This is a genomic window from Erwinia sp. Eh17-17 (genome assembly GCF_039675725.1).
GTDB lineage: Bacteria > Pseudomonadota > Gammaproteobacteria > Enterobacterales > Enterobacteriaceae > Erwinia.
Map to the genome: position 1 here is coordinate 1 of NZ_JBDFQT010000003.1, position 57,671 is coordinate 57,671.

At 55.2% G+C, this 57,671-nt stretch carries 53 protein-coding genes (1 of these 53 running past the window's edge); 17 read left to right on the forward strand and 36 right to left on the reverse strand.

Annotated features, from left to right (window positions below; translation table 11 throughout):
* Positions 1 to 365 precede the first annotated feature (365 nt).
* Positions 366 to 926 carry a D-glycero-beta-D-manno-heptose 1,7-bisphosphate 7-phosphatase gene (gmhB, locus tag ABEH87_RS09920; protein WP_346576209.1) on the reverse strand — a complete coding sequence of 187 codons (561 nt, stop codon included), beginning with the start codon at positions 924 to 926 and terminating at the stop codon, positions 366 to 368.
* A 188-nt stretch (positions 927 to 1,114) separates the two neighbouring features.
* On the opposite strand from gmhB, the gene metN reads away from it, so the two are divergent.
* The 7 genes from metN (at position 1,115) to proS (ending at position 7,301) form a co-directional block, all read left to right on the forward strand.
* Positions 1,115 to 2,146, forward strand: a complete 1,032-nt coding sequence (metN, locus tag ABEH87_RS09925) for a methionine ABC transporter ATP-binding protein MetN (protein ID WP_346576211.1) — start codon at positions 1,115 to 1,117, stop codon at positions 2,144 to 2,146.
* Positions 2,139 to 2,792, forward strand: coding sequence for a methionine ABC transporter permease MetI (locus ABEH87_RS09930; protein ID WP_062747046.1), 654 nt, complete (start codon positions 2,139 to 2,141; stop codon positions 2,790 to 2,792). Before metN ends, ABEH87_RS09930 begins: the two co-directional genes overlap by 8 nt.
* Positions 2,793 to 2,828: 36 nt before the next feature.
* Positions 2,829 to 3,644: a MetQ/NlpA family lipoprotein gene (locus ABEH87_RS09935; RefSeq protein ID WP_346576213.1), complete on the forward strand. Its 816-nt coding sequence runs from the start codon at positions 2,829 to 2,831 to the stop codon at positions 3,642 to 3,644.
* A gap of 137 nt (positions 3,645 to 3,781) precedes the next feature.
* The gene (gene rcsF / locus ABEH87_RS09940) at positions 3,782 to 4,186 is read left to right on the forward strand and encodes an Rcs stress response system protein RcsF (RefSeq protein WP_346576215.1); all 405 of its coding nucleotides are present in this window, start codon (positions 3,782 to 3,784) and stop codon (positions 4,184 to 4,186) included.
* Positions 4,187 to 4,388: 202 nt separating this feature from the next.
* A complete protein-coding gene (rcsF, locus tag ABEH87_RS09945; RefSeq protein WP_346576216.1) occupies positions 4,389 to 4,784 on the forward strand; it encodes an Rcs stress response system protein RcsF in 396 nt (131 codons plus the stop codon).
* A complete protein-coding gene (tsaA, locus tag ABEH87_RS09950; RefSeq protein WP_346576218.1) occupies positions 4,784 to 5,491 on the forward strand; it encodes a tRNA (N6-threonylcarbamoyladenosine(37)-N6)-methyltransferase TrmO in 708 nt (235 codons plus the stop codon). Before rcsF (ABEH87_RS09945) ends, tsaA begins: the two co-directional genes overlap by 1 nt.
* Positions 5,492 to 5,582: 91 nt before the next feature.
* Positions 5,583 to 7,301, forward strand: coding sequence for a proline--tRNA ligase (gene proS, locus ABEH87_RS09955; protein WP_346576220.1), 1,719 nt, complete (start codon positions 5,583 to 5,585; stop codon positions 7,299 to 7,301).
* Positions 7,302 to 7,385: 84 nt separating this feature from the next.
* On the opposite strand, the gene ABEH87_RS09960 is transcribed toward proS, so the two are convergent.
* The 4 genes from ABEH87_RS09960 to ABEH87_RS09975 form a co-directional block, all read right to left on the reverse strand.
* Positions 7,386 to 9,230, reverse strand: coding sequence for a M48 family metallopeptidase (locus ABEH87_RS09960; protein WP_346576222.1), 1,845 nt, complete (start codon positions 9,228 to 9,230; stop codon positions 7,386 to 7,388).
* Positions 9,231 to 9,579: 349 nt separating this feature from the next.
* Complete coding sequence (locus ABEH87_RS09965) at positions 9,580 to 9,990, reverse strand: copper resistance protein NlpE N-terminal domain-containing protein (protein ID WP_346576223.1); 411 nt, start codon at positions 9,988 to 9,990, stop codon at positions 9,580 to 9,582.
* 18 nt (positions 9,991 to 10,008) lie between these two features.
* The gene (arfB, locus tag ABEH87_RS09970; protein ID WP_346576224.1) at positions 10,009 to 10,425 is read right to left on the reverse strand and encodes an alternative ribosome rescue aminoacyl-tRNA hydrolase ArfB; all 417 of its coding nucleotides are present in this window, start codon (positions 10,423 to 10,425) and stop codon (positions 10,009 to 10,011) included.
* Positions 10,422 to 10,976 carry a YaeQ family protein gene (locus ABEH87_RS09975; RefSeq protein ID WP_346576226.1) on the reverse strand — a complete coding sequence of 185 codons (555 nt, stop codon included), beginning with the start codon at positions 10,974 to 10,976 and terminating at the stop codon, positions 10,422 to 10,424. Before ABEH87_RS09975 ends, arfB begins: the two co-directional genes overlap by 4 nt.
* A 132-nt stretch (positions 10,977 to 11,108) precedes the next feature.
* Here ABEH87_RS09975 and ABEH87_RS09980 point away from each other — a divergent pair, with 132 nt between their 5' ends.
* Together ABEH87_RS09980 and rof are read left to right on the forward strand one after the other, a co-directional pair.
* A complete protein-coding gene (locus tag ABEH87_RS09980) occupies positions 11,109 to 11,312 on the forward strand; it encodes a YaeP family protein (protein ID WP_062747067.1) in 204 nt (67 codons plus the stop codon).
* Positions 11,296 to 11,562 carry a Rho-binding antiterminator gene (gene rof, locus ABEH87_RS09985; protein WP_346576228.1) on the forward strand — a complete coding sequence of 89 codons (267 nt, stop codon included), beginning with the start codon at positions 11,296 to 11,298 and terminating at the stop codon, positions 11,560 to 11,562. Before ABEH87_RS09980 ends, rof begins: the two co-directional genes overlap by 17 nt.
* Positions 11,563 to 11,601: 39 nt before the next feature.
* Here rof and ABEH87_RS09990 read toward each other — a convergent pair whose 3' ends face one another.
* The 22 genes from ABEH87_RS09990 to rpsB all read right to left on the reverse strand — a co-directional run bounded on the left by ABEH87_RS09990 (position 11,602) and on the right by rpsB (position 36,647).
* Complete coding sequence (locus ABEH87_RS09990) at positions 11,602 to 11,907, reverse strand: cytochrome c (protein ID WP_346576680.1); 306 nt, start codon at positions 11,905 to 11,907, stop codon at positions 11,602 to 11,604.
* Positions 11,908 to 11,935: 28 nt separating this feature from the next.
* Entirely contained in the window at positions 11,936 to 13,237 is a 1,302-nt protein-coding gene (gene tilS, locus ABEH87_RS09995; protein ID WP_346576230.1) for a tRNA lysidine(34) synthetase TilS, read from the reverse strand.
* Positions 13,238 to 13,290: 53 nt separating this feature from the next.
* The gene (locus ABEH87_RS10000) at positions 13,291 to 13,686 is read right to left on the reverse strand and encodes a VOC family protein (protein WP_346576232.1); all 396 of its coding nucleotides are present in this window, start codon (positions 13,684 to 13,686) and stop codon (positions 13,291 to 13,293) included.
* Positions 13,687 to 13,766: 80 nt separating this feature from the next.
* Positions 13,767 to 15,917, reverse strand: a complete 2,151-nt coding sequence (locus ABEH87_RS10005) for a lysine decarboxylase LdcC (RefSeq protein WP_346576234.1) — start codon at positions 15,915 to 15,917, stop codon at positions 13,767 to 13,769.
* Between the two features lie 69 nt (positions 15,918 to 15,986).
* Entirely contained in the window at positions 15,987 to 16,715 is a 729-nt protein-coding gene (locus ABEH87_RS10010) for a hypothetical protein (RefSeq protein WP_346576236.1), read from the reverse strand.
* A gap of 120 nt (positions 16,716 to 16,835) precedes the next feature.
* Positions 16,836 to 17,795: an acetyl-CoA carboxylase carboxyl transferase subunit alpha gene (accA, locus tag ABEH87_RS10015; RefSeq protein ID WP_346576238.1), complete on the reverse strand. Its 960-nt coding sequence runs from the start codon at positions 17,793 to 17,795 to the stop codon at positions 16,836 to 16,838.
* A gap of 12 nt (positions 17,796 to 17,807) precedes the next feature.
* Entirely contained in the window at positions 17,808 to 21,290 is a 3,483-nt protein-coding gene (gene dnaE, locus ABEH87_RS10020) for a DNA polymerase III subunit alpha (protein ID WP_346576240.1), read from the reverse strand.
* A gap of 30 nt (positions 21,291 to 21,320) precedes the next feature.
* Entirely contained in the window at positions 21,321 to 21,944 is a 624-nt protein-coding gene (rnhB, locus tag ABEH87_RS10025) for a ribonuclease HII (protein ID WP_346576242.1), read from the reverse strand.
* Positions 21,941 to 23,086, reverse strand: a complete 1,146-nt coding sequence (lpxB, locus tag ABEH87_RS10030) for a lipid-A-disaccharide synthase (protein ID WP_346576244.1) — start codon at positions 23,084 to 23,086, stop codon at positions 21,941 to 21,943. Before lpxB ends, rnhB begins: the two co-directional genes overlap by 4 nt.
* Before the next feature lie 3 nt (positions 23,087 to 23,089).
* Positions 23,090 to 23,878 (reverse strand): acyl-ACP--UDP-N-acetylglucosamine O-acyltransferase, encoded by a 789-nt coding sequence (lpxA, locus tag ABEH87_RS10035; protein ID WP_346576245.1) that lies wholly within the window; start codon positions 23,876 to 23,878, stop codon positions 23,090 to 23,092.
* A gap of 3 nt (positions 23,879 to 23,881) precedes the next feature.
* Positions 23,882 to 24,337 carry a 3-hydroxyacyl-ACP dehydratase FabZ gene (gene fabZ, locus ABEH87_RS10040; protein WP_346576247.1) on the reverse strand — a complete coding sequence of 152 codons (456 nt, stop codon included), beginning with the start codon at positions 24,335 to 24,337 and terminating at the stop codon, positions 23,882 to 23,884.
* Between the two features lie 146 nt (positions 24,338 to 24,483).
* A complete protein-coding gene (gene lpxD, locus ABEH87_RS10045) occupies positions 24,484 to 25,506 on the reverse strand; it encodes a UDP-3-O-(3-hydroxymyristoyl)glucosamine N-acyltransferase (RefSeq protein WP_346576248.1) in 1,023 nt (340 codons plus the stop codon).
* 3 nt (positions 25,507 to 25,509) lie between these two features.
* The gene (gene skp, locus ABEH87_RS10050; RefSeq protein WP_156287891.1) at positions 25,510 to 26,007 is read right to left on the reverse strand and encodes a molecular chaperone Skp; all 498 of its coding nucleotides are present in this window, start codon (positions 26,005 to 26,007) and stop codon (positions 25,510 to 25,512) included.
* 119 nt (positions 26,008 to 26,126) lie between these two features.
* Positions 26,127 to 28,532 (reverse strand): outer membrane protein assembly factor BamA, encoded by a 2,406-nt coding sequence (bamA, locus tag ABEH87_RS10055; RefSeq protein WP_346576250.1) that lies wholly within the window; start codon positions 28,530 to 28,532, stop codon positions 26,127 to 26,129.
* A gap of 55 nt (positions 28,533 to 28,587) precedes the next feature.
* On the reverse strand, positions 28,588 to 29,937 hold the full coding sequence (rseP, locus tag ABEH87_RS10060) for a sigma E protease regulator RseP (protein WP_346576252.1): 1,350 nt from the start codon (positions 29,935 to 29,937) through the stop codon (positions 28,588 to 28,590).
* Between the two features lie 9 nt (positions 29,938 to 29,946).
* On the reverse strand, positions 29,947 to 30,804 hold the full coding sequence (gene cdsA / locus ABEH87_RS10065; RefSeq protein WP_346576254.1) for a phosphatidate cytidylyltransferase: 858 nt from the start codon (positions 30,802 to 30,804) through the stop codon (positions 29,947 to 29,949).
* Between the two features lie 18 nt (positions 30,805 to 30,822).
* Entirely contained in the window at positions 30,823 to 31,575 is a 753-nt protein-coding gene (gene ispU / locus ABEH87_RS10070; protein ID WP_346576256.1) for a (2E,6E)-farnesyl-diphosphate-specific ditrans,polycis-undecaprenyl-diphosphate synthase, read from the reverse strand.
* A gap of 194 nt (positions 31,576 to 31,769) precedes the next feature.
* The gene (gene ispC / locus ABEH87_RS10075; protein ID WP_346576257.1) at positions 31,770 to 32,984 is read right to left on the reverse strand and encodes a 1-deoxy-D-xylulose-5-phosphate reductoisomerase; all 1,215 of its coding nucleotides are present in this window, start codon (positions 32,982 to 32,984) and stop codon (positions 31,770 to 31,772) included.
* A 134-nt stretch (positions 32,985 to 33,118) separates the two neighbouring features.
* A complete protein-coding gene (gene frr / locus ABEH87_RS10080) occupies positions 33,119 to 33,676 on the reverse strand; it encodes a ribosome recycling factor (protein WP_346576681.1) in 558 nt (185 codons plus the stop codon).
* A 253-nt stretch (positions 33,677 to 33,929) separates the two neighbouring features.
* Positions 33,930 to 34,655 carry a UMP kinase gene (pyrH, locus tag ABEH87_RS10085; RefSeq protein WP_062747112.1) on the reverse strand — a complete coding sequence of 242 codons (726 nt, stop codon included), beginning with the start codon at positions 34,653 to 34,655 and terminating at the stop codon, positions 33,930 to 33,932.
* Between the two features lie 155 nt (positions 34,656 to 34,810).
* The gene (gene tsf, locus ABEH87_RS10090; protein ID WP_346576259.1) at positions 34,811 to 35,662 is read right to left on the reverse strand and encodes a translation elongation factor Ts; all 852 of its coding nucleotides are present in this window, start codon (positions 35,660 to 35,662) and stop codon (positions 34,811 to 34,813) included.
* A gap of 259 nt (positions 35,663 to 35,921) precedes the next feature.
* Positions 35,922 to 36,647 carry a 30S ribosomal protein S2 gene (rpsB, locus tag ABEH87_RS10095; protein ID WP_062747118.1) on the reverse strand — a complete coding sequence of 242 codons (726 nt, stop codon included), beginning with the start codon at positions 36,645 to 36,647 and terminating at the stop codon, positions 35,922 to 35,924.
* A 373-nt stretch (positions 36,648 to 37,020) separates the two neighbouring features.
* On the opposite strand from rpsB, the gene map reads away from it, so the two are divergent.
* The 4 genes from map (at position 37,021) to ABEH87_RS10115 (ending at position 42,170) form a co-directional block, all read left to right on the forward strand.
* Positions 37,021 to 37,812: a type I methionyl aminopeptidase gene (gene map, locus ABEH87_RS10100; protein ID WP_346576260.1), complete on the forward strand. Its 792-nt coding sequence runs from the start codon at positions 37,021 to 37,023 to the stop codon at positions 37,810 to 37,812.
* A 167-nt stretch (positions 37,813 to 37,979) separates the two neighbouring features.
* Entirely contained in the window at positions 37,980 to 40,637 is a 2,658-nt protein-coding gene (glnD, locus tag ABEH87_RS10105; RefSeq protein ID WP_346576261.1) for a bifunctional uridylyltransferase/uridylyl-removing protein GlnD, read from the forward strand.
* Between the two features lie 95 nt (positions 40,638 to 40,732).
* The gene (dapD, locus tag ABEH87_RS10110) at positions 40,733 to 41,557 is read left to right on the forward strand and encodes a 2,3,4,5-tetrahydropyridine-2,6-dicarboxylate N-succinyltransferase (protein WP_346576262.1); all 825 of its coding nucleotides are present in this window, start codon (positions 40,733 to 40,735) and stop codon (positions 41,555 to 41,557) included.
* A gap of 220 nt (positions 41,558 to 41,777) precedes the next feature.
* On the forward strand, positions 41,778 to 42,170 hold the full coding sequence (locus ABEH87_RS10115; RefSeq protein WP_048914987.1) for a DUF3461 family protein: 393 nt from the start codon (positions 41,778 to 41,780) through the stop codon (positions 42,168 to 42,170).
* Between the two features lie 95 nt (positions 42,171 to 42,265).
* On the opposite strand, the gene degP is transcribed toward ABEH87_RS10115, so the two are convergent.
* Positions 42,266 to 43,711 carry a serine endoprotease DegP gene (gene degP, locus ABEH87_RS10120; RefSeq protein WP_346576263.1) on the reverse strand — a complete coding sequence of 482 codons (1,446 nt, stop codon included), beginning with the start codon at positions 43,709 to 43,711 and terminating at the stop codon, positions 42,266 to 42,268.
* A gap of 147 nt (positions 43,712 to 43,858) precedes the next feature.
* Positions 43,859 to 45,364 carry a dGTPase gene (gene dgt / locus ABEH87_RS10125; protein ID WP_346576265.1) on the reverse strand — a complete coding sequence of 502 codons (1,506 nt, stop codon included), beginning with the start codon at positions 45,362 to 45,364 and terminating at the stop codon, positions 43,859 to 43,861.
* Positions 45,365 to 45,483: 119 nt separating this feature from the next.
* On the opposite strand from dgt, the gene mtnN reads away from it, so the two are divergent.
* The 3 genes from mtnN to ABEH87_RS10140 all read left to right on the forward strand — a co-directional run bounded on the left by mtnN (position 45,484) and on the right by ABEH87_RS10140 (position 47,362).
* Positions 45,484 to 46,182: a 5'-methylthioadenosine/S-adenosylhomocysteine nucleosidase gene (mtnN, locus tag ABEH87_RS10130; protein WP_346576266.1), complete on the forward strand. Its 699-nt coding sequence runs from the start codon at positions 45,484 to 45,486 to the stop codon at positions 46,180 to 46,182.
* A complete protein-coding gene (btuF, locus tag ABEH87_RS10135; protein ID WP_346576267.1) occupies positions 46,175 to 46,987 on the forward strand; it encodes a vitamin B12 ABC transporter substrate-binding protein BtuF in 813 nt (270 codons plus the stop codon). The genes mtnN and btuF overlap by 8 nt, the downstream gene beginning before the upstream one ends.
* A 120-nt stretch (positions 46,988 to 47,107) precedes the next feature.
* Positions 47,108 to 47,362, forward strand: a complete 255-nt coding sequence (locus ABEH87_RS10140; protein WP_346576268.1) for a hypothetical protein — start codon at positions 47,108 to 47,110, stop codon at positions 47,360 to 47,362.
* Between the two features lie 118 nt (positions 47,363 to 47,480).
* On the opposite strand, the gene erpA is transcribed toward ABEH87_RS10140, so the two are convergent.
* Positions 47,481 to 47,825, reverse strand: a complete 345-nt coding sequence (erpA, locus tag ABEH87_RS10145) for an iron-sulfur cluster insertion protein ErpA (RefSeq protein ID WP_191934093.1) — start codon at positions 47,823 to 47,825, stop codon at positions 47,481 to 47,483.
* An 89-nt stretch (positions 47,826 to 47,914) separates the two neighbouring features.
* Positions 47,915 to 49,336, reverse strand: a complete 1,422-nt coding sequence (gene clcA / locus ABEH87_RS10150; protein ID WP_346576269.1) for a H(+)/Cl(-) exchange transporter ClcA — start codon at positions 49,334 to 49,336, stop codon at positions 47,915 to 47,917.
* A gap of 169 nt (positions 49,337 to 49,505) precedes the next feature.
* Here clcA and hemL point away from each other — a divergent pair, with 169 nt between their 5' ends.
* A complete protein-coding gene (gene hemL / locus ABEH87_RS10155) occupies positions 49,506 to 50,786 on the forward strand; it encodes a glutamate-1-semialdehyde 2,1-aminomutase (RefSeq protein ID WP_346576270.1) in 1,281 nt (426 codons plus the stop codon).
* A 186-nt stretch (positions 50,787 to 50,972) separates the two neighbouring features.
* On the opposite strand, the gene fhuB is transcribed toward hemL, so the two are convergent.
* From fhuB to ABEH87_RS10180, 5 genes are all read right to left on the reverse strand, one after another.
* A complete protein-coding gene (fhuB, locus tag ABEH87_RS10160) occupies positions 50,973 to 52,949 on the reverse strand; it encodes a Fe(3+)-hydroxamate ABC transporter permease FhuB (protein WP_346576682.1) in 1,977 nt (658 codons plus the stop codon).
* The gene (gene fhuD, locus ABEH87_RS10165) at positions 52,949 to 53,830 is read right to left on the reverse strand and encodes a Fe(3+)-hydroxamate ABC transporter substrate-binding protein FhuD (protein ID WP_346576271.1); all 882 of its coding nucleotides are present in this window, start codon (positions 53,828 to 53,830) and stop codon (positions 52,949 to 52,951) included. The genes fhuB and fhuD overlap by 1 nt, the downstream gene beginning before the upstream one ends.
* Before the next feature lie 15 nt (positions 53,831 to 53,845).
* Entirely contained in the window at positions 53,846 to 54,640 is a 795-nt protein-coding gene (fhuC, locus tag ABEH87_RS10170; RefSeq protein ID WP_346576272.1) for a Fe3+-hydroxamate ABC transporter ATP-binding protein FhuC, read from the reverse strand.
* Between the two features lie 48 nt (positions 54,641 to 54,688).
* Entirely contained in the window at positions 54,689 to 56,902 is a 2,214-nt protein-coding gene (gene fhuA, locus ABEH87_RS10175) for a ferrichrome porin FhuA (RefSeq protein WP_346576273.1), read from the reverse strand.
* Positions 56,903 to 57,277: 375 nt separating this feature from the next.
* Positions 57,278 to 57,671 carry the 3' portion of a phosphatase PAP2 family protein gene (locus ABEH87_RS10180; RefSeq protein WP_346576683.1) on the reverse strand. 320 nt of this gene lie beyond the right edge of the window, so the window shows 394 of its 714 coding nt (coding positions 321-714); the start codon falls outside the window, past its right edge; the stop codon is at positions 57,278 to 57,280.

The window sequence follows — 57,671 nt, forward strand, 5'->3', positions numbered from 1 at the left end:
CGTCATAATGAATTTCATTATGTGTTCACTCTTAAGACTTGATATTTTTTGTCACCCGGAGGTGACTGATATCAATCCTGCGAGTGCCCACACAGATTGTCTGATAAATTGTTAAAGAGCGTTGCGAGCAGTGCCGGAGCTTCCTGTCGCGAGGTGGCGTATATTACGCTTTCCTCCTTCGGAGTCAACTTCTTTTTGAGAAGTTTTTCCGGCGGTTCAGATACTTCCTGAACCTCCTGAGCCGCTGGCCTGTAAGCCGCTGTGCCGTCTCAGTGGTTGCGCATTATAGACAGGCGCTTCGGGAACGCAAGCAGTAATATCAACTTTTTTACCACTTGCTGAAAGTTCAGCCGAAACGCTGCTTTTTAGCCCTGTTTGATACGTGCTGGCAGCTCTTTCAGGCTATTAAGCACCCAATCCGCTGCACTCTCGCCTTCAGCAGTAACAGGCTTTCCACTACGAACCAGCACTTTTTTGCCCACTCCGGCAGCTTTTGCTGCCTGCATGTCCTCAATCTTATCGCCAACCATATAAGAAGCGGCCATATCGATGTTCAACTCCTGCTGTGCGGTCAGGAGCATCCCCGGCTGTGGCTTACGGCAGTCACAGGTCTGACGTAACTCTTCTACTATTGCTTCCGGGTGATGTGGACAGAAATAGATACCATCCAGATCCACCTCGCGATCTGCCAGCGACCAGTCCATCCACTCTGTCAGATGCATAAACTGCTGTTCCGTAAACATGCCGCGCGCTATCCCGGACTGGTTTGTTACCAGCACCAGCGCGAAACCCATTTCTTTAAGCTCACGCATGGCATCAATCACACCATCGATAAACTCAAAGTTGTCGCTTTCAAAAACATAACCGTGGTCAACATTAATGGTGCCATCACGATCGAGGAAAATTGCGGGGACTTTCTCAGCCACGTAGTAACTCCTGCATCAAAATTTGCCGTAGTGTATCGCATCATTGCTATAAAAGAGAGAATGCCCGTTTGAATGACTTCGATTGATTTAGACGTCTGGATGCCCTACCATCCATTCAGTCCCCGCAATACGGGATGCTGTTTTATTGAACGCCACGGATAACTCCCATCACGATAATAAATAAATCAATGATTAAACTTTCAAATATCACCAAAGTGTTCCAGCAAGGTTCACGCACCATTACAGCGCTGTCTGATGTCAGCCTGCACGTGCCTGCCGGACAAATTTATGGCGTGATTGGCGCTTCCGGTGCAGGTAAAAGCACCCTGATCCGCTGCGTCAATTTACTGGAACGCCCAACGTCCGGTAGCGTGCTGGTTGATGGTCAGAATCTGACCACGCTGTCTGAGGGTCAGCTCACACTGGCTCGCCGTCAGATCGGCATGATTTTCCAGCACTTCAACCTGCTTAACTCGCGCACCGTTGCCGGTAATGTGGCCCTGCCGCTGGAGCTCGGCAATCTGTCGAACGCAGAGATCAAGACACGCGTCAGCGAACTGCTGGATCTGGTCGGGCTGGCGGACAAGCATGATGCCTGGCCTGCCAACCTCTCCGGCGGGCAGAAACAGCGTGTGGCGATTGCCCGTGCGCTGGCCAGCAACCCGAAAGTCCTGCTGTGTGATGAAGCCACCAGCGCACTGGACCCGGCCACCACCCGTTCAATCCTTGAACTGCTCAAGGATATCAACCGCCGTCTGGGTATCACGATCCTGTTGATCACCCATGAGATGGATGTGGTGAAGCGTATCTGCGACTGTGTTGCCGTCATCAGCAATGGGCAGCTTATCGAGCAGGATACGGTGAGTGAAGTGTTCTCTCATCCGAAAACGCCGCTGGCCCAGCAGTTTATTCAGTCCACGCTGCATCTTGATATCCCGGAAGATTATCTCAAGCGTCTGACGCCGCAAGCCAGCGCCACAACGGTTCCGCTACTGCGCCTGGAGTTCACCGGCCAGTCGGTAGATGCCCCACTGCTTTCCGAGTCAGCGCGTCGTTTCAACGTCAACAACAACATTATCAGTGCGCAGATGGACTACGCCGGGGGCGTGAAGTTCGGCATCATGCTGGCTGAAATCCACGGCGACGCCGCCGATACTCAGGCTGCCATCGCGTTCCTGCAAGAGCACCATGTAAAGATAGAGGTATTAGGTTATGTCTGAGGCGATGATGTGGTTAATGGGCCGCGGCATCTGGGAAACCCTGATGATGACCTTTGTCTCCGGCTTTTTCGGTTTTGTGCTCGGCCTGCCGGTCGGTGTGCTTCTTTATGTGACCCGTCCGGGGCAGATCGTGGCGAATGCCAAACTTTATCGGGTGCTGTCGGCGGCGGTGAATATCTTCCGTTCGATTCCTTTCATCATCCTGCTGGTCTGGATGATCCCGTTTACCCGGATTATCGTCGGCACCTCGATTGGTCTGCAGGCGGCGATTGTTCCTCTTACCGTTGGCGCCGCACCTTTTATTGCGCGTATGGTGGAGAATGCCCTGCTTGAGCTTCCCACCGGCCTGATTGAAGCATCACGCGCCATGGGTGCCACGCCGTTGCAGATTATTCGCAAGGTTCTGTTACCGGAAGCGCTACCAGGTCTGGTGAATGCCGCTACTATTACTCTGATTACCCTGGTCGGCTACTCCGCCATGGGTGGCGCCGTCGGCGCTGGCGGTCTGGGCCAGATTGGCTATCAGTATGGTTATATCGGATACAACGCAACGGTCATGAATACGGTATTAATCCTGCTGGTTGTTTTGGTGTATTTGATTCAGTTCTGTGGCGATCGCATCGTTCGTGCGGTCAGCCACAAGTAAACACAACAGTAATTTCTCTCTATTTAAGGAAGGGATATGTCTTTTAATGTAAAAACGCTTGCCGCTGTCGGCGCGCTTATCGGTACTCTGGCACTGGCTGGCTGCGATCAGAAAGAGAAAGATCCAAATCACATCAAGGTGGGTGTGATCGTCGGTAGTGAACAGCAGGTGGCTGAAGTGGCCGCCAAAGTGGCGAAGGACAAATACGGTCTGGATGTTGAGCTGGTGACGTTCAACGACTATGTGCTGCCGAATGAAGCGTTGAGCAAAGGCGATATTGACGTTAACGCCTTCCAGCACAAACCTTACCTGGACCAGCAGATCAAAGATCGTGGTTATAAGCTGGTTTCCGTCGGCAATACCTTTGTTTATCCGATTGCCGGTTACTCCAAAAAGATTAAATCTCTGGACGAACTGCAGAACGGCGCTCAGGTTGCTATCCCTAACGATCCGACCAACCTTGGCCGCTCCCTGCTGCTGCTGCAGAAAGTGGGCCTGATCAAATTGAAAGATGGCGTTGGCCTGCTGCCAACCTCACTGGATGTGGTTGAGAACCCTAAAAATCTGAAGCTGGTTGAGCTGGAAGCACCACAGCTGCCACGCTCTCTGGATGACCAGCAGATTGCGCTGGCCGTGATCAACACCACTTACGCCAGCCAGATTAACCTGACTCCGGCGAAAGACGGCATCTTCGTCGAAGACAAAGACTCGCCGTACGTGAACCTGATTGCAGCCCGTGAAGATAACAAAGACGCGGAAAACGTGAAGAAATTCGTTCAGGCCTATCAGTCTGATGAAGTGAATGACGCCGCGAACAAAGTGTTCAACGGTGGCGCAGTAAAAGGCTGGTAATCGGCCGCATGCGGGTAGCGCCAGCTGCCCGCAGCTCAATAGATATTGCCAGATGTGCCTGCCTGACGCTCTCCGCTTGTTATTTCTGTTCCAGCTTGCTTCAATAACGCCACTTTATTGATCATGAGGATTTTCCCATGCGTTTTTTACCGCTCTGTTTGTTAGCGCTGACGCTGACAGGGTGTTCGTTGTTCCCTAAACCCTATGAGCCTGTTAAACCTTTTCCGCAGTCAACGCAGACTGATGCTTCCCAGTCGAAACCTGCCGCACGCCCTGCCCCGGTAAAACTGTATACCGATGCTGCTGATCTGGTGAGTAGGCCTTTCCGTGACCTGGGTGAAGTGTATGGCGACGATTGTCAGAGCAGCTCACAGGACTCACCGCCTAATCTCGCCACTGCGCGTAAACGTATGCAGGTGCGGGCATCCGGTATGAAAGCCAACGCCGTGCTGGTGCATAAATGTGAGATCGTCACCGGTGCGCAGGGTTGTTATCGTCAGGCGATTTGCCAGGGCTCCGCGTTAAAAGTCTCTAATCAGTAACTCTCTTCATTCCGACCGGGGGCTTTATCCCCCCTGGTCCTGAATAAGTGCGCATTTTTTAATTTCCTCCCTGACCTAATCTATAGCTAAAACCATTAGGAAAATACGTATTTTCACCAGCAAATTCAGCATGTTAATTGATATTAAAACACCATACTGCTAGGTTATCGTTTCGGATAACCCAATACAAAGGAATTGTATAATGCGTAAATTAGTCTTCGTTTTGGTATCATTAGCCCTTACCGGCTGCGCGCACAACGCACAGCAAACCGTTCAGACACCAGTCAAAGCAAAAACTGAGGCTCCTCGTTCCGTGTCGTTGCTGAAATCTCCCTCTTCAATTCAGCTGATTAGCAGTGCTGACGAGCTCACTGGCAAGTCGTTCCTGGCCTTAGGCACCGTTTCAGGGTATTCCTGCCAGGACAGAGCACAGGATTTCCCGACCGATATGAGCACCGTGCGCCGTCAGCTGCAGGTCAATGCGGTTCCCTTGCATGCCAATGCTGTTTTGCTGAACAATTGTGTCATCAACACCCAAATACAGGGCTGCTACCGCCAGACTCTGTGTAAGGGGTCTGCCCTGAGAGTTGCCCAATAATGACGACATTTTCCTTCCAGAAAATTGGTACGATTCATTCCCCTTGGAAGGAAAAGTTCGCTGTTCCCCGCCAGCCTGGTTTAATCCAGGATGGCGGCGGTGAGTTGCATTTGCAGGCCCCATATAACCAGCCCGAAGCCGTGCGCGGCCTGGAAGCCTTCAGCCATCTGTGGCTGCTGTTTGTCTTTCATCAGACGATGGAAGGCGGCTGGCGCCCGACCGTGCGGCCTCCCCGTTTAGGCGGCAACGCACGTATGGGCGTTTTTGCCACCCGCTCGACCTTCCGCCCCAATCCGATTGGCATGTCGCTGGTTGAACTGAAGGGCATCCGCTGTGAACAGCAGCAGGTGATCCTGGAGTTAGGCAGCCTTGACCTGGTCGACGGGACCCCGGTTGTCGATATCAAACCCTATCTGCCGTTTGCCGAAGCGTTACCCGATGCCCGTGCCGGTTTTGCCCAACAGGCTCCGTTAGCGGATATGCCGGTCAGTTTCAGCAGGCAGGCGCAGCAGCAGTTAACGCAGCACCAGCAGCAATTTCCGCATCTTGAGCGTTTTATCCATCAGGTTCTGGCTCAGGACCCGCGACCCGCGTATCGTAAAGGCGAAGAGCCCGCGCGTGAATACGCTGCCTGGCTGCTGGATTTCAACGTCCGCTGGCGGGTAACTCTTTCAGGCACCGAAGTTATCGCTATCGACCCGCGTTAATTTTTCCCGGCATCTTTTGACTCTCCTGTCACACTGATACACTAGCGTCCATCATTTTTTGGCTCTATGCGTTCAAATGGAATCGTAACTCATGCGTACTACTCAATATTTGCTCTCCACTCTGAAGGAGACACCTGCCGATGCTGAAGTGATCAGCCACCAGCTGATGCTGCGTGCCGGCATGATCCGTAAACTGGCATCGGGCCTGTATACCTGGCTGCCGACTGGCCTGCGCGTGCTCAAAAAAGTTGAAAACATCGTGCGCGAAGAGATGAACAACGCCGGTGCAATTGAGATCTCCATGCCAGTTGTTCAGCCAGCAGACCTGTGGCAGGAGAGTGGGCGTTGGGAACAGTACGGCCCGGAGCTGCTGCGTTTTGTTGACCGCGGTGAGCGCCCGTTTGTTCTCGGCCCGACGCATGAAGAAGTGATTACCGATCTGATCCGCAACGAGCTCAGCTCTTATAAGCAGCTGCCGTTGAATCTGTTCCAGATCCAGACCAAATTCCGTGATGAAGTGCGCCCGCGCTTTGGCGTGATGCGCTCACGTGAGTTTATTATGAAAGATGCTTATTCATTCCATACCACGCAGGAATCCTTGCAGGAAACCTACGATGCAATGTACCGCGCCTACAGTCAGAGCTTCACCCGTATGGGGCTCGACTTCCGCGCTGTCGATGCCGACACCGGATCGATTGGCGGCAGCGCCTCACACGAGTTCCAGGTTCTGGCGCAGAGCGGTGAAGATGATGTGGTGTTCTCTACCGAATCTGACTACGCCGCCAACATAGAAAAAGCAGAGGCCGTTGCGCCTGCCGGTGGCCGCGCCGCCGCGACACAGCCGATGGTGCAGTTCGCCACCCCAGAGGCGAAAACTATCGCTGAACTGGTGGAGCAGTTTGGGCTGCCCGTCGAAAAAACGGTGAAAACCCTGATGGTGCAGGCGACCAAAGAGAGCGGTCATACGCTGGTTGCCTTGCTGGTCCGTGGCGATCACGAGCTGAACGAAATCAAAGCAGAACACATTGATATTGTTGCCTCACCGCTGACCTTTGCAACCGAAGAAGAGATCCGTGCACAGGTGAACGCCGGTCCTGGCTCACTCGGCCCGGTGGGTCTGAACATGCCAATCATTGCCGACCGTACCGTTGCGGCAATGAGCGACTTCAGCGCCGGTGCTAACATCGACGGGCAGCACCTGAAAGGTATTAACTGGGAGCGCGATCTGCCGCTGCCTCACGTCGCGGATATTCGTAACGTGGTTGAAGGGGATGCCAGCCCGGATGGGAAAGGGACGCTGCTGATTAAACGCGGTATCGAGGTGGGTCATATCTTCCAGCTCGGCACCAAGTACTCAGAAGCGATGAAAGCCTCCGTGCAGGGCGAAGATGGCCGTAACCAGATTATGACCATGGGCTGCTACGGTATTGGTATCACGCGTATCGTGGCGGCGGCTATTGAACAGAACCATGACGATCGCGGTATTATCTGGTCACCGGCGCTGGCACCTTTCCAGGTCGCCATCCTGCCGATGAACATGCAGAAGTCATTCCGCGTAAAAGAGCTGGCGGAAGAGCTGTATGCCACGCTGCGCGCTAAAGGCATTGACGTTATTCTTGACGATCGTAAAGAGCGTCCGGGCGTGATGTTTGCCGATATGGAACTGATTGGCGTGCCGCACACAATCGTCATCGGCGATCGTAACCTCGACAGCGAAGAAGTGGAATACAAAGCGCGTCGTGCCGGTGAGAAACGTATGATCAAAACCAGTGAAATCGTCGATTTCCTGGTGAGCGAGCTGGCGGTTTAGTCCTTCTTCCTGAAGGGAGAAGCCGACTGTCCGGTTCTCATTCCGTTGATAAAAAAAGCCACCGCATGCGGTGGCTTTTTTATTTTAGTTCTGGACTGCGTTGACCTGCTCTTGCTGCTGCAGCGCCTGCACCGTCTGGTGCCGCTGCCAGTAGTAACCCAGGGTATATTTGAACCCTTCAATTTCCTTATTCAGGCCAGGCAGAGGGATCTCACTGCGTTTCTTGCCCTGTGCATTGGGCTGAACGTGTTGCAGATACAGCACTTCCTTAGTAAACCGTTTGATAACGTTAATGTTTTTAATATTATCCCACGGCAGCAGTTCCGCGCTCTGCGGTTTAACAATGCCCTGATACGTCAGCTCGATTGAACTGCCGTCTTTCAGCGTCCAGACGACTGGCGGGAAGAACTTCAGCACCAGCGCCGTCTCTTCTTCTCCTTCAGGCAGATAGCGCCAGGCCAGGCTCTCTTCATGTGCCGAAGAGAAATCACGCTCATATTTCTGCCACAGATGCTGTTCAATCTCCGCTGCCACTGGCATCAGATCCACCCAGCTCTCTGCCGGCAATTCAGAGGCGATTGCCGCATAGCCTGTTTCTTCCACCGTGTATCCCACATTGCGCATGCGCTCCGTCAGAGGTGGGTGTGAATCGAAGGGGTGCGGGACGTTCGATTCGCGCATCATGCCGATAAAGTCGGGAGAACTGACATGCTGTGGCAGACCCTGAGCAATGGCTTTGCTAATTCCCAGCTCATTTTCATGCAGCGTTTTATTATCAAACAGCGTTTGCTCAACTTCACTGCGATAGCTGGCATAGGCGGAAATCTTGATCAGCGACTCGACAATTGCCGCTGGCGCAATCAGGGTTGCAGCATTCCGGTCAGCGACAAATTCACGCTCACGGCTGTTACGCTGCCACGCCAGTTCAAACAGCATGCGATACAGGCAAAGCGGATAGTAAACCATCACCGTTGAGATATCTTTTCTCATCAGGTAGATGTACTGATCGAAGCGATGCAGTTTCGGCCCCAGCAACGCCCCCGAAGCGGTATCGCCCTCATGCAGGTGGGTTAACTCATGCACCATCACGCCATCAGCCTGAGCGGTGGTGAGCTGACGCAGCAGCGGAATACTGACGTAAAGCTTGCGGCCGTCGAGTCCCTTCTGATTGACGCTTAACGGGGCTTCGGTAACGTAAAAGTTGGTATCGATACCGGCAATAATATGATCCGGCGGTGCCGTTCCAACCCGTGCAGCCAGTGCATCAATACGCGACCACAGCGCCGGTGCTGCCTCACGCGTCACTACATCACCTTCAACATCCTCTTCCGGCGGCAGCTTTTTAAAGATGCCCTTGATCATGTAGAACATTGCGGCCAGCACCAGCAGGCCCATCGCCATCACCAGCTTCGGATAATAGGTTTGGGTAAAGAACGCGGTTCCCCAGAAGGAGAGCCACACCAGCATTCCGCCCTGGACCAGCACCGCAAGTGCACTTGCCAGCATCAGGAAGGGACGGGCCAGTTTCAGGCTCTGCAACTGTCCCTGGCGATCTTTAAACGCCAGCGCGCCGAACAGCACAATCATCAGCACAATGACGCCACCGCCGATCAACGTCCAGAAAGCGACTTTATCCATCATCCAGAACTGCCACAGCTCTGATTCCTGTGCGCAGACGGCATTCTGATAGTCAAGCAGCTCGTCAGGCACGGTGCCACAGACGCTGGAAGGGGGGGTTTGCTGCAGGAAAGCCGTAAGTTTATTGACGTCCTGAGCCTGGGTACGTGCATCATCAATAAAGATTTGGCTGTATTCCTGATCGAGCTGACGAGTACCGTATTCAGCAAATACCAGCGTAATCGCCGGGATCAGGAAAAGCGTGACTAATAACCAGAGGAATACTTTCGCATATCCTTTTTTCAATGCCATTAATTCGTTCAAAATAATAAACTCGCAAACAGTATGTGAAAAGACAAAGCTGCTTATATCAGGCCATACCGAAAGAGTGATCTTCTGACATTAAGGGAAATGACGTGAGATCCTTCTCTGGTTTGCTTCAGCTATATTATCAATAGAGGTGCTATAACGGTGCTATGAGACGATATTTCAACAAGATGGACAAGAGGCCTGGCGTTTTTTAGGATTATTTACCTGGCGCATTCTTTTTTTTCCGTTGCAGAGAAGAACATATTCTGCAACGGGTTCATTAATTTGACTTAATTCCGAAATAAAACTTTAAATTAACCCGATTTATTATTCCTGGTTAATTTTTCGGGTTTCACAATGTCTTGCCGTTATTCGCCGTCAGATGGTAGAGGTGCGGGTTAGTAATTGGCATTCCACGCCAGGCAATCGCTTCAAGCCCATTTTCAGTGGGGCGAAAACGTTGCTTCTCGCCGTTCATCGCCACCAGCGTCAGCGTATCCGCCGTGCGCGCCCATTGACCATACTGAGCGCTACGCAGCGCACTCTCCCCTCCCGTGCGCTGCTCCAGCACATAGCTGCCATCAGTGGCAAGAAACAGGGATGACTCACTGTCCTGGCAGGCTGGACCGCAGGGCAGCAGACCGCTGTAGCTCTGCTTCATGGGCTCCAGCGGCGATGGCTGCTGTGCGATCTGTCGATTATGGCAGCCCAGTAACGAGCCCAGTGCCAGCGTGGCAAACAGGGTGAGAACAACAGCTTTCATGGTCGCTCCTGTAAAAAATCAGTCGCCGCGGACTTTACCCCGAAGCGATTTGGTAGAGGCTTTACGCGCTTTACCTTCCAGCCGACGTTTTTTTGACGCCATCGTCGGGCGCGTGGCGCGGCGGGTTTTTTCCACCACGGTTAACTCCTGGATCAGATTCTCCAGCCGTTTTAACGCGGCTTCACGATTCATCTCCTGACTGCGATACTCCTGCGCTTTAATAATCACGATGCCATCCGGGGTGATCAGGTGGTGGCTCGCCGCCATCATACGCTCCTGATAGAAAAGCGGCAGACTGGAGGCACGAATATCAAAACGCAGGTGAATGGCCGTCGAACTTTTATTCACGTTCTGACCACCGTTGCCCTGCGCTCTGATCGCGGTAATCTCGATTTCGGCATCAGGAATAGTGACGCTACGTGACAATACAATCATACCCTTTTTCCGGCCTCCAGCCACTGCTCGAATTGAATCTCAAGGTGATGGCTGTCATCCGAAAGCCAGATCGTTCCATCCTGGATGGTCGCCTGCAGGGTCATTGAGCGTGAAGCCAGCGTAATTAATGCTGCCAGCTGCTCATCACTGATATAGCGTATTGTCAGATTGTCATGCTGGGACAGCTTATTTTGCTGCTGCTGCCACCAGGGCTGTGCGGCACGCCAGTTGTAGGTATACAGCCAGACGTGCTGAGAACGGCTACAGGCTTTTTTAATTCTACGCTCATCCGGCAGGCCCAGATCGACCCACACATCAATGCCGCTGTGGTCATTCAGCTGCCAGAGTTCAGGTTCATCTTCCGCACTCAGCCCACGGGTAAAGGTCAGCCGCTCATTGGCATGAACCAGCCAGGCCAGCAGACGCAGCATCAGCCGCTCTTCGGTTTCTGAAGGGTGGCGGGCCAGCGTCAGCGTCTGATCAATAAACACGTTGCGGTCCATGTCAGCGACGTTAACCGTGGCTTTATAAATTGTTGCTTTCAGTGCCATAGGGATCCTTATCTCAGTTACCCGCTATTGTAACCTGATGGCGCGGTAAATCACCCGCTCACAGGCTGATTTACCGCAAATGCCTGTGCTATAGTCGGATAATCGCCAGAGAGAACTCTGAAGGAGGTGCAGGTGCAAAAGTATTGTGAATTAGTTCGCCGGAAATATGCTGAGATTGGCAGCGGCGATCTGGGATACGTGCCCGACGCGTTAGCGTGCGTGTTGAAAGCTCTTGATGAGGTAGCGGGCAATCCTGAGCTACACTCTTCCATCAGGGAAAAGGCAGCCTTTGCTGCCGCAAACTTATTGGTGAGCGACTATGTTGACGAAAGATGAAGCCTACAGACCGATAAACTGCGATGACTACGACAACCTGGAGCTCGCCTGCCAGAATAACTGGCTGCTGACGCTGGCGTTAAAAGACGGCGAGCAGCTTAAGGCGAAGGCGGTAGATATGTTCCTGAGTAAAAAGGTGGAGTATCTGAGCATCGAGATCGCCGGAGAAGAACGCAATCTGCGTCTCGATCATATTGCCAGCTTCAGCCATCCCGATCTCGGTACGGTCGTGGTCAGCGAATCAGATTAATCATTTCCTCACGGGCGGATCGTCGATCCGCCTCCCCTTTCAGGGTTTCAGCCCCGCATAGTACGCCGCTAAATCATCAATATCCTCATCGCTCAGTCCGGCAACAAACGCTTTCATCACTTCGGCCTGACCACCGCTGCGTGCGCCGCTTTTATACGCCTGTAACGCCTGAGCAAGATAAGGTGCATGCTGCCCCGCGAGATTCGGGTAGATCGGTGCCGCCGCTTGTCCTTGCACACCGTGGCAGGCCACGCAGCGTGCGGATTTTTCCTGTCCGGCGCTGCTGTTTCCTGTTGCCAGAGCGGGAAAACTGCCACTCAGCAGCAACACCGCAATCAGTCTGATATTCATCACTTCTCTCCCTTTGATTATTTTATCGACGCCAGTCAATAAACCAGCTGGCCCCATCGCCCTCCGGGGCACCGTCGCGGGTAACAAACACCCCGGCGGCGGCAATCAGACGGTCGCCATAAAAAATCAGCGGTGTACGCTCGCGCTGCCACGGCGGGATCCCCTGCTCCTGCCACAGTTTTTTTAGCGGGCGGCTCCCTGCGCGGCCAACAATAGAAAACGATCCCTGCGCCTGAAAACGGACGCTGACCGCTTCACCGGGCTGCGGGCAGCGCAGCGCTATCCCGCAGTGATGCGGTTGCAGCTGGCCCAGCCCGTCGGGCAACAGCAGCGGCTGTGACAGATCCGTCCAGGCCAGCGAACACCGGGCCAGTGACGACATCAGCGGCAGCCAGTACAGACGGTCACGATAGCGGCGCACTTCATTACCCCCTAACCGTAGTCGCGGCTCTGCGTCCTCACGGCTACAGGCCACCTCCTGCCACAGGCGAAGTAGCGCATCACGAGATGGCATGCTGCCCTGCTGCCCTGCTATCCAGCGCCGCAGCAGCGCCGCACGTCGGGCCTCACTGATATCCCGCAGCGGCGTAACAGACAGCGCTCCGCTGTCGTCCACCAGCGTACTCAGCGACTCGGCCAGCAGTTCATCCAGCAGCTGCTCCTGTTCACCACACAGCGCGGCGCTGCGTGCCACCGCGCGCGAAAAATGTGGCCAGCGGGCATTCAGCAGCGGCATTACCTCAAGGCGCAGGAAATTACGATCATAGCGGGGATCGCCGTTACTCTCATCTTCAATCCACGTCAGCTGATGCTGGTGCGCCCAGGCTTCAATCTGCTGACGGCTGTGTGCCAGCAGCGGCCGCAGATGGCGATGTGCCCCCCGCCACTGCTGCTGTGGCATCGCCGCCAGTCCCGCCGGGCCACTGCCGCGCTTCAGCGCAAGCAGCAGCGTTTCACTCTGGTCGTCCTGATGCTGCGCGGTTAACAGCGCTTCACCCGGCAGCAGCCTGTGAGCAAATGCCTGATAACGTGCAGTACGCGCAGCCGCTTCAATGCCACCGTGACGCGCTTCAACCTTAACGCGAATGACCTCCAGCGGCACATGCCACTGCGCGCACTGCTGCTGGCAGTGCTCTGCCCAACTGTCCGCCAGCGGGCTGAGGCCGTGATGGATGTGTACCGCCCGCAGCTGCAGTTCCGGACGCAGGCGTCTCAGCAGCACCAGCTGGTGCAGTAATACGCTGGAATCCAGCCCGCCGCTGTAGGCCAGCAGCGCGGCATGTTCTGACGCCAGCGCGCGTTCAAGATGGGCAATGGCTGACATGGCGTTCCTGAAAGAAGAACCCGGCACAAAGCCGGGTTTAGCAGAGGGGTATTTTAATCCTGATACAGCTCTAAGGGCAAACCGTCCGGGTCATTAAAGAAAGTAAAGCGCTTGCCGGTCAGAGGGTCAATCCGCACGTCTTCACACCGCACGCCGTGCGTTTCCAGATGCGTCCTGGCGGCTTCAACATCGTCCACGCTGAACGCCAGATGGCGCAGACCACAGGCTTCCGGCTGCGTCGGGCGAGCCGGGGGCTGCGGGAAGGAGAACAGCTCAATAAGATACTCGCCGTTCAGGGTCAGATCGCCTTTCCACGAGTCGCGCGCCTCACGGTACACTTCCCCCATCAGGCCAAAACCGAGAATGTTGCAGTAAAACGCCTTACTCAGCTCGTAGTCGCGGGCGATGATCGCCACGTGATGAACCTTTTTTAATCTTAATCCTGACATGCCTGCTCCTGTTTGTTCATGCATGACGACCTTAATCCGCCAGGCATAGCGGCGACAAGGGTATGATTCTGGATCTGCGGTTAACTCTCTGCATCGTGTTTCAGCACGCGCACCCGATATTGTCCTTCATCCGTCAGCGTTGCGCCGTGAATGTCAGTTTCAAACCCCGGATAGTGCTTACCAATAGCGCACAGCATCAGCAGGAAATCGAGCACGGCGCGGCTCTGTTCAGTGATCATCTCACCGGGCATCACCACCGGCACGCCCGGAGGATAAGGCAGAATCATATTGGCGGAGATCCTGCCTGCCAGCGCGCTGATATCGACCGTTTCAACGTTGCCCTTCACCTGCTGCTGAAACGCCTGGTGCGGCGTCATCTTCATCTCCGGCAGCGTTGCGAAAGCCTGTAGCATCAGACGCGGCAGATCGTGCTGGCGGATCAGCGTATGGATCCCCTGGGCCAGATCCTGAATGCGCGTGTTGCGATAGAAGTCGGGATCTTCTGCATACAGATCCGGCAGCATGTTCTTCACCCGCAAATTGAGATCGTAAGCGCGCTTGAACTCGGTCAGCCCGCGCAGCACGCTCATGGCCTTGGTCTTATCGATACCAATGCTGAACAGGAACAGCAGGTTGTAAGGCCCGGTTTTTTCCACCACCACACCGCGTTCATCAAGGAACTTCGCCACCAGTGCCGCCGGGATCCCTTCTTCGGCCATTTCGCCCAGTTCGCTCATACCGGGAGTAAGGATGGTGACTTTGATCGGATCGAGGTACATATGATCGGCGTCAGCATCGCGGAAACCGTGCCAGTCTTCCTCGCCGGGCTGGATCGGCCAGCATTCCGGCTCATCCACGCCTTCCGGCTGCCAGATATCGAAGAACCAGCCGTCGGACTCCTCACGCAGGCGCTGCACCTCACGGCGAAAATGCAGGGCGCGCTCGACCGAGCGGTTGATCAGACGCTTTCCGGGATTGCCGCGCAGCATCGCCGCCGCCGTTTCGATCGAAGCGACAATGGCATAGTTGGGCGAGGTCGTGGTATGCATCATGTAGGCTTCGTTAAAGGTCTGCTCGTCGTACTCGCCTTTAATGTGGATGAGCGAAGCCTGAGAAAACGCCGCCAGCAGCTTGTGCGTTGACTGAGTTTCGTAAATCACCTTGCCCGGCGTACGCTCGCCGCTCATGCCGCTCAGCCCCTGATAGATGGGATGAAAATTGGTATAGGGCACCCAGGCAGAATCAAAGTGAATGGACGGCACGTCCAGCGTCTCTTTGATGTATTGCGTGTTGTACAGCAGCCCGTCGTAGGTCGAGTTGGTGATCACCGCATGGACCGGCCAGCTGGCGCGCGGCGTCTGCGCCACTTTCAGGGCAATACTCTCTTTCGTGAATTCGCGTTTCGGGATGCCGCCCAGGATGCCCAGCGCATTACGCGTGGGTTTGAGCCAGATCGGAATGATATCGCTCATCATCAGCAGGTGCGTTAACGACTTGTGGCAGTTACGGTCCACCAGCATCGTGCTGCCTGCAGGTGCGGCATACATACCGACGATTTTATTCGAGGTGGACGTTCCGTTGGTCACCATATAGCTTTGCTCGGCGCCAAAGGTGCGCGCCACATACTCTTCGGCTTCCAGATGGGGGCCGGTATGGTCGAGCAGTGAACCCAGTTCGGTAACGGAAATCGAGATATCCGCTTTTAAAGTATTGGCCCCGAAGAAATCATAAAACAGGCTACCCACCGGGCTTTTCTGGAAGGCGGTGCCCGCCATGTGCCCTGGCGTACAGAAGGTATATTTCCCCTCCTTCACGTAGGTAAACAGCGCTTTGGTCAGCGGCGGCGTGATGGTATCGATGTATTCGTCGGTGTAGTGGCGGATGCGCTGAGCAATTTCATCCGCGGCATTGAGGGCGTATTCGAAGAACCAGATGGTCATGCGCATTTGGTTAATGCTGACATCCATCGTCGAATGGGTGTTGATAAAGGCATAGAGTGGAAGGTACTCATTTAACTGATTGATCTCACTACAGAGATCGAGACTGTATTCATCCCAGTCGAACACCACGCCGTAGATGCGCGGGTTGTGTTCTATCAGTTTCAGCAGGTCGCCGGCGTCGTGCGGGTAGATGGTCTGAAAACCCTGGCTCTTTAACGTGGTGTCCAGCTCACGGATGGGTTCATCTTTATAGAATGCGTTATGCGGTCCCATGATCGCGATAATATTCACGCTTGCCTCCAGCTGTAAGGGCGAGGCACGCCTCGCCCGATACACAATCAAGGCATAATCATAGCGGATTTAGCCCTGCGGGTAAGCCTGAGAAATGTTCGCCTGTGCAGCCATCATCATCTGTCCGGCAACATCCTGCAGCACATAGAGGTCACGGTGGCGCGTCCACGGCTGGTCAGACTGCATGTCATACCATACCGGCAGACCAATCCCTTTCGGCGCAAAACCTTTCACCTTGCGCGCGGCACAGGTCAGAATGCAGCGTTTTACATGGTCACGATGACCGATCACTGCGGCCTTGCCCATTGAGGCCGGATCGTTATGGTAATACTTCTCGACGATCTCCTGCACCACGCCATCAGTGCTGAGATAGATCAGCTTGCCGGTCTCATCCCAGTACGGCTCGATCGAGATAATGTCTTTACGTGGGATCTGTGCAAATTCAGGTTCATGCAGACAGCGTGCAATTTCCCACTGCACGTACATTGGCATATGTTTTTTGCGCCAGACGGCAGCACAGCAGTGCGCCAGTTCGAGATTCATCGGCCCCGGTAACGCCAGCTTGTCAGGGTCATGCTCGGCATTAGGGCGATTGCCAAAAGCAAAAGCAATCAGCAGGCTGGCCTCATGAATAAATCCTGATGGCGGGGTCATATTAAAACCAGCGTCGGTGATAAACGGCGCGAGGGTTTCAGCGGTACGGTGATCGCACAGCTCCGCCGACAGTTTATTGATTGCCGCACGTTGAAAAGTGCTGACATGGGGGAGACAACGGGTAATATCGGTTTGATTTTCCATCTTATGTTTCTTCCTGTGGTTGAGAGGAAACCTAAGACTAATGGAATGACAGGCAGGCAACCACGCGCCAGGGGATGGCACAACGTAAAGCAGGGGCGCGACACGCCGCGCCCCATAAAATCAAGCGTAACCGTAGCTCATCAGACGCTGATAGCGACGATCCAGCAGCTCTTCTTTAGAAAGTGTGTCCAGATCGGCCAGATCGGCCAGCAGCTGGGCTTTCATTGATTCGCCAATCGCCAGCGGGTTGCGGTGTGCACCGCCCAGTGGTTCAGGGATCACCGTATCGATCAGCTTCAGCTCTTTCAGACGCGGTGCAACAATTCCCATCGCTTCTGCGGCCAGCGGCGCTTTGTCGGCGCTTTTCCACAGAATGGATGCACAGCCTTCCGGTGAAATCACCGAGTAGGTGCTGTACTGCAGCATGTTGACTTTGTCGCCCACGCCGATAGCCAGTGCGCCACCGGAACCGCCTTCACCAATCACGGTACAGATGACCGGGACCGTCAGTCCTGACATCTCACGCAGGTTGCGGGCGATAGCTTCTGACTGACCGCGCTCTTCTGCCCCGACGCCAGGATAAGCACCTGGGGTGTCGATGAAGGTGATGATCGGCATGTTAAAACGCTCGGCCATCTCCATCAGACGTAACGCTTTACGGTAGCCTTCTGGCGCTGGCATACCAAAGTTACGACGGATTTTTTCTTTGGTTTCACGTCCTTTCTGATGACCAATAATCATCACCGGACGGCCGTCAAGGCGCGCAGTTCCACCAACGATAGCTTTATCATCGGCGTAAGCACGGTCACCGGCCAGTTCATCAAAGTCAGTGAAAACGTTGCGAACATAATCCAGCGTATACGGGCGCAGCGGATGACGCGCAAGCTGCGCGATCTGCCAGGCACCTAAATCTGAGAAGATTTTACGCGTCAGCTCAACGCTTTTATCGCGCAGACGCTGAATCTCTTCATCCAGATTAATATCCAGTTTTTCATCCTGACGGCCAACCGACTTGAGCGAATCAATTTTCGCTTCAAGCTCAGCGATTGGCTGTTCGAAATCCAGGTAATTAAGACTCATAATAATCCTGTTTTAGTCAAACTCCAGTTCCACCTGCTCCGATCCTATCAACGATCGCAGATCGTTCAGCAAACGATCGCTCGGCGACACGCGCCAGGTTGCACCGAAGCGCAACTTCGCCCGTGCATCCTCTCTCTGATAGTAGAGATGTACCGGAATGGTCCCCGAACGATGGGGTTCCAGGGATTGACGGAGACGGTTCAAAAGCTGGTCATCAATTTGCCTGTCCGTCAGCGAGATAGCAAGCCCACGTGCATATTTTTCACGTGCTTCATCAATGTCCATCATATCGCGGGCCATCATTTTAAGCCCGCCGTTGAAGTCATCAAAGCTGACCTGCCCACTGACGATCAGGATACGGTCTTTCTCCAGCATATGCTGGAACTTGTCTAACGCATCTGTAAACAACATCACTTCCAGACGACCAGAACGGTCATCCAGCGTGCAGATGCCAATACGGTTGCCGCGCTTTGTTACCATGACGCGGGCCGCCACCACCAGACCGGCTGCCGTGGTCATCTTACCACGCTCGGTCGGGTGCATGTCTTTCAGGCGCAGTCCACCGACATAACGCTCAATTTCTTTCAGGTACTGGTTGATCGGGTGACCGGTTAAGTACAGGCCTAAGGTCTCCCTTTCCCCATCCAGTTGAATCTGTTCCGGCCACGGAGTGACGTCCGAATAGGACTTCTCAACCTGCTCCGGGGCTTCTGCCAGCACGCCGAACATGTCGGCCTGGCCGATAGCTTCTGCTTTTGCGTGCTGATCGGCCGCCTTTAATGCATCCGGTAACGCGCTCATCAGCGCCGCACGGTGCGGACCCAGGCGGTCAAACGCACCGGACATAATCAGTTTTTCCAGTACGCGCTTATTCAGCTTTTTGGTGTCAGTCCGCGCACAGAGGTCAAACAGCTCGCGGAAGTAGCCGCCTTCGTTACGCGCTTCGATTATCGCTTCAATCGGGCCTTCACCGACACCTTTTATCGCGCCGATACCGTAAACAATTTCACCGTTTTCATTGACGTGGAACTGGTACTGGCCGGAGTTAATATCCGGCGGCAGGACCTTCAGCCCCATACGCCAGCACTCATCGACCAGGCCCACGACCTTCTCGGTATTATCCATATCGGCGGTCATCACTGCCGCCATAAACTCAGCCGGATAGTGCGCTTTCAGCCACAGCGTCTGGTAGGAAACCAGCGCATAGGCAGCCGAGTGCGATTTGTTAAAGCCGTAACCGGCGAACTTCTCCACCAGGTCGAAAATTTTAATCGCCAGCTCGCCGTCAATGCCGCGAGATTTGGCGCCGTCTTCAAAGCCGCCGCGCTGTTTGGCCATTTCGACCGGGTTCTTTTTACCCATTGCGCGGCGCAGCATGTCGGCACCGCCCAGGCTGTATCCGGCCAGCACCTGGGCGATCTGCATCACCTGTTCCTGGTAGAGGATGATGCCATAGGTCGGCTCAAGCACGGGCTTCAGTGACTCATGCTGCCACTGAATATCCGGGTAGGAGATCTCTTCACGTCCGTGTTTACGGTCAATGAAGTTGTCCACCATGCCTGACTGTAACGGACCAGGGCGGAACAGAGCCACCAGCGCGATCATATCCTCGAAGCAGTCGGGCTTCAGGCGCTTAATCAGATCTTTCATGCCGCGTGATTCAAGCTGGAAGACCGCGGTGGTTTCCGAGCGTTGCAGCATATCGAAACTTTTTTTATCTTCAAGCGGAATCGCCGCGATATCAATCGGCGGCTCGCCCTGTTTTTCACGCCTGGCGTTGATCATCGCCAGCGCCCAGTCGATGATCGTCAGCGTACGCAGGCCGAGGAAGTCGAACTTCACCAGCCCGGCATATTCCACGTCATTCTTATCAAACTGGGTGACCGGATGGTTGCCGTTTTCGTCGCAGTAAAGCGGGGCGAAGTCGGTAATTTTGGTCGGCGCAATCACCACGCCCCCGGCGTGTTTACCGGCGTTACGCGTCACCCCTTCAAGGATGCGCGCCATATCGATAAGCGCTTTAACCTCTTCATCTGCCTCGTAAATCTCAGGCAGCTGCGGCTCTGCTGCGAAGGCTTTTTCCAGCGTCATGCCAGGATCGGGCGGCACCAGTTTAGAGATGCGATCGACAAAGCCGTACGGATGGCCCAGCACGCGGCCCACGTCGCGGATAACCGCTTTCGCGGCCATCGTACCGAAAGTAATGATCTGCGAAACCGCCTGGCGCCCATACATATCGGCCACGTGCTCGATCACCAGATCGCGTTTTTCCATGCAGAAATCGACGTCGAAATCGGGCATTGAGACACGTTCCGGGTTAAGGAAACGTTCGAACAGCAGGTCAAATTCCAGCGGGTCAAGGTCGGTGATTTTCAGCGCATAGGCCACCAGTGAACCGGCGCCCGATCCGCGCCCGGGTCCGACCGGGACATCGTTATCCTTCGACCACTGGATGAACTCCATCACGATCAGGAAGTAACCAGGGAAGCCCATCTGGTTGATCACCGTTAACTCGATGTCCAGACGTTCATCATACTCAGGGCGGCGTTCAGCGCGCACCTGTTCGTCCGGGAACAGAAACGCCAGGCGTTCCTCAAGCCCCTCTTTCGATTTCGCCACCAGGAAATCTTCGGTGGTCATCTCACCGGTCGGGAACTGAGGCAGGAAGTATTCACCCAGGCGAATCGTGACATTACAGCGGCGGGCAATTTCCACGCTGTTTTCCAGCGCTTCCGGGATGTCCGAGAACAGCTCGCACATCTCCTCCTCACTGCGCATGTACTGCTGAGGGCTGTAATTGCGCGGGCGTTTTGGGTCGTCGAGGGTGAAACCATCGTGGATGGCGACGCGAATTTCATGCGCGTCAAATTCGTTTTCCGTCAGGAAGCAGACTTCGTTGGTCGCCACGACAGGCACACCCTGAGCAATCGCCAGCTCCACCGCCGCGTGCAGATACGTCTCTTCATCCTGGCGGCCAGTGCGGATCAGTTCAAGGTAGTAGCGATCGGGAAAATGGTGCTGATAAAACGCCAGGCACTCAGCAACCTGCGCATGATTGCCACGCAACAGCATTTTGCCGACATCGCCACGTCGCCCACCGGACAGCAGGATAATCCCCTGCTGATGTTCAACCAGCCAGTCACGATCGATGGTCGGGCCCGCCGGGCCATACCCCCGCTGGTAGGCGCGGGAGATCAGCAGCGTCAGATTCTGGTAGCCTTCGTTATTCGCTGCCAGCACCGTGATCTGCGACAGCTCATCCCCCATCGCGTCACTGTTGACGTTAAAATCTGCGCCAATGATCGGCTTAATACCCTGACCGTGAGCGGTGCCGTAAAACTTTACCAGCCCGCACAGGTTGGTGAAATCAGTAATGCCGATGGCCGGCATCCCCATTTTTGCCGCGTTCTTCACCAACGGGCCAGTCTTGGCTAGCCCATCGATCATGGAGTAGTCGCTGTGGACGCGTAAATGAATAAAACGAGGTTCGGCCATCTGAGATTCCGTTAAAACTAAGGATGAAAATTACAGCGTACGGGCAGCCATCGCACTGACTTCAGCATCAAGCAGCGCATTACGTACCGGAGCAAAGCTCCGGCGATGCTGTGGCGTCACGCCATACCGGGACAGCTTTTCCATATGCAGAGCCGTCGGGTAGCCTTTGTGCTGAGCAAAGCCATATTCCGGGTAGAGCAGATCCAGTTCAGCCATTTCACGATCGCGCGTGACTTTGGCGATGATCGACGCAGCGCTGATTTCACGCACCAGACTGTCGCCTTTCACCACGGCCTGGCTGGGCATCGCCAGCGCCGGGCAGCGGTTGCCGTCAATCAGCACGAAGTCCGGCGTCAGATGCAGACCCGCCACGGCGCGCTGCATCGCCAGCATGGTAGCGTGCAGGATATTCAGCCGATCAATCTCGTCCGGTTCAGCCCGGCCCAGACTCCAGCTTAATGCTTTTTCGACGATCTCATCGTACAGCGCCAGACGACGTTTTTCCGATAGTTTTTTCGAATCGGCCAGACCGGTAATCGGCTGCGCCGGATCGAGGATCACGGCAGCCGTCACCACGGCCCCTACCAGCGGGCCACGGCCGACTTCATCCACACCGGCAATCAGCGCGGCATGGGGGTAGATAAATTCACTCATGGACACAGCTCCAGTACTGCCGCCGCCGCCTGCTCATCGGCATTCCAGCGGATCTGGTGGTGCAGCTCAGCAAAGGTCGCCAGCAGCGTATCACGGGTTTCCCCCTGCGCCAGCAACGGCTCTAACGCTGCCGCCAGCAGCGAAGGCTGACACTCGTCCTGGAGCAACTCTTTTACCAGCTCACGGCCTGCCAGCAGGTTAGGCAATGAAACATAATCAGTTTTCACCAGGCGCTTTGCCAGCCAGAAGGTGAAAGGCTTCATACGATACCCTACCACCATCGGACATTTCGCCAGCATACACTCCAGCGCGGCCGTTCCCGATGCCAGCAGTGCGGCATCGCTGGCGACCATGGCTTCACGCCCTTTACCATCCAGCAGGTGCATGGTCAGGTCCGGTGCGACTTCTGCTTTGATAGCCTCAAACTGCTCACGGCGACGCTGATTAACCAGCGGCACCACGATTTCGAGCGCCGGATACTTGTCACGCAGCAGCATCGCGGTTCGCAGGAAATCGCCGCTTAACATTTCAACTTCCGCACCGCGACTGCCGGGTAACAGCGCCAGGCAAAGCGCATCCTCAGCAATGCCCAGTTTACGCCGGGCTGCCTGCTTATCCGGTTCAATCGGCATCGCATCGGCCATGGTATGGCCGATAAAGCGGCAAGGTACATTGAAACGGTCATAAAAGGCTTTTTCAAACGGCAGAAAGGCCAGCACCAGGTCAGTGGAGCGGCCAATCTTGAACACCCGTTTTTGACGCCACGCCCAGACGGAGGGGCTGACATAATGGATCGTGCGGATCCCCTGCTGCTTCAGCTTGCCTTCCAGCGTGATGTTAAAATCAGGGGCATCAATGCCGACAAAAACATCAGGTTTGAGCGCGGTGAAACGGCGGATCAAATCACGGCGGATATGCAACAGACGACGCAGCCGGCCCAGCACCTCAACGATGCCCATGACCGCCAGCTCTTCCATTTCATACCAGGCTTCACAGCCTTCGGCCTGCATCAGCGGGCCAGCCACACCGACAAACCGGGCGTCAGGATGCTTTTCTTTCAGCGCACGGATCAGACCGGCACCAAGAATATCGCCGGAGGTTTCTCCGGCGACAAGGGCAATCGTTAAGGGATGCTTTGGCATGAGTTAACGAATCAAACCCCTTGTAGAACGGGCAAAGAAGTCATAAAACGGCTGAACTTCCGGATGCGCTTGCGCGATCTCAGCAATCTCAGGCTTCACTTCGTCCAGCGTCTTACCACTGCGGTACAGCAGTTTGTAGGCAGCAGTAATGGCATGCAACGCATCTTTGCTGAAACCACGGCGCTTCAGGCCCACCAGGTTAATACCAAATGGAGTGGCATGGTTCCCCTGGGCAATGACATAAGGGGGAACGTCCTGCGCCACACCGGAGCAGCCGCCTACCATTACGTGAGCACCAATAATGCAGAACTGATGCACCGCCGTCATCCCGCCGATAATGGCGTGATCGTCAACGGTAACATGACCCGCCAGCGTCGCGTTGTTCGCCAGAATGCAGTGGCTTCCGACAACGCAGTCGTGCGCCACGTGCGCATTCACCATCAGCAGATTGTCATTGCCGACTTTCGTCACCCCATCGGATTGCGCGGTACCACGATGGATAGTCACGCTTTCACGAATACGGTTACGGTCGCCAATCACAACTCGTGTCGGTTCACCGGCGTATTTCAGATCCTGATTTGCTTCACCGATCGAAGCAAACTGGTAGATGGTATTGTCCTGACCAATAACGGTATGACCATTGACCACTACGTGAGATTTCAGAACCGTGCCTTCGCCGATCGAAACGTTGGCACCCACGGTGCAAAACGGACCAATCTGGACACCAGCACCAATAATGGCGCCATCTTCAACGATCGAGCTGGGGTGAATTACGGCGGTGCTATCAATCACGAATTAAGCCTCCCGGCTGCGGGCACACATCATCGTTGCTTCGCAGACAATTTTACCGTCAACGGTGGCCACGCCTTTGAAGCGCGTCACCCCACGGCGGGTTTTCTCGAAGGTGACTTCCATAATCATTTGGTCGCCAGGCACCACCGGGCGCTTGAAGCGCGCGTCGTCGATACCGGCAAAGTAATACAGTTCGCCCGGTTCCAGTTTCCCTACGCTTTTAAACGCCAGGATGCCCGTGGCCTGTGCCATTGCTTCCAGAATCAGCACGCCTGGGAAAATCGGTTTACCAGGGAAGTGGCCCTGGAAAAACGGTTCGTTGACCGAGACGTTTTTTACCGCACGCAGAAATGTGTTTTCCTGGAACTCAAGAACACGGTCAACCAGCAAAAACGGGTAACGGTGCGGTAAAAGTTCAATAATCTCTTCAATCTTCAGAGTATGAGTTTCAGTAGTCAAAATACTCTTCCTGTCCTAAAATTCTGATGGCATCAATAACACGGCCTGCAACGATCATCCAATCGTCTGCAGGCCGCAAATTATATCTGTACGCAACGCTTTCGCATATTTTATTTATGAAAGCCGTGCTGCATGGTGTTAACCGCTCAGTCTTTGTTGACCTTGCGTTCGACGGTTTTTAAGCGTTTGCTTATCTCATCGATGTTCATCACCAGCGCTGCAGTTTTGCGCCAGATTTTGTTGGGCTGCAGCGGAATCCCGGAGGAGTATACTCCAGGTTCAGTGATCGGCCTCATCACCATTCCCATCCCTGTGACGGTAACTTTGTCACAAATTTCCATATGACCATTAATCACGCTGGCCCCGCCAATCATACAATAGCGGCCAATTTTCAGGCTGCCAGCCATGATAACCCCACCAGCCACCGCAGTATTGTCGCCAATCACTACGTTGTGTGCAATCTGGCACTGGTTATCTATGATAACACCATTCCCGATTTGGGTGTTATCAAGAGCGCCGCGATCGATGGTGGTACAGGCACCAATTTCGACATTATCACCAATAATCACGGTACCCAATTGAGGGATCTTCACCCAATTTCCGCGATCGTTGGCATAACCGAAGCCATCAGCGCCGATGACAGTGCCAGACTGAATCAGACAGTTTTGGCCAATTTCGATCTCATGATAGACAGAGACATTTGCCCACAGACGACTACCGTCACCAATGCGGGTCTTTTTACCGACAAAGCAACCAGGGCCGATAACCACATTATCGCCGAGAACAACGTCAGATTCGATCACCGCATTCGCGCCAATTGAAACATTGTTGCCCAGCTTTGCCGTCGCATCGATCGCGGCACTGGGAGCGATATCTTTGGCCGGTTGCGGTGTTGTGTCTAACAACTGGGCCATACGGGCGTAGGTCAGATACGGGTTTTTAACCACCAGCGCAGCGCCAGGGAAAAATTCCAGATCCGCTTCAGTGAGCACCACGGCTGAAGCCTGACAGGCTGCGAGCTGCTCGCGGTAACGGCTGTTTGAAAGAAACGTGATCTGACCGGATTGGGCGGATTGCATAGAAGCAACGCCGGAGATGACGATATCGCCATCTCCGTGCAATTCTGCATCCAACTGCTGGGCTAAATCAGCCAGTCGAATTGAAAACATGAATTATTTAACCTGTTTCAGAACATCAGCAGTGATGTCTTTAGATTTAGCAGCGTAGGCAACCGCATTCTGATCGATAACGACGTCGTAACCTTCGCTATCAGCCACTTTCTGCACGGCATCCTGGATACGGCTCAGGATTTTGTTACGCTCTTCCATCTGACGACGGCGGTTATCCTGTTCGAATGCCTGAGCTTTCGTTGAGAAGGCTTCACGCTGAGCCATAACGTCTTTTTCCATGCGGCTACGCTCGGTAGCTTTCATGGTTGAGCCATCACGCTGCAGACGCTGCATTTTGGTTTGCAGATCGCGTTCCATACCCTGCAACTCAGTTGCACGGCCTTTGAACTCGTTCTCCAGTTGTTTCGCAACGGTCGCACGCGCTGGTAACTGTTGGAAAATGCTGGAAACGTTCACCACTGCAATTTTATCAGCAGCCTGAGCACCAGCGGAAACCGCCAGAGCAATACCCAGACCTGCGGCACACAACAACTTTTTCACTATAAAACTCCTTACCATCAACGTTTGTGTCACGGACACATGTGTTGCGCTTACGGTGTTTGTATTACAAAACAGAGTAAGCGCGATACTCTCTAGCAGTGCTTCCCTGCAAGTCCGAATTACCAGGTTTTACCAATGTTAAATTGGAACTGTTCGGCCTTGTCTCCATCATACTTTTTGAACGGCTGGGCGTAAGAGAACACCAGCGGCCCCAGCGGCGACATCCATTGCAGTGCCAGACCGGCTGACATGCGGATGTTGGAAGGATCGCTATAGTCAGGGATACCGGCTGCACGCGTGGCCGCCGTATTCTCCCATTTGGTGTCCCATACTGTACCCGCATCAACAAACAGCGACGTTCGCACTGAGTTAGCGTACTTCTCACTCAGGAACGGTGTTGGTGTAATCAGCTCTGCGCTGGCAACAGCCATGGCGTTACCGCCGATCGCATCATCAGAATTACAGACAGTGCTGCTGCCGGAACAGTCGGAAGAACCGTTGTTCAGGTAAGCCGCTTTAGGACCGATGTTGTTAGAACGGAAACCACGTACCGAGCTTGAACCACCGGCGTAGAAGTTCTCGTAGAACGGCATCTCTTTACCGTCCAGTCCACCGCCGTAGCCCACACGTCCGCGACCTAAAAGGACCCAGGTACGATCCTGATTCAGCGGCAGATACTGCTGCGTATCCAGCGTGGCCTTGTAGAAGGCGTTATCTGAGCCAGGGATCGTCACTTTACCGTTCAGGTTGGTACGGTTACCCGCCGTTGGGAAGAACCCACGGTCAAGGGTGTTGTACGTCCAGCCATAGTTAAAGGTGAAGTCATCTGCCGAGTAATCTTCATCACCTGACAGCGATGGATTTTGCCCGACAGAACGCAGATAACGCCACATCGCGATCTGCGGCTGCATGTTGGACAGGCTGTTGTGCACATAGCCCAGGCCCACACGCAGGGTGTTATTTTCATTGACCGGGAAGCCCAGCGTGCCGTCTACACCATAACTCTTGTTGGTATAGTCAGACAGATCAGCATCATCCGCTTTAAAGTCGTTGTAGAACACACGACCGCCCAGGCTGACACCGTCGACCGTGAAGTACGGATCGGTCAGTGAGAATTCAGCATAGGTCTGGTAGTCATTCTTGGTACCGCTGATGCCAACGGTATTACCGGTACCCAGCCAGTTATCCTGGGTCACGCCAACCTGGAAGCTGACACCGCTTTCAGTACCGTAACCGACGCCGAAGTTCAGCGTACCGGTGTTACGTTCTTTCACCTTGTACACCACGTCAACCTGATCGGGTGAACCGGGTACACGCTGCGTATCGGTATCAACGGTTTCGAAGTAACCCAGACGGTTAAGGCGCTCTTTGCCCTGCTCTACCAGGTCGCTACCCAACCATGCCCCTTCCATCTGGCGCATTTCGCGGCGCAGAACGGAATCTTTCGAAGTGTCGTTCCCTTCGAAGCGCACTTTACGCACGTAGAAACGGTTGCCCGCATCCACATTAATCCGCAGCTTCACGGTTTTGTTGGCATCATCGATTTCTGGCTGGGTCTGCACGCGCGGATAAGCGTAACCATAACGGCCCAACAGTTTCTTGATATCGTCTTCAATGCGCGTCACTTTCGAACCGTTATACAGTTCGCCCGGCGTGACCTTGCTCAGCGTTTCAATTTCCGCTGAGTGGCCTGCCAGATTGCCGCTGACTGACACACCGGAAAGCTTATACTGCTCGCCTTCATTGATGTTGACCGTGATGTAGATGCCTTTTTTGTCCGGCGTCAGGCTGACCTGAGTGGAATCGATATTGAAGCGGGCATAACCACGGTCCAGATAGAAGCTGCGCAGCGTCTCAAGGTCACCGGCCAGTTTCTGCTTCTGGTACTTACGGTCACCGACCACGTTCCACCACGGCACTTCATCACGCAGCGCAAAGCGCGAGATCAGTTCATCCGAGCTGTAGGCTTTGTTACCGACGATGTTGATCTGCTGGATCTGAGCGGAAACACCTTCAGTAAAGACCAGTTTCAGGTCAACACGGTTACGTGGCAGCGGCGTTACCACCGCTTTCACGCTGGCGCTGTATTTACCGACGCTGTAATAGAAGTCTTCCAGTCCCTTCTCAATCGAGGAGATGGTCGTACGATCCAGCGCTTCACCAACGCGTACCCCTGATGCTTCAAGGTTCTGCTTGAGCATGTCCTCTTTCACCGCTTTGTTACCGGAGAAAGTGATGCTGGCAATGGTCGGACGCTCTTTCACCTGGACGATCAGCGTATTGCCGTCGCGCAGGACCTGAACATCTTCAAAATTACCGGTCGCAAACAGGGCACGGATGGTGTTACTGAGATCTTCGTCAGAGACAGTATCCCCAACGCGGACTGGCATACTGAGCAATGCCGCACCGACGGCGACTCGCTGCAGGCCTTCAAAGTGAATGTCATTCACTACGAATCCGTCTGCACCGTATACGGTAGCGCTGCTAAGCAGCAGCGACGCTATGAGCAACTTTTTCATCGCCATCGTTTTTATGCATTCTTCCTAACAGGTTCTCGCGAATCGTCTGCCTGTTGACAGCCTAAAGGCGCGAGAAATCATTGAATAGCGCAAGCCCCATTAACAGCACCAGCACAATAGAGCCGATACGATAACTGAAGTCCTGAACTCGCTCGGACACCTGCCCTCCCTTGATCTTTTCAATCAACAGGAATAACAAATGGCCACCATCTAACACCGGCAGAGGGAACAGATTGATAATCCCAAGATTCACGCTAATCAGAGCGAGAAACATCAGGTAGTAAATCAAACCATATTCCGCTGACATCCCAGCACCCTGGGCGATCGAAATCGGCCCGCTGAGATTGTTCAACTTCACTTCGCCGACAATCAACTTGCCCAGCATACTGACCGTCAGCTTCATCAGTTGCCACGTTTTCGCGCTGGCCTCACCAATTGCAGCAAACGGGCCATACTGACGCACCGTTCTGTACTCTTCAGGCAGCGGGATAATGCGCGGTATGACACCGGCAAAGCCTTGCGCCTTGTTGTGAGGATTAACGTCCGGGGTCAGCGTCAGATCGACGGTGCTACCCTGGCGCTCCACCTCAATTGCAATCTCTTTACCCGGATTGTCGCGTACTGTGGCGACAAAATTCTGCCACTGGTCCAAAGGCTGACCATCGACTTTAACGATCCTGTCCCCAGCTTGCAAACCCGCCCGACTTGCAGCGGAGTCGTTCTGCACCTGTGCCAGCACCGATTCAATCTGTGGTCCACGCGGTTGTATCCCCAGAGACGTAACCGGATCCTGCTTATCTGGCTCAAACTGCCAGTCTTTCAGGTTTACCCTCTTGTCACTGGTATTTTCGCTGCCAAAAGGGGCGACGGTGAAGGTGGTACTTTCGTCACCAATCTTCGCCACCAGAGCCATACGCACGGCATCCCAATCAGGCGTTTCGATACCATCTACGGCTTTAAGTTCCGTACCAGGGGTAATTTGCGCTTCAGCAGCGGGCGATCCGCTCATTATTTCGCCAATCACGGGGCGAACACCGGGAACGCCGATGATAAACACCAGCCAGTAAGCGAAAATCGCAAAGATGAAATTGGCGATTGGGCCGGCGCTGATAATCGCGGTACGTTGCAGAATCGTTTTGTTGTTGAAGGACCGATGACGCAGTTCGGGCGGCACGCTCTCGACGCGCTCATCAAGCATCTTGACATAACCGCCCAGCGGGATCAGTGCAATAACATACTCGGTGCCCTGCTTGTCCCGGCGTCGCCACAGCGCCTTGCCAAAGCCAATAGAGAAACGCTCAACTTTTACGCCACAGCGGCGAGCGACCCAGAAATGGCCGAACTCATGCACGGTGATTAAAATCCCCAGTGCAACGATAAAAGCAGCAAAACTCCAGAGTATGCTCAGCATAATGTTTCCCTACAGCGTCCCGAAGACCAGCAGTAACAGGCAGGCAAAGACCGGTACGGCAGCGGTGAGGCTGTCGATACGGTCAAGAATACCGCCATGACCGGGGATCAAACTGCCACTGTCTTTAATACCGGCCTCGCGTTTAAACATACTCTCGGTTAAATCACCGAGAACAGACGCCAGTGCAGCCACAATCGAACAAATCAGTAACGTCGAAAGCGGTACGGTTAGCGGAGCAAACACGCTGAATAACCAGGAGAGTAACGCAGAGGTGAGCAGACCACCGAAGAAGCCTTCCCAGGTCTTACCCGGTGAAACTTTGGGTGCCAGCTTATGTTTGCCAAACAGCTTGCCAAACATATAGGCGCCGGAGTCAGCTCCCCAGACGAGGAACATCACATACAGCAGCCACCATGCACCGGCATAGTGATCGGCTTCGTAATGATACTGACGCAGTGCCAGCATGCCCCAGAAAAACGGCACAATGGTCAACAGGCCAAAGATCAGACGCAGCGGACGTGAGTGACGCCAGAAAGCAGCGGAGCCCGGATAGGAGAGCACCAGCAGGAGTGCCACGACCCACCATCCAAGCGACACCCACAGGGCGCCGCCGATCTGCGGCAGATGCACGGAATGCTGATAAGCAGGCAGCGTAAACAGCATAAAGGCCAGCAGCAGACCACACAGCAGGGCCAGCCAGATACGCTGTGAACGGGAAGCAAAACCCGCAAACTGGCCCCATTCCCATGCGGCCAGCATGCAAATCGCTAAAATTGTGATGGCAAACCCCAACGGCGGCAGCAAAAACAGCGCTGCAATGACGACAGGGATCAAAATAAACGCGGTAATCAGGCGAGATTTTAACAAAGATTACCCCCAGTGCGCTCAGGCGCCGCTGGGTGCTGCGCCGCCAAACCGACGCTCTCGTTGTGCAAACGCATTCAGTGCACCTTCAAAAACTTGTTCATCAAAATCAGGCCAAAGAGTATCGGTAAACCAAAACTCTGCGTAGGCAACTTGCCACAGCAGGAAGTTACTAATCCGATGCTCTCCCCCGGTCCTTATTACCAGATCCACAGGTGCCAGTTCATTCAGACAAAGGTACGGATGAAGCGTCTCTTCTTCAATCTGATCCGGACGAAGAAGTCCTTCCTGTACCTGCTCTGCTATTTTTCTGACTCCGTGGATAATATCCCAACGTCCGCCATAATTCGCGGCAATGTTGAGTGTTAGTCCATTATTTTGTTGAGTAAGTTCTTCAGCACGGCGAATACGCTCTTGTAAGCGGGAGTTAAACCGACTGATATCACCGATAATTTTCAACCGGACGTTATGCTTGTGCAGACTTTTTACTTCGCTGTCGAGTGCCCAGACGAACAATTCCATCAGCGCCAGGACTTCCTGCTGAGGACGGTTCCAGTTTTCACTGCTGAAGGCATAAAGCGTGAGCGCATCCAGCTTATTGCTGACCGCAAAACTCACTGCGCGACGCACGGATTTCACTCCCGCTTTATGACCAGAAATACGCAGCTTGCCCTGGTTTTTAGCCCAGCGACCGTTGCCATCCATAATGATGGCCACATGACGGGGGCCTGCCCCCTGCTGGTCATCGGTTTGTAATTGATTTTCGGACGACATAACGCGTAACTCTTTCCTTATTCAGAAATATACCCGGTTAAATTGGGTATGCATTGGCTTCTGAAATATCTCACCCGCCCGGCACAATTGAACCCTAAAAATCCGGCTCGCTTATCCGCTTAATCACGTCGCTGGCTCAGGACGGTGGGGCAAGACTATATCACCTCCGCCCAGCGCTCACAAATAGCGACGTGTTAAATCGCGCTGATACGACCTGCCGAAAAACGGGGCAACAAGGCGTTCGCCACTGCACGAGCCTCATGGTCAATCGCGATCACGGCATCGACGCTCTGCGGCTCCTGGCAACAGAGTGTCTCCAGTACCGCCACATTTAACGCGGCAATATCAGTAAAGCGGATTTCAGACGCGAGGAAGGCGGCTACCGCAACTTCGTTCGCCGCATTCAACGTGGTGGTCGCCGCCTGCCCGGTGATGCTGGCATCAATCGCCAGCTTCAGACAGGGATAACGCGCATAGTCAGGCTCAGCGAAAGTCAGGGCCGACATCCGGGTGAAATCAAGCGGTTGGGCACCTGACGTCACGCGCTGCGGCCAGGCCATAGCGTGAGCGATTGGCGTACGCATGTCGGGCGAACCGAGCTGGGCAATGACACTGCCATCCCGGTAACGCACCATCGAATGAATAACGGACTGCGGATGCAGAACCACTTCCATCTGCGCATCGGTCGCGTTAAACAGCCAGCGGGCTTCGATATATTCCAGGCCTTTATTCATCATGGTGGCCGAATCGACGGAGATCTTTCGCCCCATCGACCAGTTCGGATGCGCACACGCCTGGTCCGGCGTCATATGACGTAACTCTGCCAAAGGCGTCTCACGGAACGGGCCACCTGACCCCGTGAGGATAATGCTATCAATGCCATTATCTTCCAGAGAAGCGTACCCTAACTGCTGCTGGAGGGAAGCAGGCAAACTCTGAAAAATGGCGTTGTGCTCGCTGTCGATGGGCAACAGCTGGGCACCAGAGGCGCTCACCGCCTCCAGAAATAGTCGGCCGCAGGTGACAAGCGACTCTTTATTCGCCAGAAGCACCTGTTTTCCGGCGCGAATTGCGGCCAGGGTAGGTAATAATCCTGCGGCACCAACGATGGCGGCCATAACCTGGTCAACATCGCTCAGCGCGGCCAGCTCGCAGGCAGCCTGGTCGCCGCTCAGCACTTCAGTGGTCAGATTGAGATCTTTCAGACGAAGTCGTAGCGCATCAGCAGCCTGAACATCGGACATTGCGGCGTAGGCCGGGCGAAATTCGAGACACTGCTCAACCATCAGTTCGACGTTACGCCCGGCAACCAGTGCTTTAATGGCGAACAGATGGGGATTAGCGCGCACCACGCCCAGGGTGCTGGTGCCGATGGATCCGGTCGAACCGAGGATGGTCAATTGCTTCATGAGGTTGCTCTGTGTAAACCCGCTCAGGAGAAGAATAGCCCTCTGCCGGGAAAGTTAACAAACGCAAAACGCCGCCAGACTGGCCCTTCGTGTGAACGGCAATCTGTGCGGCGTTTCATTGGGTGATGATGGAATCAGAAGTCCATCAGCTCCGCTTCTTTCTCTGCCAGCGAGGTATCAATTTTCTTGATAAACACGTCGGTCAGTTTCTGCACGTCTTCCTGTGAACGACGGTCGTCGTCTTCGCTGATTTCTTTGTCTTTCAGCAGCGCTTTCACTTTGTCGTTAGCATCACGACGCACGTTACGCACAGAGACACGGCCCTGTTCAGCTTCACCGCGCACAATTTTGATCAGGTCTTTACGACGCTCTTCAGTCAGTGCTGGCAGTGGCACACGAATATCAGTACCCGCTGACATTGGGTTCAGACCGAGGTCAGAAGCCATAATCGCTTTTTCGACAGCGGCACTGATAGAACGGTCAAACACGTTGATTTTCAGCGTGCGGGAATCTTCTACCGTTACGCTCGCCAGCTGACGCAGTGGCGTCGCTGCCCCGTAGTAATCCACCATGATGCCGTCGAGAATGCTCGGTGACGCGCGGCCAGTACGGATTTTGCTGATATGGTTTTTGAATGCTTCTACGCACTTATCCATGCGTACTTCTGCATCTTTCTTGATGTCGTTAATCACGTTAAAACCCTTGGATTCTGTTTGATCCACCAGCTTCCTGTCGTGCCGAAAGCCGTTCAAATGCATGTATACTCGTCATACTTTAAGCTGCAGATGCGTTGGCTGCACCCGCTCACCCCAGTCACATAGTTATCTATGTTCAGGGGACTCCCGGCCTTGCCGTCTTCCTGCAACTCGAATTATTTAGAGTATTAAAGATAATCCTGACAGGCAGAATATACCTTATTTTAACCATTTTCACCGCAGACTGATATTAATGCGTAATCAGCGTGCCTTCTTTTTCGCCCATCACCACGCGGCGCAGTGCGCCAGGCTTGTTCATGTTGAACACGCGGATCGGCAGTGAATGGTCACGCGCCAGCGTAAAGGCCGCCAGATCCATCACTTTCAGTTCTTTATCCAGCACTTCAGTGTAGGTCAGCTGATCGTGCAGGACAGCATCCGGGTTTTTCACCGGGTCGGAAGAGTAAACACCGTCTACTTTGGTGGCCTTCAGAACCACGTCGGCTTCGATTTCGATACCGCGCAGGCAGGCTGCCGAGTCAGTGGTAAAGAACGGGTTACCGGTACCGGCGGAGAAAATGACCACGCGGTTGTTGCGCAGCAGGCTGATCGCCTCTGCCCAGCTGTAGTTGTCACACACGCCGTTCAGTGGAATAGCCGACATCAGACGGGCGTTGACATAGGCACGGTGCAGCGCATCGCGCATCGCCAGGCCATTCATCACGGTTGCCAGCATGCCCATATGGTCGCCAACAACACGATTCATTCCTGCCTGGGCCAGACCTGCGCCACGGAACAGATTACCACCACCGATTACCACACCTACCTGAATGCCCAGCTCTACCAGCTCTTTCACTTCCTGAGCCATACGATCCAGCACGCTGGCATCGATACCGAAGCCTTCAGCACCTTGCAGTGCTTCGCCACTCAGTTTTAGCAGGATACGTTGATATACGGGTTTTGCATTGGTCGCCATGGTTATTTTCCTGGAAGATATCGTCGAAAAGGGGTGTTAACTGTGTGCGGTATCATCCTAAATGCATCAGAGAAATGCTATTGGGATGAGACTGAAAATGCGCTGCCGAAAGACAGGCAAAAAAGAACCGCCATCTGGCGGTTCTTATCGGACGATTAAGACTGCTTGGACATCGCCGCGACTTCTGCCGCGAAATCTGTCTCAGCTTTCTCAATGCCTTCGCCCACTTCAAAGCGGATGAAGTTGGTCACGTCTGCATTTTTCTCTTTCAGCAGCTGGCCCACAGTTTTAGCTGGGTCGATGACGAAAGGCTGGCCGGTCAGAGAAACTTCGCCGGTGAATTTCTTCATGCGGCCTTCAACCATTTTCTCTGCGATTTCTTTTGGCTTGCCAGACTGCATGGCGATGTCCAGCTGAACCTGGTACTCTTTCTCTACCACTTCAGCAGACACATCTTCAGGCTTAACGAATTCTGGCTTGCTGGCTGCAACGTGCATTGCCAGCTGCTTAACCAGCTCTTCATCAGCGCTTTTAGCCGCGATCAGAACACCGATACGTGCACCGTGCAGGTATGAACCCAGCACGTCGCCTTCCAGAGAAGACACACGACGGATATTGATGTTTTCGCCGATTTTAGCAACCAGTGCAACACGCTCTTCTTCGAACTGAGCTTTCAGCACGTCAACATCAGTGATTTTGCCAGCAACTGCAGCATCCAGCACTTTGTCAGCGAAAGCCTGGAAGCCCGCATCTTTAGCGACGAAGTCAGTCTGGCAGTTAACTTCCAGAATCACCGCGTAGTTGCCGTCGATCTTAGTTTTGATCACGCCATCAGCAGCAACGTTGCCTGCTTTCTTAGCGGCTTTGATCGCGCCAGATTTACGCATGTTCTCGATGGCCAGCTCGATGTCGCCATTGGCTTCAGTCAGAGCTTTCTTACAATCCATCATGCCAGCGCCAGTGCGCTCGCGCAGTTCTTTTACCAGAGCAGCGGTAATATCAGCCATTCTCTAATCCTCGGTTAGCTGGCATCTGTCAGCTATGCCATGACGGCGTTTGCTTCAAATGCCTGGTCTCGGGAAAAACATTCTGCCCCGCCGAATTTTCCTTCATCTTTCAGGCCGCAGATTTGTCCTGCAACTTGAAATCTATCGGATAAATATGACATTCAGCAAAGCGAAGTCGAAAAAATAAAGGGGCCAATCAAGGCCCCTTCCTTACAGATTCACATCTGATGTACAAGGGCTCTCTAAAGAGCAAACCTTATTACTCAGCTTCGGCGAAGGTTTCTTCTGCCTGCTGAGCCAGGTCCTGAGAGCGACCTTCACGTACAGTGGTAGCCACTGCAGTCAGGTACAGGCTAACAGCACGGATTGCATCGTCATTACCAGGGATAATGAAGTCAACGCCGTCTGGATCAGAGTTGGTATCAACGATAGAAAACACTGGGATGCCCAGGTTGTTTGCTTCTTTGATAGCGATGTGTTCGTGATCTGCATCAACAACAAACAGCGCGTCTGGCAGGCCGCCCATGTCTTTGATCCCGCCCAGGCTGTTTTCCAGCTTGGCCAGTTCACGAGCGCGCATCAGAGCTTCTTTCTTGGTCAGTTTGTCGAAAGTGCCGTCCTGAGACTGGATTTCCAGGTCTTTCAGACGTTTGATTGACTGACGAACAGTTTTCCAGTTAGTCAGCATACCACCCAACCAGCGGTGATTAACGAAGAACTGGTCGCAGCTCAGAGCGTGCTCTTTTACCGCTTCGCTTGCAGCGCGCTTAGTACCAACAAACAGGATCTTACCTTTACGGGAAGAGATCTTGCTCAGCTCAGCCAGGGCTTCGTTGAACATTGGTACAGTTTTCTCAAGGTTGATGATGTGAACCTTGTTACGAGCGCCGAAGATGAATGGCTTCATTTTCGGGTTCCAGTAACGGGTCTGGTGACCGAAGTGTACACCGGCCTTGAGCATGTCGCGCATGGAAACAGTTGCCATGATTACCTCTATAGATATAGTTTGGGGTTAAGCCTCCACGTATCCCATACAACCGACCCATCGGCTCTTTCGAACCAGCAAGGCACCCCGGCGTAGGTGTCGATACGTGTGTGTTATTTACACATAGTGAGATTTATGCGGCTCAATGCCTGGCAAGTAAACTCACCGAACAGAGAATCGTCGGCGCGCTTTATACCATAAACCGGCAACGGTAGCCAACAATTGTTACCTTTTTCGCCTGAACTGACATTCTGACTATCGCCTGAACGCCCCTGAAGCCACAAACTGCAATTGGCAGCATCCGGGCAGGCTGATACCATTGCACCACTTTCTTTATTATTGTCGAACATGACGACAAATGTGGACCTGATGAATGGCTATCTCTATTAAAACCCCTGAAGAAATCGAAAAAATGCGCGTGGCGGGCCGTCTGGCCGCTGAGGTGCTTGAGATGATTGAAGAGCACGTCAAGCCCGGCATCAGCACCGGCGAGCTGGACCGTATCTGCAACGATCACATCGTCAATAAACAACACGCGGTTTCTGCCAGCCTGGGTTACCACGGTTTCCCTAAATCGGTGTGTATCTCCGTCAATGAAGTGGTGTGCCACGGCATTCCCAGCGATGACAAAATCCTCAAGGACGGCGATATTGTCAATATCGACGTCACCGTAATTAAAGATGAATATCACGGCGATACCTCCACCATGTTTATCGTCGGTAAACCGACGATCCAGGGAGAGCGCCTGTGCCGCGTCACGCAGGAGAGCCTTTACCTGGCCCTGCGTCTGGTGAAGCCGGGCATCCGCCTGCGCACTATCGGTCGTGAGATCCAGAAGTTTGTTGAAGCGCAGGATTTCTCCGTCGTGCGTGAATACTGCGGTCACGGCATCGGTAAAGGCTTCCACGAAGAGCCGCAGGTGCTGCACTACGATGCCGATGACGGCGGCGTGGTGTTACAGGCCGGTATGGCTTTCACCATCGAACCCATGGTCAATGCCGGTGATTACCGCATCCGCAGCATGAAAGATGGCTGGACCGTAAAAACCAAAGATCGCAGCTTGTCCGCACAGTATGAACACACTATTGTGGTAACCGAAAACGGCTGCGAAATTATGACGCTGCGTAAAGATGACACCATTCCGGCGATTCTGGTCGCAGAATAGTCCCAGGGGCTGGCCCTCTTTTTCGCTGTAGGGGCTGACCTTCTTCTTTTCGCTGTAAAGGCTGACCTTCTTTTTCGCTGTAGGGGCTGACCTTCTTTTCCGGTCAGCCCGCGATCAAAATATCAAGCCGGCGCAAGCCGGTTTTTTTATGTCTGCGGAGCGGTGAAATGAATAAAGACGTGACTGAAGCCAGCATCCTGAAAAAACTCACCAAAGCGCCACGCCGCTGGGAAGATGGCGAGCTGAACCGCGATACGCTCCGGCATCATCTGGATGTGTTCCAGCAGCATCTGGCGGCCGCCTTTGACGCAGGACAGGATGCAGAGAGCCTGATTGACGCCCGCACCCTGTTTATTGACCGTCTGCTGCGTCGCCTGTGGCGGTTCTTTGGCTTCCCGGAAAAAGAGGGCGTGGCCCTGGTCGCCGTGGGTGGCTATGGCCGGGGTGAACTGCACCCGCTGTCAGATATTGATGTGCTGATCCTCAGCCGCACCCCGCTGTCAGAGGAAGACGCCCAGCGCACCAGCGCACTGCTGACGCTGATGTGGGATCTGAAGCTGGAAGTCGGCCACAGCGTGCGCACGCTGGAAGAGTGCCTGCTGGAGGGGTTATCTGACCTGACCGTTTCCACCAACCTGATTGAATCGCGCATGCTGACCGGCGACCTGGCGCTGTTTCTCGAATTACAGAAGAACATCTTCAGCGACGGCTTCTGGCCTTCGGACCGCTTCTTCGCGGCGAAGATTGAAGAGCAGCAGGAGCGCCACCAGCGCTATCACGGCACCAGCTATAACCTGGAACCGGATATCAAAAGCAGCCCCGGCGGCCTGCGCGATATCCACACGCTGCTGTGGGTTGCGCGCCGCCACTTCGGCGCGACCTCTCTGGATGAAATGGTTGGCTTTGGCTTCCTCACCGAGGCCGAACGTAACGAACTGAACGAGTGCCAGAGTATGCTGTGGCGCATTCGCTTCGCCCTGCACCTCACCCTGCCCCGCTATGACAACCGTCTGCTGTTCGACCGTCAGCTGAATGTCGCCCAGCGCCTGAACTATCAGGGTGAAGGCAACGAGCCGGTCGAACGCATGATGAAAGATTTCTTCCGCGTCACGCGTCGCGTCAGCGAGCTGAATCAGATGCTGCTTCAGCTGTTTGATGAGGCTATTCTTGCGCTCGGCACCGACGAAAAACCGCGCCCGATGGACGACGAGTTCCAGCTGCGCGGTACGCTGATCGACCTGCGTGACGAAACGCTGTTTGCACGTCAGCCGGAAGCTATCATGCGCATGTTCTGGGCGATGGTGCGCACGCCAAAAATCACCGGCATCTACTCCACCACTCTGCGCCACCTGCGCCACGCCCGACGTAATCTCAGCCAGCCGCTGTGTACCATTCCGGAGGCGCGGGAGCTGTTTCTGTCCATCCTGCGCCATCCGGGTGCCGTCAGCCGGGCATTAGTACCGATGCACCGTCACAGCGTACTGTGGGCCTATATGCCGCAGTGGAGCAATATCGTCGGCCAGATGCAGTTTGACCTGTTCCATGCCTACACCGTCGATGAGCACACCATCCGGGTATTACAGAAACTGGAAAGCTTTGCCGACGAACGCACCCGCCCGCGCCACCCGCTGTGCGTTGAACTGTGGCCGCGCCTGCCACAGCTGGAGCTGCTGCTGATGGCGGCCCTGTTCCACGACATCGCCAAAGGACGCGGCGGCGACCATTCGATTCTTGGTGCCCAGGATGCGCTGGAATTTGCTGAGATGCACGGCCTGAACTCGCGCGAAACCCAGCTGGTTGCCTGGCTGGTGCGCCACCACCTGCTGATGTCGGTCACGGCTCAGCGCCGCGACATCCAGGATCCGACGGAGATCCAGCAGTTTGCAGAAGTCATGCAGAACGAGAACCGCCTGCGTTACCTCGTCTGCCTGACGGTCGCCGATATCTGCGCCACCAATGAAACCCTGTGGAACAGCTGGAAACAGAGCCTGTTACGCGAGCTGTTCTTCGCCACCGAGAAGCAGCTGCGCCGGGGCATGGAAAACAGCCCGGACCTGCGTGAGCGCGTGCGTCATCACCGCCTGCAGGCGCTGGCGCTGCTGCGGATGGACAATATTGACGAGGAGGCGCTGCACAGCATCTGGAGCCGCTGCCGCGCCGACTACTTCCTGCGCCACACGCCTAATCAGCTGGCGTGGCATGCGCGTCACCTGATGAATCACGACCTCACCACGCCGCTGATCCTCGTCAGCCCGCAGGCGACACGCGGGGGCACGGAGATCTTTATCTGGAGCCCGGACCGCCCCTATCTGTTCGCCGCCGTGGCTGGCGAACTGGACCGTCGCAACCTGAGCGTGCACGACGCGCAGATCTTTACCAGCCGTGACGGCATGGCGATGGACACCTTTATCGTGCTGGAGCCGGACGGCAGCCCGCTGGCGACCGATCGCCACGAAATGACGCGCCAGGCGCTGGAACAGGCGATATGCCAGACAAGCTGGCACCCGCCGCGTACCCGCCGTCAGTCGGCCCGTCTGAAGCATTTTAATGTGGATACTGCGGTGAATTTCTTACCCACACACACTGACAGGCGAACTTATCTGGAATTAGTGGCGCTCGATCAGCCCGGTTTACTGGCGCGCGTAGGCGAGGTATTTGCTGACCTGAACGTGTCGCTGCACGGCGCGCGCATCAGCACCATCGGAGAACGCGTCGAGGACTTGTTTATTCTTGCCAACAGCGATCGCCGTGCATTAGATGCCGATTTGCGCGAACGGCTGCAACAACGGTTGACAGAGGCCCTTAATCCAAACGATAAAGTGTGACCCGGATTGACTTTTAACTCTGCCAGCGCTGGATTCTGCTGCAGCGGAATCGTTTTCGTTGTGAAGCGCGGGGCAAAACCAGGAAGAGATGATTTATGCAACAATTACAGAGCATTATTGAAGCGGCCTTCGAGCGCCGTGCGGATATTACCCCAGCCAATGCTGACAGCGCGACCCGTGACGCCGTCAACCAGACGATCGCCCTGCTGGATAGCGGCGCCCTGCGTGTGGCAGAGAAAATCGACGGCGAGTGGGTCACTCATCAGTGGCTGAAAAAAGCCGTTCTGCTGTCATTCCGCATCAATGACAATCAGGTCATTGACGGCGCAGAAAGCCGTTATTACGACAAAGTTCCGATGAAATTCGCTGACTACGATGACGCGCGCTTCAAAAAAGAAGGCTTCCGCGTGGTGCCACCGGCGGCCGTACGCCAGGGCGCTTTCATCGCGCGTAACACCGTGCTGATGCCGTCTTATGTCAACATCGGCGCTTACGTTGATGAAGGCTCGATGGTCGATACCTGGGCCACCGTAGGCTCCTGTGCGCAGATCGGTAAAAACGTTCACCTGTCTGGCGGCGTTGGCATCGGTGGCGTACTGGAACCCCTGCAGGCAAACCCGACTATCATCGAAGATAACTGCTTTATCGGTGCGCGTTCAGAAATCGTGGAAGGCGTGATTGTAGAAGAAGGTTCAGTGATCTCAATGGGCGTCTACATCGGCCAGAGCACCAAAATCTTTGACCGCGAAACCGGTGAAGTCCATTACGGCCGCGTTCCGGCGGGTTCCGTCGTGGTTTCAGGTAACCTGCCGTCGAAAGACGGGACTTACAGCCTGTACTGTGCCGTTATCGTGAAAAAAGTCGATGCCAAAACGCTCGGCAAAACCGGCATCAACGAACTGCTGCGTACTATCGACTAATCGTCGTACGGGCCACGCCAGTGGCCCGTAAACAATTATTGCCATTCTCTTCAGCGACAACCTCTTTCACTGCGCGAAACAAGTGATGCTATTGTGCACAATCTGCGCCATAATCCGCGCCAGAAAAATCCTGTATTTAAATTAAACGATCCTTTTCCGTTTCACGGATAGCGACTACTCTGATCGCATCTGGATCGATAGTCTCTTAAAGGAAAATACTATGTACGACAATCTCAAAGGTTTGGGCATCGCTACGCCGGAAGATATCGACCGCTACAGCCTGCGTCAGGAAGCGAATAACGACATCCTGAAAATCTATTTCCGCAAAGATAAAGGCGAGTTTTTCGCGAAAAGCGTAAAATTCAAATATCCGCGCCAGCGCAAAACCGTGGTGGCCGATAACGCCAGCCAGGGTTACAAAGAAGTGCAGGAAATCAGCCCGAATCTGCGTTATGTCATTGATGAGCTTGACCAGATTTGTCAGCGTGACCAGGTTGAAGTCGATCTGAAACGTAAAATCCTTGATGACCTGCGTCATCTGGAAAGCGTTGTTTCTAATAAGATTGCTGAAATTGAATCTGACCTGGATAAACTGACCCGCAACGGTCGTTAAAATAAAAAAGGGGCGACCGGAATAAGGTCACCCCCTGGATATAAAATCCTGCTGCGGGGCGGACCTTATTTTTAGGTCCGCCCTTTTCACATCTTTTACTGCATCAGCAGATAAATGCTGGCGTCACCGCGCTGAATATTCAGCGCCAGCACCGACGGTTTCGTGTCGAGGATTTTGCGCAATTCACCCAGATTAGCGATAGCCTGCTGATTCACGCCTAAAATCACATCATCTTTTTTCAGGCCAATGCGCGCTGCCGCAGAACCCGGTTTCACGCTGTCCACTTTCACACCCTTGACGCCTTTCGCATCATAGTTGCTGAAGTCAGCGCCTTCGATACCGTTATAGATGGTGCCGGAATCGACTTTCGCTGCGGTACTCTGCTGCAACGCCAGGTTCACTTTCATTGGCTTACCGTCGCGGATCAGGCCCAGCTCCATTTTCGTCCCTACCGGCAGGGAACCGACTTCCGCGCGCAGTGCCGCAAAGCTGGAGATCGGTTTGTTATTGATCGAGACAATCACATCCCCGGCTTTAATTCCTGCCTGCGCGGCGGAAGACTTCGGCAGCACCTGGCTGACGAACGCACCGCGCTGGGCATCGACTTTCATCGCCTTGGCCAGCTCAGAGTTCAGCTCGGTACCCATAATGCCCAGTTCACCACGCTTCACCTGGCCGAATTCCACCATCTGCGAGGTGAGGTTTTTTACCATATTACTTGGGATAGCAAAGCCGATGCCGATGTTACCGCCGTCCGGGGCCAGAATCGCAGTGTTAATCCCGATCAGTTCACCATTGAGGTTTACCAGCGCCCCGCCGGAGTTACCGCGGTTAATGGCGGCATCGGTCTGGATAAAGTTTTCGTAGTTTTCCACGTTCAGGCCGCTGCGGCCGAGAGCGGAAACAATACCGGAAGTCACAGTTTCGCCCAGACCATAGGGGTTACCAATCGCCACCGTATAATCACCGACGCGCAGATTATCGGAGTCCGCCATCTTAATCGCCGTCAGGTTCTTCGCATCTTTCAGCTGGATCAGCGCAATATCAGAGCGCGGATCTTTACCGATCACTTTCGCATCGTATTTACGGCCATCACTGAGCTGAACCTGAATTTTAGTCGCGTTGTCCACTACGTGGTTGTTGGTCACCACATAGCCTTTCGCGGCATCAATCACCACGCCGGAACCCAGCGCACGGAATTTCTGCTGCTGGCTTTCAGCGCCGCCGTTACCATTGCCTTCCGGCCCGCCTTCCTGACACATTGGCGAGCCCTGGAACGGGGATCCATCCTGACAGAACGGCGAGTTACCGCCAAAGAACTGCTGGAACTGCTGCGGCATACGTGGGGTACGAACCGTGGTGCTGCCCTCAACATTAATACTGACGACCGAAGGCATCACGGTTTCCAGCATCGGGGCCAGGCTTGGCAACGGCTGGGTGGAAGACGACGACGCGGTCTCCGCTGCGCTGGCCGCTAACGGATTTAATGCCAGCCCCAGACTCAGAGCCAGCGCACTCAATACTAAGGTAGTTTTTTTCATTAGTCGGATTCTCAAGTGATTCAGTGAAGTAACCATTGCTGCGGTTGTGAAGTTGAGATTAATTTTTTAGCGCTAAGTTCATGTTTAAATATTGGGGAAAAGTAAAAAATTATTGTCACTCTTTACAAATCTTAGCGCATTATCGCCTTATTCTACCGCCATCAGCCGTCGGTACTCATCCCAGGCATACTGATCGGTCATCCCACTGATGTAATCCTGTAACAGCCTCACGCGATAATAGTATTCCCAGACAGCACTCTCTTCCGGGGGTTTATCCAGCGACTCAACCGCTTCCGTGTAGGCGAGGCGAAAACGCGTAGACAATTTATGGAACAGGCGCGTTTCAATCGGATAACCTTTTAAATAATCTTTCTCTGTGAGCTCACTAAATTCTTCCTGCGACAGTAACAACAGCGGACGATATATCTCCAGCAGCCCGCTGATCACCCGATAACCCTGCAGCTCCAGCTGTTCAACCTCAGGATGATTAAACACATGGCGGAAGGCGACTTTTTTAAAAATATCCAACAGCAAACTGTGTGGGCTGCCGTCTTCCAGCAACGCCTCGTTAAAGGCACCGTGATAAACCACTGGCAGATGGTCAATAAAGCGGCTGGCCGCATGGGGCACCAGTTCGGCCACGGTATTGACGCGTAAATACATGAAAAACTGATCTTCACTGCAAAGATTGGTGCGGTGATTACGCGACTTTTCCAGCGCACTGGTTACCACCGTAGCAAACAGATCTTTTGCCTGGTGATCCGGCCAGAGTTGAAATAAATGCTGATAAAGCTGCTCAACGGTAAAGATATTCTTTTCTACGGCATCTTCCAGGTCGGCCACGCAGTAAGAAATGTCGTCAGCGGCTTCCATAATATAGGTCAGCGGGAAACGACAGTGCGGCTGAAGATCCAGCTGCTGGCGCAGACGCGAGATATATTCTTCTTCCGCCAGATAGTATCCCGGCTTTTTCATTAAATAGCTGTGGCTGGCCGGAACAGCGCCGTTATGCCAGGCGGGGCGGGTGTATTTCAAAATACAGCCAACCTGAGCCCAGGTAAGATTCATCTTCATCAGCGTGTGCACCATGCGGATCGCCTGCGCATTGCCTTCAAAATGGCAGAGATCCTGACGCACTCTGGCGCGCAGCTCATCGAGACCGTCATCGCACTGATGCAGTACCGCAGGCACACAGCGATCTTCACGCCCGCTCTCCGGCACCCAGGCCGCATCCAGCTGCTGACGGAACCAGTCATTGATCGCCGACTCTCCGAAATGGCCAAACGGCGGGTTGCCGATGTCATGCATCAGGCAGGCCATCTCGACGATGCTCTCAAACGGACCGGTCAGATTTGCCAGCCCTAACGATTCCAGCTGCTGTGACTCTTTCAGCCGCGTCAGGATCTCTTTGGCGATATAGCGCCCGACCTGCTGCACCTCCAGCGAATGGGTCAGACGGGTGCGGACCGCCGCATTACGCTCCAGCGGGAACACCTGAGTTTTCTGCTGGAGACGACGGATCGCCGCTGAATTGATAATCCGCCCGCGATCGCTTTCGAAAATACGCAGGATTTCATGTTCATCCTTCGGGCCCTGATAGGGGCGATAACGGCGCTGCCAGTTAATTTTTGTGCGAAAGTCGATCGCGCTCATACCTGCTCCCTCGGGTTAACGGTAAGCATCACCGTCAGACGGATTATCACTGTAATGCTGCCATGATAGACTATGCGCTGAAATCAATGACAAATTCTACAATTTTAGCGGGTATCCCTATGAAAGCAGGCATTATTGGTGCAATGGAACAGGAAGTTACGCTGCTGCGTGACAAAATTGAAAACCGTCAGACCCTGACGCTGGCGGGCTGTGAAATTTACACCGGCACGCTGAATGGCGTGGAGGTTGCTCTGCTCAAATCCGGTATCGGTAAAGTGTCTGCGGCCCTGGGCACAACCCTGCTGCTGGAGCTGTGCAAACCGGATGTGGTAATCAACACTGGTTCCGCCGGTGGGCTGGCCCCAACGCTGAAGGTGGGCGATATCGTAGTCTCTGACGAAGTGCGCTATCACGATGCAGACGTGACGGCCTTCGGCTATGAGCCCGGCCAGATGGCGGGTTGCCCGGCGGCCTTTAAAGCCGATGAGAAACTGATTGCCGCGGCTGAACAGTGCATCGGTCAGCTTAACCTCAATGCGGTGCGTGGCCTGGTGGTCAGCGGTGACGCCTTTATCAACGGTGCCGCCCCGCTGGCACGTATTCGCGGCACCTTCCCGCAGGCGGTTGCCGTTGAGATGGAAGCGACCGCTATCGGCCACGTCTGCCACCAGTTTGGCACGCCGTTTGTTGTGGTGCGCGCCATTTCCGACGTCGCGGACCAGGAATCCCACCTCAGCTTTGACGAATTCCTGGCGGTGGCTGCAAAGCAGTCTTCCCTGATGGTCGAAACGTTACTGACTCACCTGGCCCGTGGCTAAATCCCTCCTGTGCCTGACGCTCCTGTGGCTGGCGTTTGCCGCCACAGTTCAGGCCACTCCCCGCGTGGTGACTCTGGCACCTAATCTCACCGAACTGGCTTTTGCCGCCGGGATCACCCCGGTTGGCGTCAGCGCTTACTCCGACTATCCGCCTGCTGCGCAGCAGATTGAACAGGTGGCTAACTGGCAGGGGATTAACAGCGAAAAGCTGCTCAGCCTGAAGCCTGATGTCGTCATCGCCTGGCGAGGGGGCACACCGCAGCGCCAGGTCGATCAGCTTGAAGCGTTAGGCGTCCACGTCATCTGGCTGGCGCCGGACTCCATCGCCCAGCTGGTGGGCAGCCTGCGGGAACTGGCGGCCTACAGCCCACAGCCACAGCAGGCAGAGCAGGCCGCCGTGAGCCTGCAACAGCAGTTTGCCGCCCTGCGCCAGCGCTACCGGTCAACTCCCGTTAAGCGCGTATTTTTACAGTTTGGCCTTAAGCCGCTGTTTACCGCATCGGGCCATACCCTGCAGGATGAAGTGCTGAACCTGTGCGGCGGGGACAATATCTTTGCCGATGCACGCGTCCCCTGGCCTCAGGTCAGCCGCGAGCAGGTGTTACTGCGCAGGCCGTCAGCGGTGGTGACGCCCGGCGACGACGCCCATGCGCAGCAGGTCGCGCAGTTCTGGCAGCCCCAGCTCAGCGTCCCGGTGATTGCGGTGAATGACGACTGGATTAGCCGGGCCGGGCCGCGTATACTGCTTGCCGCACAAAAATTGTGCAGTGAGCTACAGCAGGTCGGCCAGCCGGAACAGCAATAATCACCGCAAAAGGTGAGTAAAGATCCGGCAAAAAATGCCGTTAACCAAGAGTAACGGGCGATTTTCCGTCCGTTTTTTATTCAGGGTAATTTACCCTGATTGATACCAGGAAATTGCAACATGAAAACCGTTTATCTGGCCCTCGGGCTGATGATGACGGGCCACGCCTTTGCTGCTTCGATGACCGGCAGCATTGGGGTGAAATTAACTATCTACTCACAGTGCAGCATTGAGGGGAGCAGTCTTTCTGCTGTCCGCCTGCCCGTCACTGCGTGTGGAGCGCAACCTGATGCACAGCCGAAAATCACGCAAAGCGTAATAACGCGTGATGCGGTAACGCGGCAGGAAGCAAGGTTAGTGACCGTCGAATGGTAAGTTCTGACTAAACAGTATCTGTTTACCTGACATCACTGTTACTGGAATCTCTGTGCCTTACCTCAGTAAGGCACAGGGGGGAAGGCACGCAGCTGCGGCTTCAGGTATGAAGGGTAAATCAGATACTGAAGGAGGAACCACATCCACAGGTGGTCTTGGCATTCGGATTAGTCACGATAAAACGCGACCCTTCCAGCCCTTCGGTATAATCCACTGCGCCACCCACAAGATATTGCAGGCTCATCGGGTCCACCACCAGCGCCACGCCCGATTTCTCAATGGTCATATCCCCGTCATTGATTTTATCATCGAAGGTAAAACCGTACTGGAAACCGCTGCAACCCCCACCGGTGATATACACGCGCAGTTTCAGATCCGGGTTGTCTTCATCGGAAATCAGGTTTTTGACTTTACTGGCCGCGGCTTCAGTAAATTGCAGGGGCAGTACTACATCGTCGCTCATAGGTCACTCCGGTATACGTACAGGCGGATGCCTGACAGGTCACAAATCGACCATAATTGTCGTCATTATCTAACACACTGGTATAGCAATCAAGTTAAGGCTGTACCACCCTGTGCGGTAGCGGCTTCTGTATCCTGTCGCTGTTGTTTCGCCAGAGTGCGGGCAAGCAGTGATGAATACAAGGGCTGACCACCAAGAAACTGTGCCAGCAGCGTCGCGCCCAGGCAGGTGATGATCATCGGTAAAATCAGCTGATAGTTGTCGGTCATCTCCAGCACCAGCACAATGCCGGTGAGCGGCGCACGCACGGAGGCGGCAAACAGTGCGCCCATACCGGCGATGGCAAACGTCGCCGCCTGCAGGTGATACTCCGGCAGCCAGTGAGCCGCCCCCAGACCAAACGCCGTACCAAGCAGCGTGCCGAGTGCCAGCATTGGTGCGAAGATGCCGCCGGGAGCGCCGGAACAGAAACACAATAACGTGGTCGCCAGGCGCACAATAAACAGGAACAGCAGCATCCCGACAGAGAAATGCCCCGCCGCCGCCAGCGGGATCAGACTGGAACCGCCCCCCGCTGCGGCCGGCAGCAACAACCCCAGCACGCCGCACAGGCCGCCCAGCAGAGCACCCACCAGCAGCACCTGACTCATTTTGCCGCCGTGCAGGCGCTGAAACAGATCCTGAATGCGGAAAATAAGCTGATTGAACATCACGCCCACCACGCCAAACACCATGCCCAGTAGCAGATACAGCCACAGCGTATTGACCGGGGCATCGGCCAGGCGACCAATTTCGATCACCGCATGTTCACCGTTAAAAATACGGAACACCACACTCGACATAATCACGCCGACGAACACGGCTTTAATGGAGATCAGGCTATAGCGGAACTGCAGGCGCATCTCTTCAATAATAAACAGGATACCGGCGAGTGGCGCATTAAACGCCGCCGCCAGACCAGCAGCCGCACCGGTCGCCAGCAGGGTGTGACGGGCTTCGGTACTTTTCATGCGAAAGATATCCAGCAGCATGCGGCCAATATTGCCCCCCAGCTGCACCGTCGGCCCTTCACGCCCCAGCACCATCCCGGCGCCCAGCGTCCCCATACCCCCGACAAATTTCACCGGGATCACCCGCCACCAGCGCACCGGGCGCAGCTCTTCCAGCGCGCCTTCGATTTCCGGAATACCCGAGCCTGCCGCCTCCGGCGCGAAGCGCCGCACCAGATAATAGCCCACCGCGGCCAGCAGAGCGGAGGCAAGAAAAGCGAGTACGCCCATCACCAGCGGATGATTTCCCAGCGTCAGCAGCCCGCTGGTGCGCAGATTAATAATTCCGTTCACCGCTTTTTCGAAAGCCACCCCCACCAGGCCGGTCAGTGTTCCGACAATCCCGGCCATCACCAGTATTGCCAGCGGGGTTTTGTCACGCCGCAGCAGTAGACGCAGGAAGTCACCCCGGCGCACAGGCACCACGTTAAGCTCGTCGGTTGAAGTCGATTGCTGATTCATAGGCCGTTCATTTCACTGTAAAGATAAGTCAATATAGTACCTGTTCCCGCCACCAATGCCTGCGCTTAATTTCTCTCTAATCGTGTCAGAAACAGCATCAGCCTTTGGCTGCTCCGCCAAGTTCCCTTAGAATGGGCGGGTTTTTACATGAATGATCAGGAGCGGTTCCATGAGTAAGTCTGAAAACCTGTACGCTCAGGCGCAGCAGTTAATTCCCGGTGGCGTCAACTCACCGGTGCGGGCCTTTAACGGCGTAGGCGGCGTGCCGCTGTTTATCGAACGAGCTGACGGTGCCCTGCTGTACGATGCTGACGGCAAAGCCTACATCGACTATGTTGGATCCTGGGGCCCGATGGTGCTCGGTCATAACCACCCTGCCATCCGTCACGCGGTGATTGAAGCCGCTGAACGCGGCCTGAGCTTCGGCGCACCGACCGAGATGGAAGTGAAAATGGCCGAGCTGGTCACCCGCCTGGTACCCACCATGGACATGGTGCGCATGGTCAACTCCGGGACGGAAGCCACCATGAGCGCCATTCGTCTGGCGCGGGGTTTCACTCATCGCGACAAAATCATCAAGTTTGAAGGCTGCTACCACGGCCACGCCGACTGCCTGCTGGTGAAAGCAGGTTCCGGTGCGCTGACGCTGGGCCAGCCTAACTCACCGGGCGTGCCGGCCGACTTTGCGAAACACACCCTCACCTGCACCTTTAACGATCTGACGACGGTACGCGCCGCCTTCGAGCAGTACCCCCAGGAGATCGCCTGCATTATCGTCGAACCGGTCGCCGGTAACATGAACTGCATTCCGCCGCTGCCAGAGTTCCTGCCGGGCCTGCGTGCGCTGTGCGACGAGTTTGGTGCGCTGCTGATTATCGATGAAGTCATGACCGGCTTCCGCGTGGCGCTGGCGGGTGCCCAGGCACATTATGGCGTCAGGCCCGATCTGACCTGCCTCGGCAAGATCATCGGCGGCGGTATGCCAGTGGGTGCCTTCGGCGGACGTCGTGAAGTGATGGATGCGCTGGCCCCTAACGGCCCGGTTTATCAGGCCGGTACGCTGTCCGGAAATCCGATTGCCATGGCGGCGGGCTTTGCCTGCCTGACTGAAGTATCCCGTCCCGGTACCCATGAGACACTGACCCGCCTGACCACTCAACTGGCAGACGGCCTGCTGGCGGCGGCAAAAGCAGAAAATATTCCTCTGGTGGTCAACCACGTGGGCGGCATGTTCGGGCTGTTCTTTACCGATGCAGAGAGCGTCACCAGCTATGCGGACGTGACGAAGTGCGACGTAGAGCGCTTCAAACGTTTCTTCCATCTGATGCTGGAAGAAGGCGTCTATCTGGCACCGTCAGCCTTCGAAGCCGGATTTATGTCGCTGGCCCACAGCCCGGAAGATATTCAGCGTACGGTTGATGCCGCACGCCGCAGCTTCGCGAAACTGTAGATCGGAATAAAAAGGGCCGATCGAAAAGAAGATCGGCCCCTACGCTAAACCCTGAAAGGGCCGATCGAAAAAGAAGATCGGCCCCTACGCTAAATCCTGAAAGGGCCGACCGAAAAAGACGATCGGCCCCTACGCCAGACCCTGACCTGCGGGGCGACCTTTTTTTCTGGTCGCCCCTTATTTCATTCAGACCTTGCGCAGCAGATAGATAAAATACGGCGCGCCGATAAAGGTCGCCAGCAACCCTGCCGGGATCTGATCCGGGAAGGAGAGCATCCGCCCGCCCCAGTCTGCCGCCACCATCACCCCTCCCCCCAACAGCGCCGCCATCACCTGCTGCGGTAACGCCCGACGGAAACCGAGCATACGCGCAATATGTGGGGCCATCAGCCCGACAAAGCTTAATGGTCCTATGGTCAGCGTAGCCGCCGCCGTCAGCACCGCCGCCAGCAGCAGCAGCGTCAGGCGCGACGGCGTCAGCGCCATCCCCACCGCACGAGCGGTAGCGCCACCGAGGGGCAGTATCGTCAGCCAGCGGCGGCACAGCGGCACCAGCGCCAGCAGGACCAGCATCACGATTAGCGTACGCTTCGCCTGCAGGGCGTTGATGTTATAGGTGGAACCGGAGATCCACGTCAGCAGGGTCGCCATCCGCGGGTCGCCGCTGGCCAGCAGCAGCATCATCAGCGTGGTAAAGGCGGTACTCAGCGCCATACCGGCCAGCAGCATACGTTCCGGTGAGAACCCGCCGCGGCCGGCGGCAATCGAGATCGCCAGCAATGTCAGTGCAGCACCGATGCTCCCCGCCGGCAGCAGCCAGCCAAAGGCATCACCCGGCACGATAAACAGCATGACGACCACGCCAAATGCCGCGCCGGAGCTGATGCCGAGCACTTCCGGGCTGGCCATCGGGTTGCCGGTCAGGCGCTGCACCACGCAGCCCGCCACGCCCAGCATCATCCCGGTCGCCATCGCCGCCACCGCGCGCGGCCAGCGCCACGGCAGAAGCTGCTGCCACAACTCCCCCGTCGCCCATACCCAGCCGTCGGCGTCGCGCCCGAAGCTTAGCGCCACCGCCATCAGCAACAGTAGAATACCGCCACCGATTAGCGCCCACCACAGCACCCGCTGGCGCTCTGCCGGCACATTGTCGCCCTGATCCATCGCCGGCGGCACCGAGCCGGTACGCAGGCGCGGCAGCAGCCACAGCAGCAGCGGAGCGCCGATCACGGCGGTCACGGTTCCGGTGGAGATCTCCCCCAGATGGGGGGTCAGCCACAGCACTGACTGATCGGCCAGCCACAGCAGCAGCGCACCGATAAGCGGAGCCAGCAGCAGGCGGCTGATTAAACGGCGAAAGCCGAGCATCTTGGCCAGCAGCGGAGAAAACAGGCCGATAAAGCCGATAATCCCGGCCGCATTGACCAGCGCGGCGCTGATCAAAATGGCCAGTGCCAGCACGCCAAAACGCGCCAGTGAGATCGCGAGGCCGAGGTTTTTCGCCACGCCATCATCCAGCCCCATCAGCGTCATCGGACGCAGCAGCAGCAGCGTCAGTAACAGCCCGCCGAGTAAACGCGGCCACAGAAACGCAACGTTGCTCCAGTCCATCTGGTTCAGTGAACCGCTGCTCCACAAAAACATATTTTGCAGCTGGTCATGATTGAAGATGGCAAAAATCTGGTTCACCGCCCCGCAGTAAAGCGACACCACCAGCCCGGCCAGGATCAGCGTTACCGGGGACATACGTTTGCCCCAGGCGACACCAAACACAATCAGCCCCACCAGCACGGCACCCGTCATTGCCGCCAGCTGCTGTGTGACCATACCCCCCGCCACGCCCCACAGCGTGACCACGGTCAGCCCCAGCTGGGCACCGCTGGCCACGCCGAGGGTTGCCGGTTCTGCCAGCGGATTGCGCAGCACCTGCTGGAACAGCAGGCCGACCAGCCCCAGCCCGCCACCCACCAGCAGCGACAGCGTCAGACGCGGCATCAGGCTGTAATGAAACACCATCTGCTCAATGCGCAGGGTATCCGGTGCCAGCAGCGCGCTCAGCCACTGGTCAGCGGGCAGTCGCTGTTGCAGGTTAATCAGCGTCAGGGCCAGCGCGGCAATAAACAGTGCGCTCAGCAGCAGCAGCGGCAAACGATAGTGACGCATCATTTCACCTCCAGCGCATGGTCGAGGCTGGCGATTAGCTGCATCGCGGATAACGTGGCCCCGTAGAACCACACGCGGGGCATCTCCCTGAAACGGCCACTGCGCACAAACGGCAGCGACTGCCACAGCGGCGCCGAGGTCACCTGGTCAACAATCGCCTGATTGTCATGTTCAAAGCCGATGGCATCAACGTCGCCCAGGTCGGCCAGACGTTCAATCCCCACAATCACGCTACCCCAGAAGGTACTTTCTGCTTTCCAGGCATTTTCCAGCCCGACCTCGTCCAGCACCTCCTGGAACAGGCCGTTAGCGGTGAAAACAATCACATGGCGCGCATCAACAATCGACAGCAGCAGCAGCGGACGCTTCGGACGAGCGGTCAGTTTACTTTTCAGGCGGGCGATCTGGCGGTCCAGGTCGGCCAGATGGGCCACCGCCTGTGGGATACGGTCGATACGCTTTGCCAGCACCATCAGGGAATGACGGGCGCTGGTCAGCGGTTTGCCGGTTCCGCCCTCGTTAAAGGTAAAGCCCAGCCCCGGAGCAATACGCATAAAGCGCGCCGGATCGGGACCATAACCCTGTGAATAGAGGATCAGAGTAGGCTTCATCTGGGTAATCAGTTCAAGATTGGGTTCGGTGCGCAGCCCGACATCCACTACGGAGGCAGGCAGCTGCGGCTCCCCCACCCACTGACGATAGGCATACAGATCGGCGGCCCCGACCGGCATGACGCCCAGCGCCATCAGCAGCTCCAGCGGTAGCCACTCCAGGGCGATAATACGCTGCTCGCCGGAGGCGTGTGCAGCGAATGGGAACTGGGCCAGCAGCGGGGAAAAGGCCAGTGCCGTTAACAAACGGCGACGCAAAATATCCGGCATGACAACATCCCACTTTTAATAGACAAAACTCACCGGCGCCCCACCCTGCGGATGCGGTAAAATCCCCATCGGAATACCATAAATTTGTTCCAGCACGTCCCCGGTCATAATCACTTCAGGGCCGCCCTGGGCAATCATTTCGCCACGGCGCAGCGCCACCAGATGATCGCAGTAGCGCGCCGCCATATTGATATCGTGCAGCACGGCAATCACCGTCAGACCGCGCTCGCGGCTGAGACGCTGGATCAGCGCCAGCACATCAACCTGGTGGGCAATATCCAGCGCTGATGTCGGTTCATCCAGCAGCAGGCAGCGGCTGTTCTGAGCCACCAGCATGGCAATCCAGGCACGCTGGCGCTCACCGCCGGACAGGCTGTCGACCAGACGCTGAGAAAACGGCTTCAGCCCGACAAGGGCAATGGCTTCGTCAACGCGTTCACGATCTTCCACCCCATAGCGCCCCAGCGCACCGTGCCACGGGTAGCGGCCAATGGCGACCAGCTCACGCACCGTCATGCCCTCTGCTGACGGCAGCTGCTGGGGCAGATAGGCCACTTCGCGCGCGAAAGCCTTGCTCTGCCAGCGGGCAACCGGCTGCGCATTCAGCAATACCTGCCCCGTCGATGCCGCATGATGGCGTCCCAGCATCTTCAGCAGCGTTGATTTACCAGAGCCGTTGTGACCGATCAGGCCACAGACTTTCCCGGCGGGAAACGCCAGCGACAGCGTCTGTAGCAGTGTCCGGCCCGGAACGCTGAAGCTGACATTATCCAGGGTGAAGGTCGATTCTGTGGTGTGCTGTTGTTGCATGGTGATCTTCTGATTGGCGGGCGCGGCGAACCGCGCCCGGATAGACATTTAGAAACGGAAGGTAGCCGTACCAACAATCTGACGTTCCGCGCCCCAGTAGCAGGCATGTTCACGATAGCAGCTGGCCACATACTGGCGATCGAACAGGTTATTCACATTCACGCCAATGGACGAGCCAGGCAGGCCAAAGCGCGCCAGATCGTATTTCACCACCGCATCCACCAGCGTATAGCCCGCAACGTCGAAGTTCTGATCCTGATTCGCCCCGTTACTGTCCTGATGACGATACAGGCCCTTGCTTTCACCGACATAACGCAGACCGGTGCCCAGCGTCAGGCCGGACAGGGCGGTTTCGTGGAAGGTGTAATCCCCCCACAGAGATGCCATATGCTTCGGCACCTGTACCGGGGTCTTGCCGCGCAGATAGTTATCTTCGGTGTATTCCGCATCGGTATAGCTGTAGGACGCCGTGACGTTGATGTTGGCATTAACGGCGGCTTTGGCTTCAAACTCGAAACCGCGTGAACGAATTTCACCGCCCTGTACGCTGAACAGCGGAGCCGTCGGGTCACCCATCAGATTATTGTTTTTCGTCAGCTGATAAATCGCCCCGGTCAGCACGATCGGACGATCTTTCGGCACGTATTTCACGCCCGCTTCATATTGCTTAGCGCGGGAAGGGGTGAATGTCTCACCGCCGAGGGTGGTACCGGTGTTGGGGATAAACGACTCGCTGTAGCTGAAATAAGGAGCAATGCCGTTATCAAAGACATAGTTCAGCCCACCGCGCCAGGTAAAGGCCTGGTCGTGCGTTTTATCTTCACTGCCGTTGCGGTTAAACGCCGACATGGTGAGGTAATCATAGCGACCGCCCAGCGTCAGCACCCAGCGGTCCCACTCCATCTGATCCTGGGCGTACAGACCGGTCTGTTCCTGCTTATTCAGATACTGATACGCGAATCCTGAATCCTTAACCATTTGATCGTCACCATACACCGGGTTTAACGCATCCAGCGGCGCAGCAGTGCCAAAGATCGCATCGATATCATTGCGTGAGCGCTGATAATCCACGCCCATCAGCAGCGTGTGATCGAGCTGGCCGGTGGCAAACTTCGCCTGTGCCTGGGTATCCACCGCGAACTGATTCAGTTTTTCCTTCGAGTGCGCGTAACCGCGATCAATGGTGTTGTTGGCTGTATTCAGTCCGTTGCCGTAGATGCTCAGATAGTCGGTGCGCATCTGCGCGTAACGCAGGTTCTGACGCACGGTCCAGGTGTCATTGAACGCGTGGTCGAAGCTGTAACCCACCATTTTGGTGTTGCGCGAGATCTTATTGCTGTCTTCGCCTTCATCAAAATCTGACGGCAGCTTGTGCTGGTTGCCGTTAGCGTCGGTGATGGGCACCACCGTCCCTTCACGCGGCAGCCAGCCGTAATAACCGGTTTCCGGTTCATTCTGGAAGTAGCTGAGGAAGGTAAAGTGGGTCTTCTCATCCGGCTGCCAGCTAAAAGAGGGCGCGATGGTGTAGCGCTTCTCTTTGTTCATCTGCTGCTGCGCCTCTGCGCTGCGCGCCAGTCCGGTCAGGCGGTAAGAAAACTCCTCGTTGTCATCCAGCGCGCCGCCGAAGTCAAAACCGGTTGAGAACAGGTTATCGGTGCCCATCTGGAACTGAACCTCGCGCAGCGTTTCGCTGGTTGGGCGCTTGCTGACCATCGCCACAATCCCGCCGGGATTGCTTTTTCCGTACAGGACTGACGTGGGTCCGCGCATCAGTTCAACGCGCTCGAGGAAATAGGGATCTACCGCGAACTCTGAGTAGTTGTCACCCTGCAATTTCAGGCCGTTAAGATACTGATTGGTATTAGTTTCGCTGAAACCACGGATGGACAGCGCGTCGATCACGTTTGAGGCACCGCGGTTCCCGACCATCACGCCGGTGGTGTAGCCGAGGGCTTCTTTCACCGACAGGGGCTGATGCGTCTGCATCTCCTGGCTGGTGACAATCGATACCGACTGCGGATTCTTTTCGATAGGCGTATCGGTTTTCGTGCCGGTGGCGCTGTGCTTTGCCGCAATGGTCGGGGCCGGGCCCCAGGCGCTTTCCTGTGGCTCACTGCCCGCCGTGGCGGTGACGTTGATCGTCTGCTCTGCGGCGGCAAAAGCCGCCCCGCTGGTCAGGGACAGGGCAACAAACACCGCGAGCTGGCATTTCGCCGTCCTCACCGTGTTGAAATCAATGGGTAAATTGCGGGTGTTAGCCATTTAGCATTTCTCTGAACAAAGTTTGTTGAATGTGAAACGAAACGATAATTATTATTATAACGCTCGGATAATATGCGAAACAAAGCCCGTTCCGCAAGGGAAAAGCCACGCCGGGCGCGGCTGCGGGCAGAGTTTACCTGTCAGCCACATCCACGATTTTGTGCGAGATCAGAAATTGATTCATAGCGGAAGATCGTGCAGCACCCCGCCAGGCTGTAGCTCATCATCGGCTATCGCGCTGGGAATGAGTGTCGTGCCACCAAAGGAAAAACAGTTTGCGGCCAGCTGCAGCAAAAGATGACAATACATTGATAAATAAAGCGGCCATTTTCGGCCGCTTCCGCTAAGGACAATTGGAGAGTAAGTGCGGGGGTATTATTCAGCGGCAGCTGAATTTAACTCAGCCTTAACCTGTTTTGCCTGTTCGATAAATGCGGTGACCGTTTGCAGACGTGCATACTCCATCGCGCCCACATAGCGCCCGGCATTCACATCGCTCTGCCAGTGCGCGCCACAGATCACCCGGCTCTGACCAAACTCATAGCCGCGTTTAGCCAGCTCCTTAGCCCGCTCAGGTTTTGCCTCAGACAGCACCAGCGCCAGCAGGGTGCCGTAGCTGGTGTGGCCGGACGGATAAGAACCGTTTTTACGCAGTACGGCTTCATCAGCAGGCTGGCAGGTGTGATGGTGGAACACCACGAAAGGACGGGTACGCATGTAGAATTTTTTCGCGGCGTCGGGGGCATAATCTCCGCCCATGATCAGCAGA

Bases quoted from the DNA above. Each gene is read 5' to 3' on its own strand.
- metN (WP_346576211.1), top strand. From the start codon at position 1,115: ATGATTAAACTTTCAAATATCACCAAAGTGTTCCAGCAAGGTTCACGC.
- ABEH87_RS09930 (WP_062747046.1), top strand. From the start codon at position 2,139: ATGTCTGAGGCGATGATGTGGTTAATGGGCCGCGGCATCTGGGAAACC.
- ABEH87_RS09935 (WP_346576213.1), top strand. From the start codon at position 2,829: ATGTCTTTTAATGTAAAAACGCTTGCCGCTGTCGGCGCGCTTATCGGT.
- rcsF (WP_346576215.1), top strand. From the start codon at position 3,782: ATGCGTTTTTTACCGCTCTGTTTGTTAGCGCTGACGCTGACAGGGTGT.
- rcsF (WP_346576216.1), top strand. From the start codon at position 4,389: ATGCGTAAATTAGTCTTCGTTTTGGTATCATTAGCCCTTACCGGCTGC.
- tsaA (WP_346576218.1), top strand. From the start codon at position 4,784: ATGACGACATTTTCCTTCCAGAAAATTGGTACGATTCATTCCCCTTGG.
- proS (WP_346576220.1), top strand. From the start codon at position 5,583: ATGCGTACTACTCAATATTTGCTCTCCACTCTGAAGGAGACACCTGCC.
- ABEH87_RS09960 (WP_346576222.1), bottom strand. From the start codon at position 9,230: ATGGCATTGAAAAAAGGATATGCGAAAGTATTCCTCTGGTTATTAGTC.
- ABEH87_RS09965 (WP_346576223.1), bottom strand. From the start codon at position 9,990: ATGAAAGCTGTTGTTCTCACCCTGTTTGCCACGCTGGCACTGGGCTCG.
- arfB (WP_346576224.1), bottom strand. From the start codon at position 10,425: ATGATTGTATTGTCACGTAGCGTCACTATTCCTGATGCCGAAATCGAG.
- ABEH87_RS09975 (WP_346576226.1), bottom strand. From the start codon at position 10,976: ATGGCACTGAAAGCAACAATTTATAAAGCCACGGTTAACGTCGCTGAC.
- rof (WP_346576228.1), top strand. From the start codon at position 11,296: ATGTTGACGAAAGATGAAGCCTACAGACCGATAAACTGCGATGACTAC.
- tilS (WP_346576230.1), bottom strand. From the start codon at position 13,237: ATGTCAGCCATTGCCCATCTTGAACGCGCGCTGGCGTCAGAACATGCC.
- ABEH87_RS10000 (WP_346576232.1), bottom strand. From the start codon at position 13,686: ATGTCAGGATTAAGATTAAAAAAGGTTCATCACGTGGCGATCATCGCC.
- ABEH87_RS10010 (WP_346576236.1), bottom strand. From the start codon at position 16,715: ATGGAAAATCAAACCGATATTACCCGTTGTCTCCCCCATGTCAGCACT.
- accA (WP_346576238.1), bottom strand. From the start codon at position 17,795: ATGAGTCTTAATTACCTGGATTTCGAACAGCCAATCGCTGAGCTTGAA.
- dnaE (WP_346576240.1), bottom strand. From the start codon at position 21,290: ATGGCCGAACCTCGTTTTATTCATTTACGCGTCCACAGCGACTACTCC.
- rnhB (WP_346576242.1), bottom strand. From the start codon at position 21,944: ATGAGTGAATTTATCTACCCCCATGCCGCGCTGATTGCCGGTGTGGAT.
- lpxB (WP_346576244.1), bottom strand. From the start codon at position 23,086: ATGCCAAAGCATCCCTTAACGATTGCCCTTGTCGCCGGAGAAACCTCC.
- lpxD (WP_346576248.1), bottom strand. From the start codon at position 25,506: ATGTTTTCAATTCGACTGGCTGATTTAGCCCAGCAGTTGGATGCAGAA.
- bamA (WP_346576250.1), bottom strand. From the start codon at position 28,532: ATGGCGATGAAAAAGTTGCTCATAGCGTCGCTGCTGCTTAGCAGCGCT.
- rseP (WP_346576252.1), bottom strand. From the start codon at position 29,937: ATGCTGAGCATACTCTGGAGTTTTGCTGCTTTTATCGTTGCACTGGGG.
- ispU (WP_346576256.1), bottom strand. From the start codon at position 31,575: ATGTCGTCCGAAAATCAATTACAAACCGATGACCAGCAGGGGGCAGGC.
- ispC (WP_346576257.1), bottom strand. From the start codon at position 32,984: ATGAAGCAATTGACCATCCTCGGTTCGACCGGATCCATCGGCACCAGC.
- pyrH (WP_062747112.1), bottom strand. From the start codon at position 34,655: ATGGCGACCAATGCAAAACCCGTATATCAACGTATCCTGCTAAAACTG.
- tsf (WP_346576259.1), bottom strand. From the start codon at position 35,662: ATGGCTGATATTACCGCTGCTCTGGTAAAAGAACTGCGCGAGCGCACT.
- rpsB (WP_062747118.1), bottom strand. From the start codon at position 36,647: ATGGCAACTGTTTCCATGCGCGACATGCTCAAGGCCGGTGTACACTTC.
- map (WP_346576260.1), top strand. From the start codon at position 37,021: ATGGCTATCTCTATTAAAACCCCTGAAGAAATCGAAAAAATGCGCGTG.
- glnD (WP_346576261.1), top strand. From the start codon at position 37,980: ATGAATAAAGACGTGACTGAAGCCAGCATCCTGAAAAAACTCACCAAA.
- dapD (WP_346576262.1), top strand. From the start codon at position 40,733: ATGCAACAATTACAGAGCATTATTGAAGCGGCCTTCGAGCGCCGTGCG.
- ABEH87_RS10115 (WP_048914987.1), top strand. From the start codon at position 41,778: ATGTACGACAATCTCAAAGGTTTGGGCATCGCTACGCCGGAAGATATC.
- degP (WP_346576263.1), bottom strand. From the start codon at position 43,711: ATGAAAAAAACTACCTTAGTATTGAGTGCGCTGGCTCTGAGTCTGGGG.
- dgt (WP_346576265.1), bottom strand. From the start codon at position 45,364: ATGAGCGCGATCGACTTTCGCACAAAAATTAACTGGCAGCGCCGTTAT.
- mtnN (WP_346576266.1), top strand. From the start codon at position 45,484: ATGAAAGCAGGCATTATTGGTGCAATGGAACAGGAAGTTACGCTGCTG.
- ABEH87_RS10140 (WP_346576268.1), top strand. From the start codon at position 47,108: ATGAAAACCGTTTATCTGGCCCTCGGGCTGATGATGACGGGCCACGCC.
- erpA (WP_191934093.1), bottom strand. From the start codon at position 47,825: ATGAGCGACGATGTAGTACTGCCCCTGCAATTTACTGAAGCCGCGGCC.
- clcA (WP_346576269.1), bottom strand. From the start codon at position 49,336: ATGAATCAGCAATCGACTTCAACCGACGAGCTTAACGTGGTGCCTGTG.
- hemL (WP_346576270.1), top strand. From the start codon at position 49,506: ATGAGTAAGTCTGAAAACCTGTACGCTCAGGCGCAGCAGTTAATTCCC.
- fhuB (WP_346576682.1), bottom strand. From the start codon at position 52,949: ATGCGTCACTATCGTTTGCCGCTGCTGCTGCTGAGCGCACTGTTTATT.
- fhuD (WP_346576271.1), bottom strand. From the start codon at position 53,830: ATGCCGGATATTTTGCGTCGCCGTTTGTTAACGGCACTGGCCTTTTCC.
- fhuC (WP_346576272.1), bottom strand. From the start codon at position 54,640: ATGCAACAACAGCACACCACAGAATCGACCTTCACCCTGGATAATGTC.
- fhuA (WP_346576273.1), bottom strand. From the start codon at position 56,902: ATGGCTAACACCCGCAATTTACCCATTGATTTCAACACGGTGAGGACG.